This is a genomic window from Acinetobacter sp. YH12049 (assembly GCF_013419875.1).
Taxonomy (GTDB): domain Bacteria; phylum Pseudomonadota; class Gammaproteobacteria; order Pseudomonadales; family Moraxellaceae; genus Acinetobacter; species Acinetobacter amyesii.
The window spans coordinates 57,672-115,342 of record NZ_VOZH01000004.1; the positions used below are offsets into that span (position 1 = coordinate 57,672).

43 protein-coding genes, 8 tRNA genes and 2 pseudogenes (1 of these 53 only partly in view) are annotated in these 57,671 nt (G+C 40.4%); 36 read left to right on the top strand and 17 right to left on the bottom strand.

What is annotated here, in order from left to right:
- Positions 1-1,018, top strand: partial view of an iron-sulfur cluster carrier protein ApbC gene (gene apbC, locus FTU05_RS02560; RefSeq protein ID WP_180164163.1) — the 3' portion only. Its footprint begins 254 nt before the window's first position; 1,018 of the gene's 1,272 nt are visible here — the last part of the coding sequence; the start codon falls outside the window, past its left edge; the stop codon is at positions 1,016-1,018.
- Positions 1,019-1,519: 501 nt separating this feature from the next.
- On the opposite strand, the gene FTU05_RS02565 is transcribed toward apbC, so the two are convergent.
- Genes FTU05_RS02565 through FTU05_RS02575 form a run of 3 tightly spaced genes read right to left on the bottom strand, consistent with a single transcriptional unit; the run spans position 1,520 to position 5,008 of the window.
- Positions 1,520-3,532: a TRAP transporter permease gene (locus FTU05_RS02565; RefSeq protein ID WP_180048964.1), complete on the bottom strand. Its 2,013-nt coding sequence runs from the start codon at positions 3,530-3,532 to the stop codon at positions 1,520-1,522.
- A complete protein-coding gene (locus FTU05_RS02570) occupies positions 3,529-4,023 on the bottom strand; it encodes a DUF1850 domain-containing protein (RefSeq protein ID WP_257222191.1) in 495 nt (164 codons plus the stop codon). Before FTU05_RS02570 ends, FTU05_RS02565 begins: the two co-directional genes overlap by 4 nt.
- Positions 4,001-5,008: a TAXI family TRAP transporter solute-binding subunit gene (locus FTU05_RS02575; RefSeq protein ID WP_067764588.1), complete on the bottom strand. Its 1,008-nt coding sequence runs from the start codon at positions 5,006-5,008 to the stop codon at positions 4,001-4,003. Before FTU05_RS02575 ends, FTU05_RS02570 begins: the two co-directional genes overlap by 23 nt.
- 436 nt (positions 5,009-5,444) lie before the next feature.
- Here FTU05_RS02575 and FTU05_RS02580 point away from each other — a divergent pair, with 436 nt between their 5' ends.
- From FTU05_RS02580 to FTU05_RS02605, 6 genes are all read left to right on the top strand, one after another.
- Positions 5,445-6,038: a LysE family translocator gene (locus FTU05_RS02580; protein ID WP_180023160.1), complete on the top strand. Its 594-nt coding sequence runs from the start codon at positions 5,445-5,447 to the stop codon at positions 6,036-6,038.
- 112 nt (positions 6,039-6,150) lie between these two features.
- On the top strand, positions 6,151-6,720 hold the full coding sequence (dcd, locus tag FTU05_RS02585; protein ID WP_005008040.1) for a dCTP deaminase: 570 nt from the start codon (positions 6,151-6,153) through the stop codon (positions 6,718-6,720).
- A gap of 244 nt (positions 6,721-6,964) precedes the next feature.
- Entirely contained in the window at positions 6,965-9,022 is a 2,058-nt protein-coding gene (locus tag FTU05_RS02590) for a hypothetical protein (RefSeq protein WP_180164165.1), read from the top strand.
- Positions 9,023-9,032: 10 nt separating this feature from the next.
- Complete coding sequence (locus FTU05_RS02595) at positions 9,033-9,722, top strand: hypothetical protein (protein ID WP_180164167.1); 690 nt, start codon at positions 9,033-9,035, stop codon at positions 9,720-9,722.
- A gap of 30 nt (positions 9,723-9,752) precedes the next feature.
- The gene (locus FTU05_RS02600; protein ID WP_180164169.1) at positions 9,753-11,933 is read left to right on the top strand and encodes a DUF6160 family protein; all 2,181 of its coding nucleotides are present in this window, start codon (positions 9,753-9,755) and stop codon (positions 11,931-11,933) included.
- A gap of 50 nt (positions 11,934-11,983) precedes the next feature.
- The gene (locus tag FTU05_RS02605; protein WP_180009837.1) at positions 11,984-13,291 is read left to right on the top strand and encodes a hypothetical protein; all 1,308 of its coding nucleotides are present in this window, start codon (positions 11,984-11,986) and stop codon (positions 13,289-13,291) included.
- 64 nt (positions 13,292-13,355) lie between these two features.
- Here FTU05_RS02605 and FTU05_RS02610 read toward each other — a convergent pair whose 3' ends face one another.
- The 4 genes from FTU05_RS02610 to FTU05_RS02625 all read right to left on the bottom strand — a co-directional run bounded on the left by FTU05_RS02610 (position 13,356) and on the right by FTU05_RS02625 (position 20,039).
- Positions 13,356-15,071: a proline--tRNA ligase gene (locus tag FTU05_RS02610; RefSeq protein ID WP_180039693.1), complete on the bottom strand. Its 1,716-nt coding sequence runs from the start codon at positions 15,069-15,071 to the stop codon at positions 13,356-13,358.
- Between the two features lie 96 nt (positions 15,072-15,167).
- Positions 15,168-18,272: an efflux RND transporter permease subunit gene (locus tag FTU05_RS02615; protein ID WP_180164171.1), complete on the bottom strand. Its 3,105-nt coding sequence runs from the start codon at positions 18,270-18,272 to the stop codon at positions 15,168-15,170.
- A gap of 23 nt (positions 18,273-18,295) precedes the next feature.
- Positions 18,296-19,399, bottom strand: coding sequence for an efflux RND transporter periplasmic adaptor subunit (locus FTU05_RS02620; protein ID WP_180164173.1), 1,104 nt, complete (start codon positions 19,397-19,399; stop codon positions 18,296-18,298).
- 46 nt (positions 19,400-19,445) lie between these two features.
- Positions 19,446-20,039: a hypothetical protein gene (locus FTU05_RS02625; RefSeq protein ID WP_373685256.1), complete on the bottom strand. Its 594-nt coding sequence runs from the start codon at positions 20,037-20,039 to the stop codon at positions 19,446-19,448.
- Between the two features lie 343 nt (positions 20,040-20,382).
- Between FTU05_RS02625 and pilG the strand changes: the two genes are divergently transcribed.
- The 7 genes and pseudogenes from pilG to FTU05_RS02655 all read left to right on the top strand — a co-directional run bounded on the left by pilG (position 20,383) and on the right by FTU05_RS02655 (position 28,975).
- The gene (gene pilG / locus FTU05_RS02630) at positions 20,383-20,766 is read left to right on the top strand and encodes a twitching motility response regulator PilG (RefSeq protein ID WP_078191060.1); all 384 of its coding nucleotides are present in this window, start codon (positions 20,383-20,385) and stop codon (positions 20,764-20,766) included.
- Positions 20,767-20,795: 29 nt separating this feature from the next.
- Entirely contained in the window at positions 20,796-21,164 is a 369-nt protein-coding gene (locus FTU05_RS02635; protein ID WP_078191059.1) for a response regulator, read from the top strand.
- A 6-nt stretch (positions 21,165-21,170) separates the two neighbouring features.
- Positions 21,171-21,707, top strand: a complete 537-nt coding sequence (locus FTU05_RS02640; protein ID WP_180007529.1) for a chemotaxis protein CheW — start codon at positions 21,171-21,173, stop codon at positions 21,705-21,707.
- A 44-nt stretch (positions 21,708-21,751) separates the two neighbouring features.
- Positions 21,752-23,827, top strand: coding sequence for a methyl-accepting chemotaxis protein (locus FTU05_RS02645; protein ID WP_078191057.1), 2,076 nt, complete (start codon positions 21,752-21,754; stop codon positions 23,825-23,827).
- A gap of 162 nt (positions 23,828-23,989) precedes the next feature.
- Positions 23,990-24,238: pseudogene (locus FTU05_RS18080) on the top strand (Hpt domain-containing protein); the annotation flags it as partial.
- Between the two features lie 381 nt (positions 24,239-24,619).
- Positions 24,620-28,504 (top strand): annotated as a pseudogene (locus tag FTU05_RS02650) (Hpt domain-containing protein); the annotation flags it as partial.
- A gap of 3 nt (positions 28,505-28,507) precedes the next feature.
- Positions 28,508-28,975, top strand: coding sequence for a hypothetical protein (locus tag FTU05_RS02655; protein WP_078192254.1), 468 nt, complete (start codon positions 28,508-28,510; stop codon positions 28,973-28,975).
- Positions 28,976-29,043: 68 nt separating this feature from the next.
- Here the strand turns inward: FTU05_RS02655 and dapE are convergent, their stop codons facing one another.
- The 3 genes from dapE to FTU05_RS02670 form a co-directional block, all read right to left on the bottom strand.
- Positions 29,044-30,177, bottom strand: a complete 1,134-nt coding sequence (gene dapE / locus FTU05_RS02660) for a succinyl-diaminopimelate desuccinylase (protein WP_180025835.1) — start codon at positions 30,175-30,177, stop codon at positions 29,044-29,046.
- A 121-nt stretch (positions 30,178-30,298) separates the two neighbouring features.
- Entirely contained in the window at positions 30,299-30,448 is a 150-nt protein-coding gene (locus tag FTU05_RS02665) for an entericidin A/B family lipoprotein (RefSeq protein ID WP_180004989.1), read from the bottom strand.
- 163 nt (positions 30,449-30,611) lie between these two features.
- On the bottom strand, positions 30,612-31,475 hold the full coding sequence (locus FTU05_RS02670; RefSeq protein ID WP_180039705.1) for a DUF1853 family protein: 864 nt from the start codon (positions 31,473-31,475) through the stop codon (positions 30,612-30,614).
- A gap of 88 nt (positions 31,476-31,563) precedes the next feature.
- Here FTU05_RS02670 and FTU05_RS02675 point away from each other — a divergent pair, with 88 nt between their 5' ends.
- From FTU05_RS02675 to FTU05_RS02725, 11 genes are all read left to right on the top strand, one after another.
- Positions 31,564-31,998 carry a YbaN family protein gene (locus FTU05_RS02675; protein ID WP_180039707.1) on the top strand — a complete coding sequence of 145 codons (435 nt, stop codon included), beginning with the start codon at positions 31,564-31,566 and terminating at the stop codon, positions 31,996-31,998.
- Entirely contained in the window at positions 31,991-32,485 is a 495-nt protein-coding gene (gene elsL / locus FTU05_RS02680; RefSeq protein WP_180039709.1) for a cell wall-recycling L,D-carboxypeptidase ElsL, read from the top strand. Before FTU05_RS02675 ends, elsL begins: the two co-directional genes overlap by 8 nt.
- 461 nt (positions 32,486-32,946) lie before the next feature.
- Positions 32,947-33,022, top strand: a tRNA-Val gene (locus tag FTU05_RS02685).
- A gap of 29 nt (positions 33,023-33,051) precedes the next feature.
- Positions 33,052-33,128, top strand: a tRNA-Asp gene (locus tag FTU05_RS02690).
- A gap of 47 nt (positions 33,129-33,175) precedes the next feature.
- Positions 33,176-33,252, top strand: a tRNA-Asp gene (locus tag FTU05_RS02695).
- A gap of 21 nt (positions 33,253-33,273) precedes the next feature.
- Positions 33,274-33,349 (top strand) — tRNA-Val (locus FTU05_RS02700).
- A gap of 13 nt (positions 33,350-33,362) precedes the next feature.
- Positions 33,363-33,439 (top strand) — tRNA-Asp (locus FTU05_RS02705).
- Positions 33,440-33,470: 31 nt separating this feature from the next.
- A tRNA-Val gene (locus tag FTU05_RS02710) sits at positions 33,471-33,546 on the top strand.
- Between the two features lie 44 nt (positions 33,547-33,590).
- A tRNA-Asp gene (locus tag FTU05_RS02715) sits at positions 33,591-33,667 on the top strand.
- Positions 33,668-33,765: 98 nt separating this feature from the next.
- A tRNA-Val gene (locus tag FTU05_RS02720) sits at positions 33,766-33,841 on the top strand.
- Positions 33,842-33,938: 97 nt separating this feature from the next.
- On the top strand, positions 33,939-34,400 hold the full coding sequence (locus FTU05_RS02725; RefSeq protein WP_078191441.1) for a DUF2750 domain-containing protein: 462 nt from the start codon (positions 33,939-33,941) through the stop codon (positions 34,398-34,400).
- Between the two features lie 53 nt (positions 34,401-34,453).
- On the opposite strand, the gene FTU05_RS02730 is transcribed toward FTU05_RS02725, so the two are convergent.
- The 4 genes from FTU05_RS02730 to yccS all read right to left on the bottom strand — a co-directional run bounded on the left by FTU05_RS02730 (position 34,454) and on the right by yccS (position 41,034).
- Positions 34,454-35,224 carry a YdcF family protein gene (locus tag FTU05_RS02730; protein WP_180039711.1) on the bottom strand — a complete coding sequence of 257 codons (771 nt, stop codon included), beginning with the start codon at positions 35,222-35,224 and terminating at the stop codon, positions 34,454-34,456.
- Between the two features lie 104 nt (positions 35,225-35,328).
- Positions 35,329-38,031 (bottom strand): sulfite reductase flavoprotein subunit alpha, encoded by a 2,703-nt coding sequence (locus tag FTU05_RS02735; RefSeq protein ID WP_180164179.1) that lies wholly within the window; start codon positions 38,029-38,031, stop codon positions 35,329-35,331.
- Between the two features lie 188 nt (positions 38,032-38,219).
- A complete protein-coding gene (locus tag FTU05_RS02740; RefSeq protein ID WP_180004995.1) occupies positions 38,220-38,780 on the bottom strand; it encodes a YcxB family protein in 561 nt (186 codons plus the stop codon).
- Positions 38,781-38,865: 85 nt separating this feature from the next.
- On the bottom strand, positions 38,866-41,034 hold the full coding sequence (gene yccS, locus FTU05_RS02745) for a YccS family putative transporter (protein ID WP_180164181.1): 2,169 nt from the start codon (positions 41,032-41,034) through the stop codon (positions 38,866-38,868).
- Positions 41,035-41,169: 135 nt separating this feature from the next.
- Here yccS and FTU05_RS02750 point away from each other — a divergent pair, with 135 nt between their 5' ends.
- The 10 genes from FTU05_RS02750 to FTU05_RS02795 all read left to right on the top strand — a co-directional run bounded on the left by FTU05_RS02750 (position 41,170) and on the right by FTU05_RS02795 (position 53,189).
- Entirely contained in the window at positions 41,170-42,372 is a 1,203-nt protein-coding gene (locus FTU05_RS02750) for a multidrug effflux MFS transporter (RefSeq protein ID WP_180164184.1), read from the top strand.
- A 643-nt stretch (positions 42,373-43,015) separates the two neighbouring features.
- Positions 43,016-44,287 carry a DcaP family trimeric outer membrane transporter gene (locus FTU05_RS02755; RefSeq protein ID WP_180164186.1) on the top strand — a complete coding sequence of 424 codons (1,272 nt, stop codon included), beginning with the start codon at positions 43,016-43,018 and terminating at the stop codon, positions 44,285-44,287.
- 633 nt (positions 44,288-44,920) lie between these two features.
- Entirely contained in the window at positions 44,921-46,162 is a 1,242-nt protein-coding gene (gene gltS / locus FTU05_RS02760) for a sodium/glutamate symporter (protein ID WP_168379287.1), read from the top strand.
- Positions 46,163-46,221: 59 nt separating this feature from the next.
- Positions 46,222-47,697: a sodium:alanine symporter family protein gene (locus FTU05_RS02765; RefSeq protein ID WP_180164188.1), complete on the top strand. Its 1,476-nt coding sequence runs from the start codon at positions 46,222-46,224 to the stop codon at positions 47,695-47,697.
- A gap of 244 nt (positions 47,698-47,941) precedes the next feature.
- Positions 47,942-48,934 (top strand): patatin-like phospholipase family protein, encoded by a 993-nt coding sequence (locus FTU05_RS02770; RefSeq protein WP_180055511.1) that lies wholly within the window; start codon positions 47,942-47,944, stop codon positions 48,932-48,934.
- Between the two features lie 386 nt (positions 48,935-49,320).
- A complete protein-coding gene (locus FTU05_RS02775; RefSeq protein ID WP_171262670.1) occupies positions 49,321-49,497 on the top strand; it encodes a hypothetical protein in 177 nt (58 codons plus the stop codon).
- Positions 49,498-49,778: 281 nt separating this feature from the next.
- Positions 49,779-50,300 (top strand): acyl-CoA thioesterase, encoded by a 522-nt coding sequence (locus FTU05_RS02780; protein WP_078191431.1) that lies wholly within the window; start codon positions 49,779-49,781, stop codon positions 50,298-50,300.
- A 197-nt stretch (positions 50,301-50,497) separates the two neighbouring features.
- Positions 50,498-51,094, top strand: coding sequence for a TetR/AcrR family transcriptional regulator (locus tag FTU05_RS02785; protein WP_180164190.1), 597 nt, complete (start codon positions 50,498-50,500; stop codon positions 51,092-51,094).
- Entirely contained in the window at positions 51,091-52,296 is a 1,206-nt protein-coding gene (locus FTU05_RS02790) for an MFS transporter (RefSeq protein WP_180164192.1), read from the top strand. The genes FTU05_RS02785 and FTU05_RS02790 overlap by 4 nt, the downstream gene beginning before the upstream one ends.
- Entirely contained in the window at positions 52,296-53,189 is an 894-nt protein-coding gene (locus tag FTU05_RS02795) for a LysR substrate-binding domain-containing protein (RefSeq protein WP_078191428.1), read from the top strand. The genes FTU05_RS02790 and FTU05_RS02795 overlap by 1 nt, the downstream gene beginning before the upstream one ends.
- A gap of 119 nt (positions 53,190-53,308) precedes the next feature.
- Here the strand turns inward: FTU05_RS02795 and FTU05_RS02800 are convergent, their stop codons facing one another.
- Positions 53,309-54,217 (bottom strand): DUF4349 domain-containing protein, encoded by a 909-nt coding sequence (locus FTU05_RS02800; RefSeq protein ID WP_180164194.1) that lies wholly within the window; start codon positions 54,215-54,217, stop codon positions 53,309-53,311.
- 215 nt (positions 54,218-54,432) lie between these two features.
- Between FTU05_RS02800 and FTU05_RS02805 the strand changes: the two genes are divergently transcribed.
- Positions 54,433-55,041 carry a glutathione S-transferase family protein gene (locus tag FTU05_RS02805; protein ID WP_180164218.1) on the top strand — a complete coding sequence of 203 codons (609 nt, stop codon included), beginning with the start codon at positions 54,433-54,435 and terminating at the stop codon, positions 55,039-55,041.
- 176 nt (positions 55,042-55,217) lie between these two features.
- Here FTU05_RS02805 and FTU05_RS02810 read toward each other — a convergent pair whose 3' ends face one another.
- Both FTU05_RS02810 and FTU05_RS02815 read right to left on the bottom strand, forming a co-directional pair.
- Positions 55,218-55,721 carry a hypothetical protein gene (locus FTU05_RS02810; protein WP_180164196.1) on the bottom strand — a complete coding sequence of 168 codons (504 nt, stop codon included), beginning with the start codon at positions 55,719-55,721 and terminating at the stop codon, positions 55,218-55,220.
- A 299-nt stretch (positions 55,722-56,020) separates the two neighbouring features.
- Positions 56,021-57,625 carry a bifunctional 3-(3-hydroxy-phenyl)propionate/3-hydroxycinnamic acid hydroxylase gene (locus tag FTU05_RS02815; protein ID WP_180164198.1) on the bottom strand — a complete coding sequence of 535 codons (1,605 nt, stop codon included), beginning with the start codon at positions 57,623-57,625 and terminating at the stop codon, positions 56,021-56,023.
- Positions 57,626-57,671: the final 46 nt, after the last annotated feature.

A 57,671-nucleotide genomic window follows, 5' to 3' on the forward strand; every position in this document is an offset into this window, starting at 1 on the left:
GAATATGCATGTGATTCAACAAAAAACAGGGCATAAATCTGAAGGTGGTTGTGGTCATCATCATGCAGAAGGCGAAATTTGTTCTAGCCAAGAAAAAGCTGAAAGTTCAGCTGCAAAAAGTCAGTTACCTCCAGTTGTGGATGCGTCTGCGAAAACACCTGAAGCACCTGCCGAAGTTGATCCGAATAATCCACCGATTCAAAAAGCGGCTCCACAACAGCGTGATGTACCGAAACATCCACGCATTCAAAATGTCATTTTGGTGTCATCTGGTAAAGGTGGTGTGGGTAAATCGACCACCACTGTGAATTTGGCGCTCGCATTACAACAGCTGGGTTTAAAGGTTGGGGTATTAGATGCAGACATCTATGGTCCAAGTATTCCAACGATGCTCGGCAATGCAGGCCGCACGCCGATGATTGAAGCTGAGCAATTTGTTCCTATTGAAGCATATGGTATGGCTGTGCTTTCAATTGGTCACTTAACTGGGGATCACAATACCCCTGTGGCTTGGCGTGGGCCGAAAGCGACGGGGGCGTTAATGCAGCTCTTTAACCAAACGTTGTGGCCTGATCTGGATGTATTGGTCATTGATATGCCACCAGGCACAGGTGATATCCAGTTGACGCTTGCACAGCGTATACCGGTGACAGGTGCTGTGATTGTGACGACACCACAAAATGTTGCATTAATGGATGCGACCAAAGGCATTGAGTTGTTTAATCGTGTACATATTCCCGTGATGGGCGTGGTTGAAAATATGTCGACTCACATCTGTTCGAACTGTGGGCATGAAGAGCAAATCTTTGGTACAGGTGGTGGCGACCAACTTTCAGCCCAATACGACATTCCGCTCTTAGGTCGTTTACCGCTGAATGTACAAATTCGTGAAAATGCCGATGCAGGGAAACCATCTGTGATAGCAGGTGATGATGCTGCTGAAAGCTACATGGCGATTGCACAAAAAGTTGCAGATGCATTACCTCAGGCTGAAAAAGATAAAAACCGTATTTTCTAAGGGTGAACTGAAATTTAAGTTGATCGTATTAAAATCTGGCCTCGTGCCAGATTTTTTATAACGTGGTATTGGGAGTGTTTGAAAATTATGAGTACTGAACTTTAGACATTCAACGATGTCTATGAATTACACATCTAAAAAACGATTTGCACAATTTCTTATTTTTCCTGCGATTATAAGCCGTCTGCCAAGGATAAAATTCTTGAGGCATATCAAAGGATGTCGCGTTTGTACTTAGTTTTTACAAAATAGCTTTCACGATATTTCTATTATTTTGGCTAGGATCAATTCTTTGAACGGCAGTAACTGTACAAACGCATTGTGTCTTAGATTTTTTGCCAAATGTCCTCTGTTACAAGGGGCTTAGCATTGAAAAAATATAGAGGAACAAATAATTTTAAATATTATTTGAAGTCATTAAAACCCACCCATCAAATGAGGGTACGCCTTAGTCTAAGAAATTAAAAAGCCCGGTAATTACCGGGCTTTTTAATTGGTTTTTTAGGAGGAAAGAGACGGGTTTGCTTTACGTTTAGCAGTGATAATATTCACCGTAATTGCGATGATGACCATGATAATGCCTACAATATCTGTAATGGTTTCTGGAATAATCATACACAGCGCACCCACACCTAAAAAAATACGCCAGAACCAGTTGAGATAAGTCTTGAAATAACCTTCAACTGCGGAGCCTAAAGCGAGAATTCCTATCACTGAAGTGACAGTAATACTCACTATAGTTGTCCATGCAGGAAAGGCAAATTCTCGAGCATTGACTGCAACATTGGTGGTATCAATCATCAGCATGGCAGGGTTATAAACGAATAAAAATGGAACAATAAAACCAGCAAGAGATAGTTTTAAGGCCTGAAACCCAGTGCGCATTGGATCACCGCCTGCAATTCCTGCACCAGCAAAGGCGGCAAGGGCAACTGGTGGGGTGATGTTTGCAAATAAACCAAAATAGAACACAAACATATGCGCGACTAATACAGGAATATCAAAGTTTGCGAGTGCTGGTGCTGCCATAGTGGCAGTAATGATATAGGCCGGAATAGATGGAAGCCCCATGCCTAAAATCATCGATGCAATCATGGTCAAAAATAAAGTGAGAAAGAGACTACCTGCACCTAAACTCATAATTGAAGAAGTCATTACTGAACCAAAACTTGTCAGACTTACTACGCCGATAATAATACCAACGACAGCACAAGCAGCCATCACAGATAATGATTGTTTGGCTCCATCAACGAGCGCATCTAAAATATCTTTTACACCCATTCGTGTTGATTTTCTTATAGCTGCTACAAAGATGGTCAGGACGATGGTGTAGACAGCAGCATAGCTCACAGGAATATTTTGAAATAAGAAAAAGACCAGTGCCAAAATTGGAATAAGTAAATGTCCACGCTCTTTTAGAACTTCTTTTACTTTTGGTAAATCAGCTTTAGGTACGCCTTTCAGATCATCTTTACCCGCACGGAAATGAACTTGAGCCATGACGCCAAGGTAATACAATAAAGCAGGTAATAAGGCGGCTAGTGCAATTGTGCCATAACTCACGCCAGTTGTTTCGGCCATAATGAAGGCACTCGCACCCATGACTGGTGGCAAAATTTGTCCACCAACGGATGCACTGGCTTCAACGGCACCAGCAAAATTCTTGTGATAACCAATCTTTTTCATCAATGGAATAGTAAATGAGCCTGTACCAACAACATTGGCAACAGCAGTGCCATTAATACTGCCCATAAATCCACTTGAAATTACAGCAACTTTGGCAGGCCCACCTTGTTTATGTCCAGCCAGCGCCATGGCAAGATCATTGAATAATTTCCCCATACCTGATTTTGCAAGAAAAGCACCAAAAAGGATAAATAAGAAAATAAAGGTGACGGATGCACCAATTGCCGAAGAATATAAGCCTTCGGTTTTTAAATACATATGTCCGAAAATGTCGCTGATTGTATAAGGGCGAGTAAGTAATCGATCTGGCATCCAATCAAAGTGACTGATAAATGTATAGGTCAGGAAAATTAAACTTAAAATGGGCAACATCCACCCCATGACCCGGCGAGTTGCTTCTATGACTAATACCACACTCATAATTGCAAACGCGATATCTAAGGTATTTGGAATACCACCTCGAGTGGTCATAATAGATTGATATTCTTTCCATAAATATAAAAAACTGAAGATGGAAAGCAAAGCCAAGAACCAATCGAGAAGTGAAATATGCTGTCGGGAGCTTGTTTGACGAGCTGGATAGAGTAAAAAAATGAGTGCTAGGCCAATAGCGACATGGGCTGCACGCTGTATTAACTCAGGTAAAGGATTAAACGTAATAAATAAATGAAATAATGAATAAAAGATCGCTACAAATGCAACAAAGTAGGTAACAGATTTGCTCATATTGATTCGAGTAACAGATTCCCGATCAAATTTTTCTAATATGGCTTGTTGTTGTTTCTCATCGAGTTGTTCTAATACAACTTTATCTTCTTTGGAATTCATAGGCATTCTCCAATCCACCAAGACTTCCATTTGGGTTGATATTGAACCGAGATGTTGACCAAACTATAGTCTGGGTAACTTTGAAAAATAGACCAAATTTTTTGGTCAGCGAGGATCGTGCCTTGCATATTTCTAGAAATCACCCAGTTGATTTCATCTATATTTTGATTGACCCGCATTCTAATCACACCATTTTTTTGAAACTCAATGGGATAATTTGAGGGTGTACCTGCACCAAATGAAATCAAATCGGTGTGGCGCAGTAAAAACGTATTCTTTTGACGCTGATATTGTTCAGACCAAGCCGTCTTTTCTACTGAATGCTTCCACTGTAAATCAAATTGATCAGTTGAAATTTTGCATATATCAGTTTCAACTCTAACCTGCGTATACAGTGTTGGATAGCTAGCATAGATTAAGAAGAACAATATAAAAAATGCAGTATAAACTGCATTTTTTTGAAGCTTATTATTTTTTAGCCACTTCATCATAGTAGCGTTTCGCGCCTGGATGTAGAGGCGCTACAAGGCCTTGTTGAGCACCTTCAAGCGTGATTTCTGTTGCTGCTTGGTGTGAAGTTGCCAATTGAGGCAAACTGTCAAAGAAAGTTTTTGTTAGTTTGTAGACATCATCATCCGATATATCTGTGCGAACAACTAATGCATTTTTAATTGCGGCAGTTTGAATGTCCGCAGTATTGCCATATGTGCCTTTTGGAATAATCATCGGTAAGAAATAACTTTGATCTTTAGCTATTTCTTTGACTTTATCTGCATTGATTGAAACCAACTGTAGATCAAAGCTTTGTTGAAGTTCCATGAGTGATGAATTTGGAATGCCACTAGTCAGGAATGCTGCATCAAGCTTGCCACCTTTTAAAGCATCAGCGGCTTCAGCATAGCCTAAATAATCAACTTTAATATCTTTATAGGTGATTCCAAAACCATTCAACAGTGTGCGTGCATTTACTTCTACACCTGAATTTTGTGCACCCACAGCGATACGTTTACCTTTCAAATCTTCGATATTTTTGATCCCTGATTTTTTAGAGGTTACGATTTGTACGTAGTTTGGATAAAGCGCTGCGACTTGGCTGACATTCTCAACTTTACCATTTGCGAAACTTCCTGCTCCGTTCAGTGCTTCTGTTAAGCTGTCACTCATAACAAATGCCATTTCAACTTTATTCTGTTTGAGAAGGTTTAAGTTTTCGACTGATGCACCTGTAGTCTGAGTCTTAGAATTTACACCAAAAGTTTTGTTATAAATTTCTGCAAGACTCGTCCCAATCACATTGTAAGGTCCTGATGCTCCGCCAGTTGCAATGGTTACGAACTTGGTTTGAAGTTTGTCAGATGTAGCAGTTTCTGCGCTTTTTCCTTCCGTGGTATTTTTTGAAGTAGATTGATCATTTGAGCAAGCAGTAATACACGCCAAAGTAACCGAGAGTAACGTGAGTTTTGTCCATTGGTTCATAGAAACGTCCTTTTACACATAAATTTTGAATATTGATTTGATGAGTTTTAATTTTAATTTCCACTACTCAATTGAACATAACTTAATCAATTATTTTTGAAAAGTATTTTTTTTTGATTTTTTAGTCTCCAATAAATAATGGTTATGCGTAAGAATGGCATGGAGCTATATCGTTTATTTTAATAATATTTTGTTACGTGTAAAAACTGTAGGGTATACATGGAATCATGTGAAATTTCTTTTATAAATATAAGTTCAAGATATTTCTTTGAATTGTAAGGTGCTCTGAATGACTGTTCAGCTAAGGTTTTGTTTTTCTATTTAAGTTACTGAATTTATAATTAAATAAGGAGTTTTTTATAAGCATTTCTATTTTTTATTTTGCTAATACGAAACAACTGAATTAATCTTCGCGGATTAAGTTTGAGGTCAAAGTATGATTTCATGGTTTTTTATTGGTCTAGTTATCAGTATTTTGTTAACGCCAGGACCAACCAATACCTTACTCGCATCTTCGGGTATTCAAGTTGGGCTACGTAAATCATTCCGACTCATTCCAGCGGAAGCCTTTGGTTATCTTATTTCGATTAGCCTATGGGGTTTTCTCATCGGTAAAATTTCCGTATATCTACCTTTATTGCCGACCATTTTGAAATTGTTTAGTGCTGGCTATATTCTATTTTTGGCTATGCGATTATGGCGTACAGCAACTGTTGCTGAAAATTTTAATCAAAAGGGCATTCGTGCACGCGAACTTTTTGTTGCGACGTTATTAAACCCCAAAGCATTATTATTCGCATCTGCGATTTTTCCTGCATTGGCTTGGCAAAATGCGCAGTATTATGTAGCTCACATGCTAATTTTTTTGTTGTTGATCGTTCCAATAGCATTCTTTTGGACCTTTCTTGGTTCAGTTTTGGCATCGAATAAAATTAGTTGGCTCAATCAAGCCAATTTACAACGAACAGCGTCATTGGTCTTGGTTAGTTTTTCGATACCACTGAGTTATTCTGCGATTTTAAAACTCTAAATTGATTTCAAAATGACTAAATCCGCTTAGTTCGGCAAAGCTTATTTTCATTAAGTCGGATTTCAGTTAAAGTACCACGCAATAATTGATTTAAGTTTTTGGATAGAGATAAATGGCTATTAAGTCTGATCGTTGGATTCGCGAAATGAGCGAAAAACACGGCATGATTGAACCGTATGCAGAAAACCAAGTCCGTTATGATGAAAATGGCGAAAAGCTTATTTCGTATGGCGTGTCGAGCTATGGTTATGACGTGCGCTGTGCTCGTGAATTTAAAGTCTTTACCAATGTTCATTCAGCAATTGTTGACCCTAAAAACTTTGACGATAAAAGCTTTATTGATATCGAATCAGACGTTTGTATCATTCCGCCGAACTCGTTTGCACTAGCACGGACAGTCGAATATTTCCGTATTCCACGTAATGTTTTAACCGTTTGTTTGGGTAAATCAACCTATGCTCGCTGCGGTATTATTGTCAATGTGACGCCTCTTGAACCAGAGTGGGAAGGTCACGTGACTTTAGAATTTTCGAATACAACCAACTTACCTGCACGTATATACGCGGGTGAAGGTGTCGCACAAATGTTGTTCTTCGAATCAGATGAAGTGTGTGAAACCTCTTATAAAGACCGTGGTGGTAAATACCAAGGTCAAACCGGTGTGACATTACCTAAAGCTTAATCCTTCGGATTGAGTTTAAAAAAGCGGGCGAATTAGCCCGCTTTTTTGTTGGGTCATTCATCGGAAAATAGACCATTCGGTGGGGAAGTTTTTGCAATTGAGTAATTATTCAGCATAATAAAAAGTTAAGTGACTGGTCTATCACAAGTCTCCATTTAAGGAATAAATGGACAATAACATCAAAGCCAGTTCTCAGGAATAAATATAAGAGAGATGCAGAGCATCTGATAAAAGGAAGGTCGAGATGACTCAATTCACCCAGGCTAAGTTATTCCGCCAGAGTTGCTTAGCAGCCGCAGTCAGCATGTTTGCTGCACCATCTGTTTATGCGCTTCAAGATTTATCAGATGAAGCACTTTCAGCCACAACAGGTGAAGGTGTTGCACTCACTTTAGAAAATTTCAAAATGGTCTTTCAAGGGCCAAATGACCGTTCTACGGCTTCTAGTTATGCGTCTGCTATGGTTGATCCAGGGAAAAGCGATACAGGTTTTATTCGGATTATTCCTACTGGTGAAAACTATGAACAATTAGGCCAGCGTGCTTACGATAAAATCTATAAAGCTGCATATGTTGATGCCTATCAGCAAGGCCGAGTTACGGGCTATAACGGTGTTTATGACTCCACTTTCTTAAGTTCTAAAAGCACCTATGAGACCAATAATGCTACACGTATTACCAATGAAACCATAGCAACATATTCAACAGAATATCGTGGCCGATTAGTACAGTCTTATCTTGAATCACCAACGATGAAGGCATATTACGATCAGCGTTATGCAGATTATAAAAATGGTACTATTATTTCGGGCTTAGAATCTGATGGAACAACAAATAAAACGTTGACAGCAGGTCAGGATAATAAATCTAAAGAATATGCACTGCAAAATACGTATGAGATGATTGAGTTACTATACGGTAACAATAGTACGGGTAATTTACCGACCACTTCGACTTTTTATAAAAATTATGTCTCAGGAAAAATTACACGTTCAAATATTATAGATACGACAAAAAATGCTCAGTTGAATGCGAAAGCTGCAGAAACCCTCAATCAGTTGGCAACTGACTATGCCAAGCTTGAAGCTCAAAAGGCGAGTGATGCAGCATTAGCAACGGTGAAAAAAAATGCTGAGATTACAGCAAAACAAATTGCCTCGACTGCGACCGTATCGAGTCTCAGATCGAAAGCAGATGTATTTATATATGGCTTAGCCCTGTCCAACAGTAAAGATAAAAATGGCAAAAGTTCATTAGCAACACGCTATACCGATCAAGGGTTTAATTGGGGCACAGCTGAAAATCCATGGCTTTTCCATGCGGGAAATCAAGATGTTGAACAATTTGCGGCAAATAATAAAGGAAATGTTGGTTACTTAGCCATTGAGGCACCATTAAAGAAAATTGCAGCAGATGATGCATCTAACAATATCAAACTTGGTTTGTGGATGGATGTATTTTCACGGTCTTTGAATTCAAGTAATGTTGTTGATCCGATTACCGGTGCGCCGACCAGTGGCTTGGATAAAGACTATCGTTTACGTACTCAAATTGTTGCGAATGGTTTGAGCTTCAATGGTTCACAAGTTCGAATTTTTCAAACCCTAAAATCAACCAATACCAATTACAACCAAACCTTGGGTTTAGCCAGTCTAATTCGTATTAACACCAACGATCGTGCTGAATCACTCAGTATTAATGATAGTGATTTGGATGCACGTGGTATACGTATTAGTACAGCTGCGCGCTCTGAACTGGATGATGGTACTGCAGCGACACCCGCTATGGATCGTTCTGTCGCTCCGATTTTCCATGAAACGGAAGGTCTATACTTATATAGCCCAAACATCAATTTAGTTTTAGGCAATATGTATCAGCCCTTTATTGTGGGGTCGGAAGGTCGAAATATTATTTTGGAAGTAACACGTATACCTAACGTGCCTTCAATTTACAGTAAAATTTATACCTACTATACAGATATCGCTGGTAATACCACAGGTACATCGGGTTTAACTGCTGCAGACTTTAAAGGTTCAACCTGTAATGTCTATAGTTGTGGCACGGAGTTAAAAGCAAACTCTTCAGATGCGACAGCACTATATCAAGGACGTAATGCAACACACAGTAGCATTGCGATCGGTACAGTAGAGCGCTTGCCTGGTAATCTGTTGAATGCAAAAAGTACGGATACTGCGACAGGTGTGGTGTTTAAAGGTGTCAATGGACAAAGCACGAATTTAGGATCTGTTGCCATAGATGGCGTATTGATTCAGCACTTAAAAATAAGAACAACAGGGCTGTAGGAGAAATCACATGTATAAAATTTTATGCGCTGTTGTTTGTGCTGCACTGACACAAACTCATGCAGGTTTAGTGTCTATGGATAATAGGGAACTTACCGCTGCAACCGGTCAAGGCGGTGCAGATCTCAGTTGGACGCTTTCATTAAACCATCAATACGCCAATGATATGTCGAAAAACAACATTTCTATCATGGATGCGAATGGTAAAACTACTCAGGCTTTTTATGGATATCAATGTTCATCCAATGAGTTTTGTCGCTTAGCTCTTGCACCCAATAATCATGTGGATGCAAATGGTAATAAGAAATGGTTGGTGTTTAAACAGTTTCAAGGAACGTTACAGATCGATCAATTTTCACTAGATGGTGTGACGATTATCAATCGTGAAGGTAATCCACAAACGGCTATGCAGTTGACATTTTATGATGATAAGCCATTAAAAATTAGAAATTTAGGTTTTGCTACCTTGGCAGTAGAAACAGGTACGACAGGTAAGGAGGGGTATGAAAATACCAGTACTTATACGACCTATACTGAAAAGAAAGCGGACGGAACGACAACAACTTTAGCAGTACCTGATTTTGATCGTGGTGCAGAACAAGGATTTATGGGTGTTAATGTGCATGGCAATATGCATATGAGTGGAAAGTTAAACATCTTCAGTTTTAACTGCACTGGAAATGGTGCAGGTCGCTGTTAATCAGCTGTGACTGAATATAAGGATATAGTGATGAAAAAAATAACAACTTTAACGGCACTCGCAACCAGTATTTTACTTGCTCAACACGCCTATGCTTTTGAAGCGATGACCGATGAAAGCTTGGGTGCAGTTACTGGCCAAGATGGTATTTCGATTACCCATGAAGTTTCTAGAGTCAAAGTTGATCAGTTAAATTGGGTTGACCCAACTGACCAAAATAAGATGAAAATGGGTTTGCACAATGTACAAATAGATGGTGTTGGGCAAAGCACCATTACATCAAAATTAGATTTTGATGTTGGGACGACGGATGCAGGTGTAGGTATGCGTATAGCTGCAAGTGTCAGTCCATTTACGGCTGTTGCACAAAATATTATGCTGCTGTGTCAAGGTGCAACGTGCCAAACGCATACGCAAAATTTAGGTTCACTTACGATTGCAACATCTTCACCTTTAAAAGTATTACTTGAAACCAGCAATGGTCTATTTAACCGTAATGATACGGCGTATATGGAATTTCAATTGCAAAATGCCAGTATTAGTCATGGTATGAATGGACATAGCGTAACCTTAAAGGACTTTAACTTTAACTTTGCTGGTTCAGGTTATATGTATGTTGCAGCTGATGAAGGCATTGTTCTCACCACAAAATCCACAGGGAGCAAAGATCATACGGTCAATTTGGGGCGGGTCAAGGACACATCAGATGTGCATAGCTCACGTAGCGATGCCACAAACCCCGGCGTTAATATCGATCTACGTTACGGTACCGATGGTGGTGCACAGCGCAATTTAATTCGTATGGGAGCATCGGGTGCTGTCACTAATGCACGAGTGGCCTTAAATGCCAATCAAGACGGAATTAAAGATTTTGGTCTAGCAACGAAAGCTTCAGGATATGAGTCTGTTGGTTCAGGTGGTTTACATTTAGGAGTGCGCGCGGATTTTACTTCAAAGGATGATCCGAGTCTTGTTGCAGGTCAAGCACCGACAACCTTAGAAATTGGCCATACGGGTATTGGTAGTTATGCCATTGAATTTTCTAATTTAACGTCTTTAGTTGCTGATAAAAATGCCTATATTGATTTTGGCGATATTTATATCAATACCATTCAAGCCAAAAGCCTTGATTTTCTGGTAAATGATAAATTAAAAGCGACATTAGGCTTAACCAATAATGTTTTAACCCAGAATCTGTCAAATCAAACGGCGGGTGGAAATTTTGCACTAGTGGCGATTCGTGGTATGGATTTTCAGTCCATCGCGCGTACCGCACGATTTATTTCTGATAACTCAATTGCTGCAATTGCAAGTAATGACAACAGTTGGGGGATTGGTATCCCGATTTATAATATGAATGCCAATGTTGCATTATCAGAGAAAAAATACAGTTATAAAAATGCGGCTGAAAAATCAGGTATTGGCTATAACCTTGTAATGAGCACAGATGGTTATGGTGTTGATAAAAAAACAGGAACACCAAGTACAACTTCCATTATTTTGATTGATGGTAAAAAAGGTATTAATGGTCAAGAAGTCAATTATTATGCAGGCTTACGAAACATCAATGCCCTTATTCAATCTGATGGTGTGATTGGTTATGAAAATGATGGCATCTATGTACGTGCAGATAATTTATTGATTGCAGCTAATGCCGAGTTAGCGATTGGTCAACTTCCGGGTTCAACCTATAACTGTGCGACTACAGCTTCTGCCAAATGTGGGACTACAGTACCTTTAGATAATTTCTCTAAACGTGATGATGTGTTGACGAATATTGCGTTTAAACTTGATGGTAAAGGTGAGCTATTTATAGTACCGGGCCTAAATGACAGTGCAGAAAATAATTATTTATCTTTTCGTGGAAGCTTTGAATTTAAAGCATTAACAGATGCTGAAAAGAAAGATCAAAAAGTTATGGGAAGCTATTTAAGTTTGATGAATGAAGATGTAAATGCCAGCGGTGTCGTTTCAGCTTCAAGTATCAATATTAATAAAATGCAGGGCGATCTAGGCTTTGATGCTCGAATTAAAATGAAACAAGATTCGGTAGAGTTTGATAATCAGGTGAAATTCAATCCAACCAATAATATGTCTAAAGCGTTTCGTGCAGAAGTATCGATGTTAACAAATGGCAATATGCAAAAGATGGCGGATATAGCCCTAACCGGTGGAACAATGCGAAGCACCATGGGGATTACTCCACGCTAATAATATTAAATCAATAACAAATAAATAAAATAACGAACAGGGAATTTGTTATGAAAAAGAAGTTAATCAGAGGTTTGATCTTCTCGACATTTGCGATGAGTAGCTTATCTCATGCAATGATGGCTTTAGATGATGAAAGCTTATCAAAAGTTGATGGTCAAGCATTACTCTCCATGGAATATACGCAGGGGTATAATTCTGTGGATGAGAGTGGACAAGCCGTAGACCAATCCAATGTCGGCTTTTATAAGCTTGGTTTAGAAGCTGAAATGGAGCTCAATGCCAATATTAAAAAGCTGCAATTGGGTTGTGGTGGTGCAAATGGCTCAGGTGCTTGTGATATTGATATCGATCATATTTCATTGAGTGGATTGCCTGTAAATAGCAATTATACGTCTGATGAACGTGCGGCAACTTCTGCTTTGTTGACCAATCCTTTTATCGAAATTGCAATTAAAGATCCCAAATCAGCTGCAACTCGTGAAGTGATGGGCTTTCGTCTGAGCGCTGAAAAAATTTCTGGGTTAATGACATTAGGTACAGAAAATAGTAATACACCCAATGGTATCAACACCTTTAGTGGGTATATGAAAACCAAAGCGTCTGCGGGTGTTGCAACAACTGCCGAGCGTGTGATGGACTATGCTTCTACGCAGCAATACATTGAAGGGGCAGTTAAGGGGACATTATTTGGTGCTGAAGTTGATCTACCGCTTCACTACAAATCAGATAATTATTCTTTTAATTTAAAATCAACCACAGCACCTTTTACAATTCCAGCCACTGTCGTGAGCGGGAATAGAATTAAGGATAATATTGCGGTATTAAAAGGCACAGGTACAGTTGATCGTCTAGATTTTAGTGGTCCATTAGAAGCTCAGATCTCTCTACTTGGGTTAAATATTAATTTGAATAAAGACGTAACAGGCTATCTTACTGGACTACAAACCGATATTACGGTAAATCAAAGTTTAGGTTTGATCCATGCACTTTATCTAAATAACCCTGCTTCGTTATCCTTACAAGCTCAAAAAATACTCTGGCCTGGTGCTGCAGTTGCAGCAGAAAGAGGTTGGTGGTTGGCGATGGAAGATGAGGTCGATTTGGGGAGTATTACACCTTCAGATAAAGTGGCGATTACGGATGAAGTGTTGAAACAAACGATCGCTGGAATTAACCATGACTTAAGTACCAATGTTCGTAATTGTGGAGATTTAATCTTTGGTTGTGTTGCAGGTTCGGCTTTAGATGTTAAAGAAATTAAAAACCCGTCATTAATTGATTTCCCATTAAACAATTTAAAACTTTCTGGACAGGAGTTTCGTTCTAACTGCTTCGGCGGGCTGAAATTCTGTTAAGGCTTAAAGTATTTAATATAAAAAAATCCCGCACTTAGCGGGATTTTTTTATATTTAGCGCAAATTATTTTGCAATTTTCGCTAAAAGGTCTTCTTTACTGAGGTTGCTTGATTCTTCATCACGGCGACCTTTGTACTCAAATGTACCAGCATCCAAACCTTTCTCACCAATAACGATACGGTGTGGAATACCTGTTAACTCGATATCAGAGAATTTAACACCTGGACGTTCATTACGATCATCTAGAAGAACATCATAACCAGCAGCAGTTAATTCTGCATACAGTGCTTCAGCTGCTTCCATTGTACGTGGTGACTTATGTGCATTCATTGGCACGATAGCAACTTCGAAAGGAGCAATTGCAGACGGCCAAATAATACCTTTGTCATCGAAGTTTTGTTCAATCGCAGAAGCAACAACACGAGTTACACCAATACCGTAGCAACCCATAGTCACAACGAGAGGTTTGCCATCTTCACCTAAAACTTTGCAGCCAAGCGCTTCAGAGTATTTTTGACCCAACTGGAAGATATGACCAACTTCGATACCACGTTTAATCAAGATTGTACCTCGACCATCTGGAGAAGGGTCACCTTCAACAACATTACGCAGGTCATAAACTTCGGTGTATTGTGCATCACGTTCCCAGTTTACACCTACAGCATGTTTATCAACTTGGTTTGCACCAGCAACAAAGTCTGAAAGTACAGACGCTGCACGGTCAACAATAACGGTAATGCCTTTTTCTGTTAAGCCTTGAGGGCCACAGAAACCAGCAGTTAAGCCTAAGTCAGCTAATTGTGCTTCAGTTGCAAAAGTTAATGGAGCAGCAATTAATGGGTGTTTTTCTGCTTTAATTTCATTCAGTTCATGGTCACCACGTAGGAATAAGGCAACCACTGGTGCAGCTTTACCTTCTTCAGCAACACCTTGAACCAATAATGCTTTGACAGATTGAGTAGGGTCTGATTTAAGGAATTCAGAAACCTCAGCAATGGTTTTTTGATTTGGTGTATCAACAATTTCAAGTGCTTTAGTTGGAGCAGCACGTTCACCTACTAATACTGCTTCCGCCATTTCTACGTTAGCAGCATAATCTGACTCTGTAGAGAATGCGATGTCATCTTCACCGCTAGACGCAAGGACGTGGAATTCGTGTGAACCAGAACCACCAATTGAACCTGTATCCGCTTGAACTGGACGGAAATTTAAACCTAAACGAGTGAAAATTTTGCAATAAGCTGCATACATCTTGTCATAGGTTTCTTGTAAAGAAGCTTGGTCAACATGGAAAGAATAGGCATCTTTCATGATGAATTCACGTGAACGCATCACACCGAAACGAGGGCGGATTTCGTCACGGAATTTGGTTTGTACTTGGTAGAAGTTTGCAGGCAATTGCTTATAGCTTTTCAATTCATTGCGAGCAAGATCTGTAATCACTTCTTCATGTGTAGGGCCAAGTACAAAGTCATTGTTATGACGGTCTTTAAAACGTAAAAGTTCTGGACCATATTGTACGAAACGACCTGATTCTTCCCATAAAGATGCGGGTTGAGTGACAGGCATCAGGACTTGAAGTGAACCAGCACGATCCATCTCTTCGCGGATAATCGCTTCAACTTTATTTAATACGCGAACGCCCATCGGCAGCCAAGTGTATAAACCTGAAGCCAATTTACGAATCATCCCGGCACGAAGCATAAGCTGATGTGAAATAACTTCAGCATCGTTTGGGGTTTCTCTTAACGTTGCAAATAAAAAGCGACTCGCGCGCATGGAAACTGTCCTAAAAAATTAAGCGTTAAAGTGGAGAGTATACAATAAAAAATGAGGTGAACATTTTCCAAAGTCACCTCATTTTAGATTTTGTCATTATGACATGATTTTTTTGGCCTGACGTGCAAGGAAGTTTCGGAAATCATCCAAATAGGTAAAAATCACTGGAACAACCACGAGTGTCAGTAAGGTAGAAGTAATCACTCCGCCAATCACGGCATGTGCCATTGGCGCGCTTTGTTCACCGCCTTCACCTAGACCAAGTGCAAGCGGAACCATACCCATCACCATTGCACTGGTGGTCATTAAAATGGGGCGTAAACGGGTTTTACCTGCTTCAATAATTGCGTCATAACGATCTACACCATGATCCATGGCTTTTTTAATAAAGTCGATGAGTAGAATTGCGTTCTTTGTCACCAAGCCCATGAGCATAATAATCCCGATAATGGAAAAGAGGTTCATGGTTGAATTAAATAAGAATAAGGCTAAGAACACCCCAATCAATGATAAGGGCAATGAAGCCATAATGGCTGCAGGGTGAATGAAGCTATTAAATTGTGAACCCAAAACAATATAAATAAATACAATAGAGAGGGTAATCGCTGTCATTGCATAACCCGCAGACTCAGCCATATCTTTATTGGCACCTTGCGTGACAAAACTATAACCTGGTGGCAAGTCGAAGTTTTTCTCTATCTCATTGATTTCGGCACCAATATCACCCGCAGGACGTCCTGCTGTGTTGGCTTCAACCATTACTTCACGTGCCAGATCACGACGGTTAATTTGTGAAGCACCAAGTGTTTCTTCAAAGCTTGCCACACTTGCCAATGGAACTAAAATAGGTAAGCCTGCAGCATCGGTTTTTTGTGATGTGATGTACATGCTTTGAATGTCAGTTGGCAGTCGACGCTGATCTTCAGTGAGTCTTAAATTTACATCATAGGTTTCGCCTTTATCATCCTTCCACGTTGTTACATTATCCCCCGCAAGTAGAGGGCGTAATACATTGGCGATCTGATTGACGGATAAACCTAAATCACTGGCTAAAACGCGATTGATATGTACACCTAGCGTCGGTTTAGGTTCTTTAAGCGAGCTTTCTAAGTCGACAATACCGTCGACTTTCGAAATTTCTTTCATGAAGCGGTCAGAAATGCGTTGTAACTCATCTAAGTCTGGTCCTTTAATCGAGATCATTACCGGCTTTTGACCGCCCGATACTGTTTCATCAGCTGAGGCAATCGAGGTAATGGTAATACCTGCTACATGTTTTAAGCGGGTACGGAATTCATTGTTGAGATCCGTTAATGTTTGACTTCGCTCCGTACGTGGTGAAACAGTGACACGAATGCTAGCATGGTTTTTACCCCGATCAGTGGCACTATTAATTGCACCATAAGTGGCTTTGACTTCTGGATGCTGGCGAATGATACGATCTACTTGCTTAAGCTTCGCCTGTGAATATTCAAGGGTTGCATCAACCGGTGTTTCAAATTTGATCCGAATTTCACCTTTGTCTGGTACGGGTACAAATTCAGTTCCGATCAGTTTGGATAAGCCCAATGCACCAAATAATGATGCAACGGCGATTAAAAGGGTAATGAGACGGAACTTTAAAGCAAGCTTGAGTAATTTTTCATAATGATGGCTTAGGTTGTCGAGTTTGCCCGAAATCCAGTTAAAAAAACGTTTGATTTTACCCGGCTTTTTATTTGGATCGTGGCGCTCTGCCCAGTGAGCAGACAACATGGGGTCAAGGGTGAAACTCACAAACATCGAAATCAGTACAGCGGTACTGACGGTTACACCAAATTGATAGAAGAAACGCCCAATAATACCGCCCATAAATGCCACAGGTAAAAATACAGCGACAATGGTCAATGTTGTGGCCAATACAGCTAAACCAATTTCTTTCGTGCCGTCGAGTGCTGCGGTGACGTGTTCCTTGCCCATATCGGCATGGCGGACAATATTTTCACGGACCACAATGGCATCATCAATCAGGAGACCGATACTCAGCGAGAGAGCCAGTAGGGTCATCATGTTGATGGTAAAACCAAAAATCCAAACAAAGGTGAGGGTGCCCAGTAGCGAAATCGGTAGGGTTAAACCTGTAATGGCTGTCGAACGAAATGAGCCGAGAAATAACAATACAATGAATACCGCAAGTACAGCACCTTCAATTATGGTACGTGCCACATCTTTAATGCTGCCACGAATACCTTTAGATGAATCAACCACAATTTCTGCGGTCGTGCCCTGCGGCAATTGCTGTTGAATTTTACTTAAGGTTTTACGGGTATTATCAACCACCTCAATCACATTAGAGTCCGAACTTCTCAGAATGTCGACAGCAACGGCAGTTTTGCCATTCAGATAGGCACTCGACTCCATTTCGGCTTGACTATCTTCTATTTCGGCAATTTGTTTGAGATAAATCGGCGCGTCATTTTTATTGGCAACCACTAAATCTCCGAATGAGTTTGGGTGAATAACTCGAGATTTAATTTCGACCACCAATTCTGAATTCTTTTGTTTTAAGGTTCCTCCCGGAACTTCAATATTTTCAGATTTTAAGGTGTTTATAACTTGATCGATCCCAATCCCGAAACTTTGTAATTTTTGTGGATTTACTTGTATTCGAATTTGTCGCTGCGCATCGCCCAATAAATTGACCGTACCGACACCAGGAACTGTTCTAAGTTGTGGCACAATCCGTTGATTCAGATAGGAACTCAAATCACGTAAAGACATGTCCTTCGATTCAAAAACAATCGACATAATCGCACTGGCAGTAGGGTCGTAGCGTTCTACAATCGGGTCATCAATTTCATCACGAAATTGTGCGGTTACTGGTGCAATTTTATCTCGAATATCTTGTGCAGCTACCGAGGATGAGACATCTAGATTAAATTCGACAATGACCGTGGATAAACCTTCACTGGACTGTGAAATCACTTGCTTGAGGCCAGAAATGGTATTGATCTGATCTTCAAGTTTCTTAGTGATTTCAGATTCGACAGACTCAGGAGAAGCACCTGGATAGTTGGTGTAGACCACAACAAAAGGGAAGTCGACATCAGGAAATTCCTCAACGCCCATACGTTGCCAAGAAGCGAGTCCTAGCACCATCAGACAGAACATCATCATGATGGTGAAAACAGGATATTTCACACTAATTCGGGTTAACCACATAACAACTGTCCTGCCTTATTCTTTTAATTTTGGCTGATACTTACATCTTGTTTGATATCTGAATCATTAAATTTAATTCGGCTGATCAGATCGCTATTTTGTAAGCCCTGAACAATCGCGGTGTTGTTGCTATAACTCTGATTCAAAATTTGTACAGGTACTTTGGCAATTTTATTTTGACGTATGACCCAGACATAAGGTTGGTCTTTTAAACTTTGAATGGTGTCGAGTGGAATTTTTTGGCCTGAAATATTATCCGTGCCTAAGATGTGACCTTCGACAAAAGCACCAATACTTAATGAAGTAATAGTTTCATTTGGGGCTGCAAAAAATTCAATTTGGCGACTTGCTTGATCGGCAATCGGTGAAATCCGGCTAATTTGTGCTGTGAGTAAATTGCTATTACCTTGGATGCTATATTCAATCTTTTGTCCAATTTTCAGCGCTGCTTGCTGATCACTTGGTAATTTGGCTTGAATTTCTAATTGGTCTGGATTGATAATTTCAAAAAGGGTTTGTCCGGCAGCAACCGTTTGTCCCGGTTCAACATCACGCTTGGTAATCACGCCTTGGATAGGGCTATAAATGGTGCCGTCTTGATTGGCTTTACGTGCAATATCGACATTGGCTTGTTGGGCGCGAACATTTTCCATTTGAGCTTGGTAATCGACACGACTTTGTTCAAACTCTACTTTGGAAATAAAGCCTTGATTTAGCAAGCGCTGTTTACGTTCCATCATCAGTTTAGCTTGATTGGCTTGAGCTTGCGTGGATGCGAGGTTCGCTTGAGATTGAGCAAGACGTGCTGCATTGTCTTGATTATTTAAATGCACTAACACTTGGCCTTTGCTGACACGTTGCCCGACCTCTGCATTAACATTGGTTGCAGTCGCAGTGACTTGGGCTTGAATACTGCTCTGATTGACCGCCCGAATGGTACCTGTAAAGGCAGTTTTTGAAATGGCGTTGCCTTGTTCGATCGTCACCAGATCTTGTTGAATTAATTCAATCTTATTTTCTGGTTTTACACTTTGCTGCGGATCTTCTTTTTGACATGCAGCCAAAGTCAGGCTTATGCAAAGCAGGCTAAGCTTTAAAAATGGGGAAGATTGCTGTGCAGATTGCATAATGGTCCTTATATCAGCGGTCTACAAAAGCAATTGAATAACAAGTTTATTCCATCGCTTTTAAACGCGTAATAATTTTGTCGTATTCAGCTTCTGTATTTCGATAGCGAGTTTGTAACGATTGAATGTATTCTTTTTTCGCTACCATATTTTTTTGATTATTATCCAACATTGTTTTTAATTTTGCCGGAACGGTTTCACCTTTTCGAAAATGTTCACGTTCTTGGCGAACAAATAATACACGATCATTTTGTAATTGTTTTAATTGTTCTTGTTCAAACACGATCTGTTTACGTATACCAGTCAGTGCATCACGCTTTTTAATTGCCGCAGTTCGGCTATTGGTATAGGCTTTTTTAAGTTTGATATCTGATGCTTGCTGACGTGCTTGGGCAGCACGCTGAGGAGCTTGTCTAACATCGGCTTCAGCATTGTAGGGGCGGTTACGTTTAATCACTTGCATATTTTGATCAAGTGCTTCATAACCATAGCGGATGTGATTTGGTGTCACATTGGTACTGATGTTTGCTACGCCTTTACTGTCATAGTAACGATACCAAGTCGCCTTTTGTGGTTGCTGCGTATTGGTTGGTGCAGCAAATAAAAGCGGGGTATAAGCCAGTAAACAAGTCGTCAGAATGACTTTTTTTGAGAAATGTTTAAGGCCAATCAAGTGAATTTTTTTTGTAAACGGACTCAACCTTGTACTCCCCAGTTTAAAGTTGACTAAATTACTTATTTTAAAGTAATAATCTTGCTATAATATGCTTAATTAACACAATTAAATACTATTCCAAGTTAAAAAAAAATCGTTGGTCATCGGAAAGTGTGAAGCAGTTAATAAAAACAAGAAATCTTGTGTGTTTGCGCAGAAAATGTTCATTGAAAAGGCAAGTAAAGATATGTTAAAAATGTTCACAACTTGTAAATAATAATGCTGCTAACTTAATTGTTTGTACATCCTCAATGGGTAGGGTCAATAAATGGACGATAAATTCCAAAATCTAAAAGTCATGGTAATTGATGATTCAAAAACCATTCGTCGTACGGCCGAAACGCTGCTTCAGCGTGAAGGATGTGAAGTAGTCACTGCTGTAGATGGTTTTGAAGCACTTTCAAAAATTGCAGATGCGAATCCAGATATCGTATTTGTCGATATAATGATGCCACGTCTTGATGGCTATCAAACTTGTGCCCTGATTAAAAACTCTCAAAATTATCAAAATATTCCTGTGATTATGCTTTCAAGTAAAGATGGTTTATTTGATCAGGCGAAGGGTCGTGTTGTAGGTTCTGATGAATACTTGACTAAGCCATTCAGTAAAGATGAATTGCTGAATGCAATCCGTAATCACGTTACAGCTTAATTAGATTTTTTATTTTTTGGGGAAAAAGCATGGCACGTATCCTAATCGTTGATGATTCACCAACAGAAACATTCCGTTTTAAAGAAATTTTAGGTAAACACGGATTTGAAGTGATTGAAGCTTCAAATGGGGCAGATGGGGTGACGATGGCTCAAGCTGAGTTACCTGATTTGGTCTTGATGGATGTGGTAATGCCGGGTGTGAATGGATTCCAAGCAACACGTCAAATTGCACGTGGTGCGACCACCAAACATATCCCGATTGTCATTGTAAGTACCAAAGATCAGGCAACTGACCGTGTTTGGGGTAAACGCCAAGGTGCTTCTGATTATCTAACTAAACCTGTAGACGAAAAACAATTAATTGATGTGATTAAGCAACACCTCAATGCAGGATAAAGCTCTATGGCAGCAAATGGATTTATCGAATTACTTCGAATCGCAAAACGAGGAAACAAGAACTACGTTTCCACTGAAAATGAAGTAAACCGATGGTCAGGCATTGCTTTTGAGATGATGGGGCAATATTACGTTGCTCCTTTAGGTGAAGTAGCTGAAGTGATCTACCCACCAAAATATACGCCAGTTCCCAACACCCAACCTTGGGTGATAGGACTAGCCAATATTCGGGGACGCTTACTTTCTTTGTCTGACCTAGCACAATATATAACCGGTCATCGAAGTAGTTTTTCACCCACTCAAAAAGTTTTATGTATTAGTCATAATGACCATTATGTCGGTTTGGTAGTCGATCAAGTTTTGGGTATTCAACACTTTAATAAGAAAAGTTATTTTTCTAAACATAATGAGTTGGATCGAAATTTACAGGAATATTGTCAGGGGTATTTCCACCAGCATAACCAGCAGTGGAATGTATTTCTCTTCAGTCGTTTACTGCAAAATCCAAAATACATGAACGCATCTATAAAATTTATAAATTAATTGTCGCGCACGAACGAAAGAAGGCGTAATCGGGGAGAAGCTGAATGGGCTTTAAACTTAAAAAGAAAAATACGGGTGAAAGCACCAGTGGTCGTAAAGGCGGTAATGCTTTTCTGGCAAAACTGCAATCACAGACAGATCAATTATCTCGAGTTTTTGGTGATAGTGAAAAATCCAAACCATTTATTTATGGTGCGATTGGTTCATTAGTACTGGCAACGATTATTTTATTATACCTATTCTATAGCGTTCCTCGCGGTAACCAATTAACGCAAAGTTTGGGTGAACTCCGTCTTCTTTCGCAAACAATTTCGCGTCAAGCAACTGAGGCAACTGCATCAGGTACTGAAGATGCAATGAAAAAATTAATTGCCTCTCAAGATTCGTTCAAAGAAAACTTAGAAACTGTAAAAGATATTCATGCAAATACCGATGCGCTGAAATCTGTAGATACGCAGTGGGCTGAAGTTTCAAAAAGTATTGACTTGATTACTTCGCAACAAAAAATCATTAACAAGTTATATGACACGAACATCGCGATTGGTGAAACCATTCCGGGGATTCAGGCTGAATATAACTTGATGGTCGACCAAATGGCACGTCAAGACATGCCTTCGAACCAGGTGGTTATTGCGAAAAACCAAGTATTCATTGCAGAACGTATTTTACGTTCGATCAGTTCGGTACTTTCAGGTTCTGATAGCTCACGTGAGTCTGCGGATGACTTCAGTGCCGATACTGAAACCTTCGGTTTGTACTTAAATGCTCAATTGGATGGTAGTACAGAGCTTGGTGTACAACGTATTGAAAGCCCTGAATTACGTGAGTCACTTGAAGGTATTAAAGCTGAATATGATGACGTATTGAAATCAGCGGCTGCGACGATTTTGAAAAACTCAACGCAAATTGTGAACGTACGTAAAGCATCTTCACAAATTTTTGCTGAGTCAGACAAATTGTTGGGTAACTTAAATCAATTGTCTTCTAGTACTGGTCTGAAAACCATTTTACCTGCGGTACTGTTGATTCTTGCTTTAACTGCCTTCTTGATCTGTGTATTCAAACTTCTTTCTTTACGTGGTCAATCGGATAAATTCCGTGTAACCCGTCTTCAAGAAGAATATGACCGTAACCAGAACGCGATTTTACGTTTACTCGATGAAATTGCCGATCTTGCAGACGGTGACTTACGTTCGTATGCGACGGTATCTGAAGACTTTACTGGTGCGATTGCCGACTCGATTAACTTCGCAATCGACCAATTACGTGACCTTGTATCGCGTATTACAGAAACTTCTCAAGAAGTTGCACAATATACGGCGAATACGCAGGGTATTACCAACCAGCTTGCAGAAGCATCTGAGCATCAGGCGCAAGAGATTGCTGGTGCATCTGCCGCGATTAACGAAATGGCAATGTCGATTGACCAAGTATCTTCGAACGCTGAAGAATCAGCTGTCGTAGCAGAACGTTCAGTACAAATTGCTGCAAACGGTGCAGATGTTGTAAACCGTTCAATTGAAGGTATGGACACGATTCGTGAGCAGATTCAAGAAACTTCAAAACGTATTAAACGTTTGGGTGAGTCTTCTCAAGAGATTGGTAACATTGTCGCACTGATTAACGATATTGCCGACCAAACGAACATCTTGGCATTAAACGCAGCAATTCAGGCGTCGATGGCGGGTGAAGCAGGTCGTGGTTTCGCCGTGGTAGCGGATGAGGTACAGCGTCTTGCGGAACGTTCAGCGTCTGCAACCAAACAGATTGAAGGCTTGGTAAAAACCATTCAAACGGATACTAACGAAGCCGTAATTTCAATGGAACAAACGACTTCGGAAGTTGTACGTGGTGCGAACTTGTCTAAGGATGCCGGCGTAGCACTAGATGAAATTCAGTCTGTATCGGGTAACTTGGCGAAACTGATTGCAAACATTTCGGATGCTGCAAAACTTCAGTCTGCTTCAGCAGGTCATATTGCGACAACGATGAACGTTGTACAAGAAATTACCTCGCAAACTACCAGTGCAACATTTGATACTGCACGTTCGGTATCTGAATTGGCGAATATGGCTGAATCATTACGTGAATCTGTATCTGACTTTAAACTCCCAGAGTAAGTCAGGCGCAAACCTGCAGTACCTTAGCTGCGGCTAGGGTACTGCACCGATTACAGATAACACATCGATAAGGTGAACTTAACGTCACAGTTAAGTCTTAGGTGATGGTTACAATTAAGTTTGAGCAACCTTCTTGGTGGCAAAACATAAGAAGCCTTAGCTATGAAAGAAATATTAAAAAATTTAGTTGAAACAACTACGCTTCCTGAAGATAGTTATCTTGATCAAGATGCAGAAATTTTAGAGATTTTTGTTGAAGAAATAGAAGAAATCTTTGAAGAACTGGCGGGTTTATTTACAACTTGGTTGGAAAATCCACAAGATAAAGAGACTTTAACGACGATTCGTCGTCATTTCCATACCCTGAAAGGTTCAGGTCGTATGGTCGGGGCAAAATCGGCGGGTGAAACTGCATGGGCAGTTGAAGATACGCTGAACCGTGTCATTGCGGGTTCAGTACAGTTAACGCCGACCGTTCAAAAGTTTGCACAAACAGTTTTAAATGTTTATCAATATAAGCTCTATCCACGGTTTAAAAATGTTGCCGAATTGGATGTTGACTTACGTCCATTGGTTTTAATGGGGCAACAATTACAACAAAATATTAGCCTTGAGCCTGCACTCGAAGAATTATTAAAACTGGCAGATCAATTAAAATCTGAAGATGGTGTCACTGGTTTAGAACTGACTGATGTTGAAGCTACAGCACCTGTAGAAGTGCTTGAAAACACGATTGATGCGGTTGTTGAATCAGAACCTGCTCCTGAACAAGTGGATGCAGATGCATCTCTGGTCGAAGAGACAGTGAGCATTTTTATTGAAGAAGCTGAAGAACATCTACAAACGATTGATCAGTTCCTCCAATCTGATGATAGTAAATCACAAGACTATAATGGCTTGATTCGCGCGCTACACACCTTACGTGGTAGTTCGTCGATGGCACAAATCGAAGAGATTTTTGAAGCCAGTTCAAAAGTTGAAAATTTATTCAAAACCTTATTGCAAGACGAAATCGTATCGAGCTCGAAAGAAACTGCTTTATTGATTCAATATGCTGAATTTGTTCGTGATTATTTACACGTGCTGCGTTCAGGAGATAAGGCAAATCTTGCATCTATTTATGAAACCTTCAAAGCCGCTTGGGATGATTATGGTTTTGCTAGCCAAGATCAATTGGCGCCTGAAGATAATCCACAAGGTTTGGTTTCTAAACTAATCGAATTAAATATTGATCAGTTATTAGATGCTGAATTTGAGTTTGATAAACGTGCCCTTGCTGAATTCCCAGACTATATTCAACAGCTCAGTCAACAAGCTTTAGAGTTGATTGAACATACGGATAATCGTGCGTCTGTTGGAATCCATGATTTCACAACTCAACTGCGTGCAGCATATCAGTCTTTAGTTGAAAAGCGTGAATTACTCCATGCTGATTATGGCTATGAGTTATTTGCGCAAGCACATCAAGAGTTTATTCACTTATTTGACACTTTAGCTGCGGGTCAGCGTGTGGTGTTAAGTGAAGAGGTTCAGCGTTTCTTAAATGAGCTGACTGCATTTGTTCAACAAGACATTGAAGCAGTTGCAGCGACGACAACACCAGAAGCCCATGTAGTTGCTGAACCTGTTGCCACAGTAGAAGATAAAGCCGCTGTTGCAAATACAACAGCAGTAGACTTTGCACAATTAAGTCAGCGTATTCAACTTGATCATCAACAGATGCAAGCGGTGGATGCGAATAATGACTTTGATGAAGATCTTTTAGGGATCTTTATTGAAGAGGCAGAAGAGTTATTGGTGGGGATTGACCAAGACCTTAGTACTTGGACACGTGATCAGACCAATACTTCAGCTTTGAATAATTTAATGCGTTATTTGCATACCCTAAAAGGTGGTGCAAATATGATTGCCGCATCTCATGTGGGTTTAATTTCGCATGAATTAGAATCGATTTATGAGCGCATTATTCGTCAGCAAATTTCGATTACGCCTGCGTTAATTCAAATTATTCGTTTAGTGCAGGATGATATTTCAGATCGTATTCAAACCATTCGTGACCAAGGGATCGACTACCCAGCGAATAATGTGATCGATATTCTCAAGAATATTCAGTCAATTGTGGCAGGAGAGCGTTCAGAAGCTGTTGTATTGGCTTCGGCCCCTATTTCTGCTGAAACTGAACAAACAGCAGTAGAACCAGATGTATCGGTGTCAGAGCCGATGGATGTTGCTGAAGACACTGCAGAAGCAGTGGTTGAAGCTCAAACGACTGCTCACACTGAGTCTGCTGTTGAACATCTTGAACATGCGGTTGCTGAACATGTTGAGCATCCAGATGACGATCTACGTTCTGTCATGGAAGAAACCTTCCTTGAAGAGTCTGAGGAAATTCTTGAACAAGCCGTTCAATTATTAAATCAATGGACTGAACAACGTAGTGACCGTAACGTATTGCTTCAATTACAACGTGCTGCCCACAGTATTAAGGGTGGTGCGCGTATGGTTGAAAATGAACCTGTTGCCGCAATTGCGTATCAACTTGAGACGACGTTTGAGCATTTCGCGGTTCATCATTTCAACTCAAATGCATATGACGGCTTACTCAAAACGACGTTGGCATGGTTAAAAGAAGCGATCTTCAACCACGACTATAGTAATTTTGATAGCATCAAATTGAGCCTAGAATCCATTCAGTATGTGGATGTTACGGTTCAATTGCCAAACCGTGTTGCAGAATTAGAACAAGGTATTGTCAGTAAAGGCTTTGAATTTATTCAAGGTGATGGTGTTGAACCTCCATCTATGTTGGGTGAATGGTCTGAAGCTAATTCTTCTGATAACAGTAATGAGATGATTCGTATCTCGGCTGATCTCGTCGAGAAGATGATTGACTTATCAGGCGAAAACTCGATTAACCGTTCACGTATTGAGATGGACTTAGGTCAGCTAGGCAATACCTTGAATGAAATGGAGTTAGCAATTAAGCGACTTGCTGACCAGTTACGTCGAATGGATGGTGAGCTTGAGTCACAAATTATTGCCAAACATGGTTCTGAAAATTCACGCTATGCGGATTTCGACCCATTGGAGATGGACCAATATTCATCGATTAACCAATTGTCAAAATCTCTAGCCGAATCTGCGTCGGATTTGGTTGACTTCAAGAGTACTTTGGCAGAAAAAATCCGTGATGCGGAAGGTCTGTTATTACAGCAATCACGTATTCAGTCAGAAATTCAAGAAAGTCTGATGCGTACCCGTTTGGTGCCATTTGATCGTTTGTTACCACGTTTACAACGTATTGTGCGTCAAACCTCTTCGACCTTGAACCGTCCTGCAGAATTGATTGTTCAAAATACAGAAGGTGAATTGGACCGTACGATCTTAGAGCGTTTGGTGACACCATTTGAACATATGCTGCGTAATGCGGTCGACCATGGTTTAGAAGATCCTGCTGACCGTTTGGCTTTGAAAAAGCCAGAAGTGGGTAGCATTGTCTTGAATATTAGTCGTCAGGGTACTGATGTACTGGTGTCTTTCAGTGATGATGGTAAAGGGATTGATGAAACCAAAATTAAAGACAAAGCCTTAAAACTTGGTTTAATCAAAGCGGATCAGTTCCTCGATAAACAAGAAATCTTGCAATTGATCTTCCATCCAGGTTTCTCAACGGCACAAGCGGTAACGCAAATTTCGGGTCGTGGTGTTGGTCTGGATGTGGTGCAAAGTGAAATTAAAGCATTGGGTGGTCATGTTTCCGTTGAGTCTGAGTTAGGTAAAGGGACGACCTTTACCATTCGTGTACCAACCACAGTAGCGGTCAGCGATGCCTTGATGGTGAAAGCGGGCGATCAGCAATATGCAATTTCATTAGCGCAAATTGAACGTATTGTCCGTATTGCACCTACGGCACTTGAAACTTACTTCAATAGTAAGGATGACGTGTTTAAAATTGACAACACCAATTACAAACTACGTTATCTATCAGAGTTTGTGGGTAATCAGCCAATTCCACGTTTAAATAATGTCGGCCATTCATTGCCTGTATTGCTAATAAAAGGCAACAGTGGTCAAACCATTGCTTTATTGGTAGATCAGCTGGTGGGTTCACGTTCTCAAATCGTGGTGAAACCAATTGGTCAACAATTTACCAGTGTGGCCGCGATTGCAGGTGCCACGATTCTAGGTGATGGTCATGTATGTTTGATTTTGGATGGGCAAAATATTGCACGTCAAATTCAAACTACGCAGCGTGTTAAACATTCAGCTGAACAGCGTGATTTGGGCCGTCAATCCAATGCACGTCGTTTAGTGATGATTGTCGATGACTCGGTGACAGTACGTAAGGTGACTTCACGCTTACTTGAACGTCAAGGTTATGACATCGTGACCGCGAAAGATGGTGTAGATGCAATTGAGCAGCTTGAAAATGTCCGTCCAGACTTGATGCTACTCGATATTGAAATGCCACGTATGGATGGTTTCGAAGTGACAAACTTAGTCCGTCACCACGACATTCACCGTGACTTGCCAATCATTATGATTACATCGCGTACTGGTGAAAAACATCGTGAGCGTGCATTTAGCTTAGGTGTGACTCACTATATGGGTAAACCATTCCAAGAAGCTGAATTGCTTGCCAATATTGAAGCTTTAATTGCAGAAAAGCAGGGGTAATCTATGAGCCAAAATACTGTTTCTCAGATTGTCAGCGATAAAATTGATCAACAGGAACTGCAACATCTCATTACGGTATCTACTGGGTTTATCGATGCGTATATCATTGATTGTCATGGTAAAGAGCCAATGTTGTTGCCACAAAATATTGTGCTATCAGCGCTTGATAGTGCAACCAAGGTTCCTTTTGTTGAATGGCATGAATTGAAATTGCCTGTTTTCTCAGTCAATGATCCTGCCAAAAATCAGGGTGTGGCTTTGGTGATTGAGGGTGATGATGTTGGGCAGCGTTTTGCACTGATGTGTAATGAAATGCCGAAAACCATTCGTCTGCGTATTTCTGAAGTGGTTGATGAAGAAAAAGCTGTGAAAGATGCCAATATTTTCCAATATGTACGCATGGCCGATCAGGTATTTCATATTCCAAATTTAGCCAATATTCAAAACAGCATTGGGCTTCAAGCGGCTTAGTATTTGTAAAAACGAGATATAAAAAAGGAACTCAATGGAGTTCCTTTTTTTGACTATGTGGGGAATATTTAAGCCAACAGGTTTTCTAAAATCTTTTCGTAAATTTCAGAAAGTGGTTCCAACTCTGCCACATTGACGTGTTCATTGATTTGGTGAATCGTGGCATTTAAAACACCCAGTTCAAGCACCTGTGCACCTGTAGGCGCAATGAATCGACCATCAGAAGTTCCACCACTGGTCGAAAGTTCTGTTTCTGTCCCAGTAACATCTCGAATGGCATCACGTGCGGCATTCACTAACTCACCGACAGGGGTGAGGAATGGAAGACCAGATAACGTCCAAGAGATGTCATATTCAACACCATGACGATCTAAAATTTCCAAGGTACGTGCTTTGAGTTCATCTGCCGTTACTTCTGTTGAATAACGGAAATTAAACAGTAAATTCATCGTGCCCGGAACAACGTTGGTTGCACCTGTGCCGGCATTAATATTGGAAATTTGGAACGACGTTGCAGGGAAGTATTCGTTGCCATTATCCCACACGGTATCGCAAAGCTCAGCCAATGCTTTTGAAGCTGTATGGATTGGGTTGATTGCTAGATGTGGGTAAGCAACGTGACCTTGTTTACCTTTAACTGTTAAATTGGCATTTAGCGAACCACGACGACCATTTTTAACAATATCGCCAAGTGTGTTGGTGCTTGAAGGTTCACCCACCAAACACCACGTCATTTTTTCATTACGCGCTTCTAAAGTTTCAACAACTTTGACTGTCCCATTGATCGAAGGACCTTCTTCGTCAGAGGTAATGAGAAATGCAATAGAACCTTTATGGTTTGGATGTTTCGCAACAAAACGTTCGGAAGCGACAACCATAGCTGCCAACGCTGTTTTCATATCTGCGCTGCCACGACCATATAGTTTTCCGTCGCGAATTTCAGGAAGAAATGGGTCAGAACCCCATGCATCCAAGTTACCCGTAGGTACCACATCAGTATGACCTGCAAAGCAAAATACTGGTGCTTCAGTCCCTTTACGTGCCCAAAGATTATCTACATCATCAAAACGCATATTTTCAATGTTAAAGCCAATCTTGGCTAAACGATCTGCCATAATGTTCTGGCAGGTATGGTCAATCGGTGTCACCGACGGTTGGCGCAGTAGTTCTAGGCTGAGATCAAGAGTTGCTGTTGAGGTCATGCTAAATACAGAAGTCAAAAATGTCGCAATATAATAGGCGAATCAACAAGCGAAGGGAAATTTAGACGTAAAAAACCCTATTAAAAAAATAGGGCTCTTTTATAAAATCTTGGGAAATAAATTAATTGCGGCGAATTTCTTCTGAAGTTTTCTCTGCAGTATTGGTTACCGCATCTCCAGCTTTAGATACGTCTTGACCCATACCCTTTACTGTATTACAACCTGTCAGTATAAAAGCGACCATAAGTGATGCAGCTAGAATTTTTTTCATTGACTGTATTCTCCATTATGAAAGAATAATTTTTAGAGGAATAAATTATTCTGATGTGAGATTTAGATTAAAAAATGGCCGTATTAAACAGTAGGTGGTTTTTATGGTGATTAAGTAAATTAATGTAATTTCTACTAAACTACAAATTTCGCCTTCCGTTATTTTAAGTGATTTGCGGTAAAACCAAGCGTGGTTGTCTATACATATAATAGCTTTCATCACTGCTTTTTTTATACAGGCCATCTGTCCACCAATGAGCGGTTTCACTTGTGGGTTGCTGCTGCACGCAGATCCATTCATGTCGTTGTAAGCGATAATAGCCTTGACTTGTGGATGGAATAGCGTGTCCCCATTGACCTATTCTGCGCGCAGGATTGACCCAGTTTGGCAATGTGTTGGTACGCTGAATAGGTAAATATAATTGACCTTTTAAAACACAATAGCGCTGTTGAATTTGCTGCCCAAGTGCTTCATCAAATTGGAATTGTTTTTGGGTGAAATGATTAAGCTTACGAGCCAAAGTATCACTACGATTTAAGCCATACCAATAGGGTAATTGAAAATCACGCTCGGCTAGATAATATTTTAAAGCCACTTCCCAATGTTCAACTTCATCACTTTCGGTATTTTTTAAAACAAAATCGAGTTCACCTACTGTACGAGGGCCGTCAATTTTTTGAATGCTATGTCCGAGTAACTGGTAGGGATGGTATGGGTGATCGAGAAGCCAAAACCATATAAACATTTCGAAACGTAAACCAAGGCGAGTACTTTTTAATTTTTGTAAAAATTCTACTAATGCACTTGGGTGTTGTTCGAGTTGTTTTAAACGGGGAAGGTAGGCTTCAAAATGTTTTTGCCAAAGCTCGCTTGGATGAAAATGAAAGGGATAGCGGATTTCGAGTTCATTGGGAATTTGCTGCAGAATATTTGGGCTAGCAATACAGAAAGCCAATTGGCGAACTAAGGGCTGTTTAAATTGCAACCATGGCTCAAAATAAGACGACGTTGTCGGGGTTACAGCCATATTGAAACCTTTCGAATAATGCAGAATAACAACGGATAATTGTTAAAAACATCTTATACTACCTGAATTGAAAGTTCAGGGTAGCGGTATGAAGACGTTGTTTTGGCGAAGCTTAGTGGTTGTCTTTGTCATTTTAGGCTTTATAGGGGCTTTATTGCCGGGAATGCCCACGACAGTCTTCTTAATATTAGCAGCATGGGCAGCTTCAAAAGGCTGGCCACAAATGGATGCTTGGTTATTGAATCATCCTAAATACGGCCCAACCCTACGCGCTTGGCGCGAAAATGGCACCGTCCCCCGCAAAGCAAAATGGTTTGCATCGATCATGATGTTTGTGAGTGGTCTGATTATGCTTTTTACTTCTGCACCGATTGCCGTCAAGATTTTCACGGACTTAACCATGTTGATCGTTGGTATTTGGTTATGGACACGACCTGAGCCAAATCAGATGCGGACTATTGAACAATCGCCGCAGACTAAACAAGAAGATAAAGATAAGCAGAAAGAGCAAGAGCATGTCTGAATATACCCAAGATCAAGCCGATATCCTGATTAACTTGAAAGATCAAACTTTAACTTTGCCGAAGCTGAATAAGTTTTACCTGATTTCATCGGGTAAAAATGGCATTGGTGAGCAGGAAAATAGTGGTAAGACCCCACGAGGCTGGCATCAAGTCGCTGAAAAGTTTGGTGGACAACAACCTCAAAATGCAGTTTTTAAAGCACGTCAGTGGACCGGAGAGGTTTACGACGAGCAACTTGCTGCATCACACCCTGATCGGGATTGGATTTTATCTCGAATATTATGGCTCAGTGGTTTAGAACCCGGCTTTAATGCAGGTGAGGGCTGTGATACTTATAAACGTTATATTTATATTCATGGCACACCAGATCGCGAGCCTATGGGTATACCGATGTCACATGGTTGTATTCGCATGCGAAACAGCGATGTTGTAGAACTTTATCAATTGATTCCATTAAATGCGCTGGTTTACATCACTGAACATTGAACACGTCGTTAAAAGCACAAGCCATGAAAACCGAAGTTCATGGCATCAAAACTAAGATTTGAAAAATTAAAGTGAGTTTGAAAGGCGTTTTTTTGTCAGGACTTTTGTCAGGACTAATGCTCGCAAACCAACAGAAAGTCGTGTTTGAATGTATTTTGTACACTAGGGTGTTTTAGAATGCAGTGTGTGTGGTGAATTAATCGTCGGTTCGCTGAACGATTAGCTATGAGTCCACGCGAAAAACTGTTTTTATGTGAATGATGCAGAATATAAGTCATATTTTTAGTAATAAATTTACAGGTTTATAGCTAAAAAATGTTCAAAAATACTGATTTTTCCGCAATATAACTTATTTTTTAATCACTCAAACAGAAAAAGTGGAAAAGAGTTAGAAAAGCGTTTGACAGACCGTGAGGATTCTCTATAATGCACCTCATCAAACGATGAACATGTTTTGAAAAGGGCGCTTAGCTCAGTTGGTAGAGCGTCTGCCTTACAAGCAGAATGTCGGCGGTTCGATCCCGTCAGCGCCCACCAAACCTTTTCAGCGTTAAGATATTTAGAGTGCAGCGGTAGTTCAGTTGGTTAGAATACCGGCCTGTCACGCCGGGGGTCGCGGGTTCGAGTCCCGTCCGCTGCGCCACTTTAAATCTTAATTCGTTTGAACCACAATAGCGACATTGTGTAAGTGCAGCGGTAGTTCAGTTGGTTAGAATACCGGCCTGTCACGCCGGGGGTCGCGGGTTCGAGTCCCGTCCGCTGCGCCATTTACATGATAGATCTTTTGAGGGCGCTTAGCTCAGTTGGTAGAGCGTCTGCCTTACAAGCAGAATGTCGGCGGTTCGATCCCGTCAGCGCCCACCATATTTTTTGCGATGCAGCGGTAGTTCAGTTGGTTAGAATACCGGCCTGTCACGCCGGGGGTCGCGGGTTCGAGTCCCGTCCGCTGCGCCATTTCAAAGAATATAATTGTTGTACCCTTTAAGGGCGCTTAGCTCAGTTGGTAGAGCGTCTGCCTTACAAGCAGAATGTCGGCGGTTCGATCCCGTCAGCGCCCACCATATCTTTTAAGATATAGGTTGTGTTTCGAAAGAAACTACGTGATGCAGCGGTAGTTCAGTTGGTTAGAATACCGGCCTGTCACGCCGGGGGTCGCGGGTTCGAGTCCCGTCCGCTGCGCCATTTATCTTAAAAATCTCTGTTCAAGAGAATGCCTTTAGAAAAATCTTCGATTTTTCTCTTGCGCTCAGACAAAGCTTCGCTTTGTTACTCTTCGCTCAGGGCGCTTAGCTCAGTTGGTAGAGCGTCTGCCTTACAAGCAGAATGTCGGCGGTTCGATCCCGTCAGCGCCCACCATATTCTTCTATAGAAACTTCTTTATCCAAAAGCTTGCCTAAATTTTCTGATTTACATAGAATCCGCTCTATAATAATTTTAATATTGTATGTGATCTATGAGAAATCCATATCAGCGCAAGGCAGCGTCTAAAACTCAAACCACAAATTACAATCCTCAAGAAACCTATAAACAATTTATTGAAAATATGGTCGCTCAAGGTGGCGTGATTGCGTTATATCAAGATGGTTGGGCACTTTGTGCGACACCTACAGGTCAACGTTCCTTCGCCATTTGGCAAAACCGTGGTTTGGCACGTTTATTAATTAAAGACAATTGGTCCAATTATGAAATTCAGGAAATTTCATTAAAAGACTTTATCGAAAAAGTCATTCCGTTTTTACGCAGCGAGAGCACTACAGTATCTTTAGATTTAACCCCAGAAGGGCAAAATATTTTGGTTGCGCCTGAAAAGATGCTGTTAGATATTAAAAATTATTTATATCAAGTCTATCAACAGCGCCCAGAAATTTTTGAAAACCTTAAAATTCCTTTGCCACGTAGTATTCGTTTAAATTAATGGTTTATTTACAGCATAAAAAGTCCTTGTTCATTGGTCGAACAAGGGCTTTTTTAATATTCATTGAGTACAAAACCACTCAAAAAGGCAAAATATTCACGTAACCAAGAGTTGTAGCGGATGTACAGCGGTGTAGGTGCTGCAATGGTATACACTTGTGTATAGCCTAACTTTCGTGCAATTGCTTTTGCACGTGGGAGGTGAAAGTCACTACTGGCAATTGCAATGGGGGCATCAAGAGAAATCTGATGTTGTTTTAAAATCATTTTACTGTTGATCAGGTTGAGTTCTGTACTGGTACTTTTACTTTCTTCATATATGCCTGCCGCTGAAATGTCATAGTGTTGAAGTAAATAGCGTTTCATGACGGAAGATTCGGTCATTTTTTCATTAAAGCCTAAACCACCGGTCATGATCATAATAGTATTGGGTTGTTGCAAGGCATACGGTGCTGCGGCATCGAGACGCGCCTTTAAGGTCGGAGAGGGTTGACCATTTTCAATACCGCTACCCAAAACGATGATGGCTTGGAAGGAAGTAAATGGCTTAGATTGGTGGCTATTGAAGTGTAAATACGCAAAAAACAGCAAAAGGCTCAATAGCCAAAGCCAAAACAACCACCATGCCGCACGCCAGAGCCTTTTGAGTTTGGGGGAATGATCTAAAATATTGTGGATTTGGGTTGTAAATAGTCCGGATATAAGAAAAATACACCCAATGACTAAGGGTAAAAGAATGCCTAAATGAATTTTATCTAATGTAAGCAACCAAATGGCATCTACACAGAGCAGCAAGCCTACACAAAGCAGTAGTATTCTTTTCATTCAAAAAATTAAAGCAGTATCCGTATTTGGCCTAAGTATAGCGTGAAAAAAACCAGACACGAGGTCTGGTTTTGAGTTGGGGCTATTGATTAGTAAACATCTTATTAGTAAACATCACGGCGGTAACGTCCAGCTTGACGCAGTTCAGCAACAATATCTTCACCTAATATATCAATTAATGCGTGGTCAACGTCAGTTGCCATACCATTGATACTACCGCAGACGTAAATCACGGCACCTTGTTCTACCCATGATTTTAATAAGGTCGCTTGGTCACGTAGCTCATGATGCACATAGCGTTTCTCCGTTTGATCACGAGAGAAGGTGAGGTCTATGCGTTGTACTAAACCGGTGTTTTGCCATGCTTCAATGATGTCTTGATAAAAGAAATCATGTGCGCGTTGGCGCTCACCAAAAATCAGCCAGTTTTGCGTATAGTCTTGACGAACGCGTGCATGTAATAAGCTGAGTAAACCAGCAATACCGGTACCGTTACCAATACATATCACAGGACGATTATCTGCAATTAGATGGAATGATTCATTGGTACGAATACGCAGTTGTAGTGTGCTGTTGATCGCTGCATGTTGTGTTAACCAACCAGAGCCTAAACCAAGCTCACCATCCGCATTGGACTGCTGACGTACCACTAAGCGTAATACTTGCTGACTTGGAATACTGGCAATGGAGTATTCGCGAGTTGGAAGCGGTGGAAGCTGTTCGAGCAAATGATCAAGATTGGCAAATGGTTCAACATCCGTATTTAGGTTGCGATCCAATAATGCATCTTCAATGCGTTGCTGGGTAGAATCAACCACTTGTTGACTTTGAATTTGGTACTTTTGCATGAAGTTTGCAATACGTTCAGCACTATTACCCGGCTGAATCTCTGCAATATCACCCGCTTGCCAGTTGGCTTCATGTTGCGGTTTTAACTCAATATTAAATGCAGGTGCACCTAAACTGTTCGGGTTGAGTAGATCACGTTTGGTCAATGTCCATGCATCAAAAGTTTTTTCAATTTGCATGTGCTGAAGTTCAAGTTTAGTCGCTTTGGCTAAAGCGCTATTCCATGCTTGAATGGCTTGGGTGTCGCCATTATTGACTTCAATTGTGTCAAACAGGGGCTTTGCAGCATTACTTTGCATCCAACGATGAATCGCATGACCAAAGCTACAGAAAGTATCAGGATATTCTTTAGAACCTAAAGCTAACACGGCAAACTGAACATGACTCAAATCGAGGCGTTGTATCATCAGTTTACGTTCAAAGCTTGAAGCGAGGTCAGGTGCTTCGCCAGTGCCATAAGTACTTGCAACAAATAAAACCTGAGAGGCTTGCGTTAATTCATCTGCTGAAAGTTGCTGAACAGCTTTCACTGTGACAGGCTGACGAGCCTCTTGCAAGCTTGTTGCTGTACGCCATGCCAATTGTTCAGACTGACCTGTTTGTGATGCATAGCAAATTAACCAAGGCTGTGCATTGGGGTCGATGGTAACTGGTGCTAAGCTTTGACGGGCTTGCTGTGTCAGTTTTTTCTGTTTACGACGTTTGAGATAGAGCATCCATCCTGTGACAAAGAACAGCGGCATCATGAGGGATGCAATAACCACAAAGAACTGATAAATCGGTCCGAAGAAACTACCACGATGCACAGGCAACATGCTGGTCATGATTTTTTCATTCAACTTTTTATCTTCGTATAACTCGATATCGGTGAGTGCAGACGTTTGGTAGTTATAAGTCGCTTTGTTGCGAGCACGCTCATGTTGAGGGACTGCATCGACGAAGTTAATCTCTAATTCACCATTGGCTTTTTTCGGAATATTAAAAGTGACACTTGAGTATTCACGACCAATATTTTGATTAAAGCCGTTCCAACTTTGCGTAAGAGCAATATTTACTTGTTCTGGTTTTAGACCACGTTTTTCTCCGCGACCTTCAGCACCATGTTTGTTTTCTTGAGAGCCGTGTTCAGAGGGACTCGACGTTGCAGGGTTTCTTTCAGAACGTGCTTGGTGTTCACCACGAGTTTGTCCTGCTTCAGTGGCTTGTTTTTCAGCGCTTTGCTTTTCGCCCGCATGTTCAGCAGGTTGTCCATTCGTTTTTGGACCTTCTTGCAATTGGGGCTGTGGACGTTCAACGCCCATGACTTTAAACATGCCATTACGCCACCAATCATAAGACCAGTACAGACCTGTACATGCCAAAATGAGATAAAAAACAATCACCCATGTGCCGACGACTGCATGTAAATCCCATAGGAAATTACGTCCTTTGAGCTTCGGTTTTACTGTAAGCCATTGTTTTACAGAATGTCTTTTTGGCCAGCGCAGATATAAACCACTCAATACAAAATAAATCAGCATGAGTGTACATGCGCCCGTAATTTGTTTACCTACAGGGCCAACGGTTAAATTACGGTGTAGTTGCTGTACAAACTGGAAGAATTTTTGACCTTTGATTTCAGGTAAAACTTCGGCTGTATAGGGGTTAACCATCATGTTATAGCCACGACGAGCACCTTCTTTGACAATATTCACGGTACTTGAGGCGGTAGCATCTGAGGCAATAGAGATGCTGTTAATTTTCATGTCAGGATCAGACTGACTAAAGTGCTGATAAAGCTCAGCAGGGGTTAGTTTGGGCTGCTGTTGAGCCTGAACCACATAACTGTCCTGATTGATTGCTTTAAGTATTTGCTGTTCATAGGAATAAATGGCACCTGTAACCCCCATGAGCGAGAGTATTAAGCCGGCACTAATCCCCAAGAACCAGTGAATCTGGAAAAGGGTTTTCTTAAACATGATGAATTTAATATTGATAAAAGGTTGCTGAATTGCGACGAATTATAAACGATGATTTAGTAGAGAATGTGGAAAAAGTAAGTAATATTCATTCTCATTATTGTAATTATCAATAATTATTCAAAAATTAAACACATAAAAAAACCTCCAAAGAGAGGAGGCTTTTTATAAACAAATGTCTGTTAGGCTTAAATTGGTTTAGCAGGGCCTACAGTTTCATTTAAATGTTTACGAATGGTCGAAAATGGAAACTTCTTGCTATCCATACGTTTAGGCAAGATGTATGCACCGTCTTGACCCTTCACTTTAAAGTTTAAAAGGATGAAGTCTTTAGTGTCATACCATTCATGAATGTCTTTCCAACCGACAGTCATCGTCCCCATGTTTGCGCCCATACGTTGCTGCATAGAGATCCCGTGCGGCTGAACACCCATACGAATGCCTTTAATTTCTTGTACAGGGACTTCGTTCAGTTTGCGTTTCGCATACCACTCGATACCGAATTTACGCACAAGGAAGTAAATCACAACACAGACAATAGCTACCCAGCAAAATACTGTTGAATAGTTCTTAATAAAGATGAGGCCCAAGAGTGCCAGTGCAAGAATTGCACCCATAATTAGCCATGCTTTTTTGCCAATTTTGAAGTTACTGCGAGACAGAACAAGTTGAGCATAACGTTGTTCTTCTTCAGAAATTTCATAAGCCACTGGCTCTAGCGTGTAGGCATATAAATTTTTTGCGGTCATAGTGAAAGTAACAGATTTAAAACTGTAAAAAGTTTAGCATTATTTATACCAATTCAGTGAGTATATTGTTCCAAAATCATCCAAATTATAGCGAAGCCAGTTCAGTCGATGCCTGATCATGCTCATGACTGAGATTTTGTTTCAATTGGCTAAATTGGTTCAACACGTTAAACATCAACGAAAGCTGTTGTAGCACGATCAAGGATTTTTGATCTTCCTCGCTATTTTGTGACAACCGCTGACGGATTTCTTGCAACATATTTTGTGCCGTTAAGTCAGGTACTTCGTCACGTAGTAATGCACCTTGAATGTCATCTGTGGCTTTATCCAATAAGGTTAAGACCTGTTGGTCTTGAATTTTTTCACGATGCGCACCTAAGGCTGCGATATAACTAATAAAGGTATGATTGAGACACAAAAACTCAAAGGCCAAAGCTTTTTGAGTCGGATCGGTATCGGGTTCGGTGGCTAAAGTGGAAATCAGTGAAGCCACTTCTGCATCGGTATTATGGGCTGCACGACGGACCACACGATAATTCAACCCGTTATTACGACCAGATTTATATTGTTCAACCACTTCGGCCAAATAATCACACTGGGCTTGAATCGAACGGCTGATGGTTCGAGGCAGGCGACGGAATTTCCAGTCTGGGAAAATGAAACTCACACCAAACCATGCCAAGGCACAACCAATCAGTGTATCAATCATACGCGGCATAGCTGCAGCAAAACCCATTCCATCTAAGTTAAAGTTGATCAGCGCCAAAATGGTAATAAATGCAGTGGCTTGTGCATATTGCTTACTACGTAATTCAAAAAACAGCACGCCACTTAAAATGAGCAGTAATAACTGACCTTCGACAGAAGGGACAAAATATAAAATTGCATAACCTAAAATAATCCCGACCAAGGTGCCAATGATACGTAAATAGAGGCGGCGCTTAGTGGCGTTAAAGTTCGGCTGGCTGACAAACAGGGCAGTCAATAAAATCCAATAGCCATAACTGATATTGGTCACTTGGACAAAAATATAACCAATAAATAACACGGTCGATAAACGCACAGCATGACGGAACAGCACCGACTCAGGGCTCAAATGTTGTTTGAATCGAATGACGATGTCGTCCCAACCTTTTAAATCATCATCTTTTAAACGATTTTCAATCAGGGCTTGTCGGTCAATATAACGCTCGGTTTCGACGTTACGTAATTGCGCATCTATGCCTTTTAGGTTTTGGTATAAAGCAAATAAAGAGTTGATCCAAACTTCATCATATTTTTGCTCTTCACGCAGCTTTTCGAGTGACAGTTTTAGATTGTGGAATGCATGTTTAAAGCGTTGATTATGATGATAAGGTTTTCGCTGTAAGATGCTGATACTCAAATCTTTACAGGCTTTTCCTTGAATCGAGAGCACGCGTTGAAAGCGAAATAAAATATCACTATGTTCAAAAATACGGGTCAATTTTTGATAATCAATATGTGCGGAATCGGCACGTTCATGAATGTCTTGCGCGACAAAATAATATTGCAGGCTACGACGTGTATCTTTTTGTCCACGGTCGCCTTTTAAACGCGTTAATAAGGCCGTTTTCATATCGTTGAAAATGCCAATCAATTTGCCATTTTCGAGCGACAGCTCGATCAAACTTTGCTGATAACTTTCCGGTGTCATATCGACATCAAACAAGTTAGATTTTGCAAATAAGAAGTCACCTAGAGACGAATAGCTTTGCGCCAATTTGTCCTGAACTTGACGCACTGGAAACAGCAGAAAGCTCAAAGTCGAAAGCAGTCCATACCACATCGAACCGATGACCAATAAACCTGCTTGTGTATACCAATTTTCAAAAAGTTCGACCCCAAGCATGGAATACACGGAGATCACCAAACAACCATAAGAAATGGTGGCATAGCGACGACCCAATGAACCCAAAAGAATCCAACCGATACAAGAAACGATCAGGCCTAATGCAAATAAAATCGGATGCGGGAACAACAGATAAATGGATACCGCAGTAACAAAGAACCCAATATAAGTATAAATTTGATTGAGCACGCGGACTGAAAAGCGGTCATCGATATCACTTAGACCTGCGGCAACCACACCCAAGGTGAGGGGAATGGTCATTAATTGCTGATCTAAAAAATATGGGACAAAGGCTGTTCCTGCGAAGGCAATGACCATGCGCAAGTTATACATAAAGGTCGTGTTATAGGTTGCTTGTTTCAGTCGTGCGAGCCAGGCGTTCAAAATTTTTCCTTTGCTAAAGCGATGGGGCAGTAAGCAATGTGTATCGTGTGAATTTTCACATTGAAGCCAAGAAATAATACTATGTGCAGTGTAAACTTGTCTGCAAAACTTGCTTGCGATAAATGAATTATTCTTATGAAAAGCGTCGAATCACAAAAGGAATTTTCTCAACGCTGGATCGTCTTATTGGCGTTGCTGACTGCTTTGGGGCCACTTTCAATCGATATGTATTTGCCTGCTTTACCTCAAATGGCCGATGATTTTGGTGTGACAACGCAACAAGTGGCCAATAGTCTTCCTGCGTATTTCTTGGGTTTGGCGATTGGGCAGTTAATTTATGGGCCAGTCAGCGACCGTATTGGGCGTAAAACACCGCTATATTTCGGTTTGGTTTTATATATTTGTGCCAGTTTTCTGTGTGTCTTTGCCAATAGTGAATGGAGCTTGATCGCAGCTCGCGTTCTGCAAGCCTTGGGTGGTTGTGTCGGTGTGGTGATTGCCCGTGCGGCAATTCGTGATCGCTTAAGTATGCAAGCTTCTGCTCAAGCCTTTGCCAGTATGATGATCGTGACAACAATTGCACCAATCATTGCACCTACTTTAGGCGCATGGGTTTTGCAGGTGTTTGAATGGCAATACATATTTGCGGTATTGGTACTTGTCGGTATTTTTTGTCTTTTCTGCGTACATTTTTTCTTTCAAGAAACCCTGCCTGTTGAGCGACGCTTAAAATTAAGTTTGAAACAAGTCTTAGGTTTATATGGTGCGATTTTACAGGACGAAACTTTCCGTAAACCGATGCTCACAGGCTGTTTCTCTGGCGCGATTTTATTTTGTTATATCAGTGGCTCATCTGCCATTTTGATGGATGGTTATGGTCTGAGCCAACAGCAATTTGCTTATGTATTTGGGGCGAATGCTTTAGGGATTATGGTGTTTTCAACCCTCAATAAGAAACTTGCAAATCGACTGGATGTTCGCCATCGTTTGCAATTGGGTAATGCACTTCAATTGTGTAGTGTGCTGATCTTATTGGCGGCAGGATTATTTCATCTTTCCTCTATCTTTGTTGTAATGTTTGGCATGTTCTTATGTGTTGCTTCAATCGGCTTCACTGGGCCAAATGCCATGGCATTGGCGATGTCTGAACAAGGCTCACGAGCTGGAACAGCCAGTGCCATTATGGGAAGTATGCAATTTGCCTGTGGTCTATTGGCCGGAGTGTTTTTGAACTTTTTAGTATGGTCAGCGCTCATCAATATGGCACTGATTATGCTGCTATTTGTAGTTGTTGCAATGATTACTATGCGCAGTTTAAAAGCTTCAGCCATGGGGTGACCTGAATGCAGGTGATGACGTTTAGGCCATTTGACTTAAACGTCGGTCATCAACGTACGTGTATTATTGATCAAATATCCGCGTCACTCATGATAAATGTTCATCATCCATAACGATGAATGAGGTCGCTATTTTCCCATTGTGAGTTCAATTGCTGTTTGCTCGAAATTTATCTCTAAACAATCATCCACTTGAAAATAAAAAGTGAAACGGTGGATCGCTGTAGTCCCATTGTAATGAAATAGAGCAACTGATAAATAAGTATTATTTGCATTAAACACAGTGCTTTATGCTAGATCACTACATATCGAATGCCTCTATCGGTAATGTGTCGGATTTTATTGTTTTTATGACATACCTATAGGGTATGGATATTTACCTTTAAGGTATGGGTGTTGAGCTTTTTTGCCATCTGAATCGGCTAAGTCTGAATTTTAACTAAATATTTCAGTCTATTTTCAGTGATGGATTCAGCGTTTTTGCTTTTTGCTTTCAAGTATTTCGTTCTTGGGAGCTGCAAGTTGGGGCTTTAATGCGACTAAAGCACAGATAGGCAGCTTGAAATTTGTCCGCTCAAATAGGCGAATAACAAAGCGCCCAGAGTTAGGGCATACAACAATGACAGGACAATAGAGAGCTTAGGATGAAAACTCAAACTGTATTCCACCCAATGAAAACCCTTGTTGTTGCCATGAGTTTGGCAACGGTCTCAATGACTCATGCAGGCAGCAATACTTCTGAAATTGAACAATTACGTGCAGAAGTTGCAGAACTGAAAAGTTTAATTAAAGCGCAGCAGCAAGTTCAACAACAGCAACAAACAGAGATTCAGCAAGTTAAAGCGCGTCCTGTTGCACCACCACCGCCACCAGCTACTCCAGCTGCAAGCTTAAAATCTAAAACAGGTGCAGATGTAAGCCTTTACGGTTTTGTTCGTGGTGATGCGAACTACATCATCGAAGGTGCGGATAACGACTTCAACAACGTACATACGTCTAAAGAAGAAGCACGTGATAAACTTCGCGCAACTGCAAAAACTACACGTTTTGGTTTAGATTTTACAGCACCTGTCGGTGGTGATAATAAAGTGGGCGGTAAAATTGAAGTCGACTTCAATGGAAGTGGCGAAACTATTCGTCTACGTCATGGTTATTTAACCTTTAACAACTGGTTATTTGGTCAGACCACATCAAACTTCTTGTCTAGCCATGCACCAGAAATGATTGATTTTGCTACTAATGTGGGCGGTGGTATAACGCGCTTACCTCAAGTACGTTATAACCATAAACTCGCTCCGCAAACGCAATTATTTGTTGCTGCAGAAGAAGGGGATAGTAAAGGGACTGTTGCTGCAGATCCGACATATCGCCTTCCAAACTTAACTGCCAAAGTGACTCAAGGTTTTGCTGCAGGTAAAGGTACCGCTTCAGCTCGTGCATTGGTTGAAAACTACAAATCTAAAGCTGCGGATGATACAGAAACAGCTTGGGGTGTAGCAGCGGGTGCATCTTATGCAGTGACTGATCAATTGAAATTGAATGGTGATGTCTCGTATACAGAAGGCAACAGCAACTATTTATATGGTTCTAACTCGGCTTACTCTGTTGTAGATGGAAACATCGAGCAAAACAAATTCACTGCTGTACAAGTGGGTGCAACTTATAAGTTTAATGAAAAACTACGTTCGACTTTAGCTTACGGCGCGCTATTTGCGGATGATGGCAGCGCGTATGCGAAAGATGCATTGAATTCAAATGCGAACGAAGAAGCACAGCAAGCTTGGATTAACTTTATTTACGCACCTGTAAAACCAGTTGAACTTGGCTTGGAATATGTGAACGGTAAACGCAAAAACTTTGCTGGTGAATCTTATAACGATGACCGCGTTGGCTTAATGGCTAAATATAGCTTCTAAGCTCAAATCATCGATCAGAATCGATCAAAAAAGCCTGACTTAGTTCAGGCTTTTTTTGTTTAAACAGAGGATGTATTAACACAAATGAACTCACAGCACTAAACAGATAGATTCATTAAATCGCCTGAGTCATGATGTCGTACTGGTTAAAGCAGGCGTTGAACCACGTACAGTGTATAGATCACGCTTAAATCTTTAATATTTTATATAGATAAAAAATACGAATGCATTTAAATAAAAACAATTGGATATAACTTTAAATTATAGAAAAATTAACTTTTTGTAATAAAAAGTACTGAAATTTTATTGTTCAGGCTGCATAATGTGCGACTTTTCAGAAATAGTGCGAAACAGTACAGACATACACAATGTTCTGTCATTAAATTTGCTTCATTTGAGGCTGTTTCTCAATTTAAAACTTTTAGCGATTTGTTAGTCATTTTGAGTTGATTTTTAAAGCTCAGACTTACTTATTTGAATCAGATGATGAATATTTTTCAAACTCTTTAGCTTGAGTCGTTTAATTGCATTATTGATTTGAAATTACAAAATGTAGTTGTATTTCAGACCATAAAGGCAGCTAATGCTGATAGAAGAGCTTTAAAAATATTCAAATAATTTTGGACAAATTATATGGAATTTAGTTTTAACGCGTTTTATACCTTAATCGCAGCGGTAATTGTGCTTTTGTTGGGACGGTTTCTAGTTAATCGTATTGGCTTTTTAGGCCGATATAACATTCCAGAGCCTGTTGCCGGTGGTTTAGTTGCCGCGATTATTTCTTTGGTGGTGCATAGTCTTTGGGGTTATAGCATTACCACAAGTAGTGAATTACAAACAAGTTTCATGCTGATTTTCTTCGCTTCTATTGGTTTGAGTGCAAACTTTGCCAAATTAAAAGAGGGTGGAATCGGCTTGGTCATCTTTATCGTCGCTGTCGCTTCATTCATCATGGTGCAGAACCTCGTAGGTATCAGTCTTGCGACGGTGCTAGGTATTGACCCTCTTATTGGTTTGATTGCAGGTTCTATTACCCTTACCGGTGGTCATGGTACTGCAGGCGCATGGGGTGAAATTTTAGAAGTTCAACATGGCATTCAAGGTGCATTAGCCTTAGGTATGGCAAGTGCGACATTTGGTTTGATTATTGGCGGTATTATCGGTGGTCCACTGGCTAAGCTATTAATTAACCGCTATCAACTTGCAACGCCTCGTACTCATGAACAAATTGAAAAAAGTGATAACACTCCTTTAGCAGATATTAATTCAACAGAATATGTGCCGTTTGAATATCCGCATCGAGTTCGTCTCATTACAGCAGATAATGCGATTACCACATTAGGTTTATTTGCAGGGTGTTTAGCATTTGCGGACTTCATGACCGATTTTAGTAAAGGTACTGTATTTGAATTACCGACATTTGTTTGGGCACTGGCTGGTGGCGTAATTTTACGAAATGTACTGGAGGGTATTTTCCGTGTACAAATTTTTGACCGCGCTATCGATGTATTTGGTAATGCATCTCTATCTTTGTATTTGGCGATGGCATTGTTGTCATTAAAGTTATGGCAATTGTCCGATCTCGCTGGCCCACTTGTAGTCATTTTGGGTGCACAAACGCTGACGATGGCTTTGTATGCTGCTTTTGTGACTTTCCGTGTCATGGGTAAAAACTACGATGCTGCTGTTTTATCAGCAGGTCACTGTGGTTTTGGTATGGGTGCAACCCCGACGGCTGTGGCAAATATGCAAGCGATTACAAATATGTATGGCCCTTCACATAAGGCATTCTTAATTGTGCCGCTATGTGGTGCATTCTTTGTTGACTTAATTAATGCGACGGTTATTCAATTAATTCTCAAATTTTTCGCTTAATTCTACAAAGGCTCTAATTTAGAGCCTTTGTTTTTATATTCGCATTTTAGGTATTGATTATGGATGAACAATTAAATGCAACTCTCATGGGCTGGGTCAAAGTTTTTAATGATCCGCTTTGGGATTTCTTAGTCGTATTCTTAGTGGCGGTTGGTATTTTCTATACCTTAATCACTGGCGCAGTTCAGATTCGTCTATTTTTTCATAGTATTCAAGTGATGAAATCTAGCCGTAAAGAAGGCGATGATGAACATGGGATTACACCATTCCAAGCCTTTGTGACGGGACTGGCCAGTCGTGTCGGCGTAGGTAATGTCGCAGGTGTTGCAATTGCGATTGCAATTGGTGGGCCAGGTGCAGTGTTTTGGATGTGGTTTACCGCATTTTTAGGCATGAGTTCAGCATTTGTGGAATCTTCACTTGCACAGCTCTTCAAAGTGCGTGATACGCAAAATCAGCAATTTCGTGGTGGTCCAGCGTACTACATCACGCAAGGCTTGAAGCAAAAGTGGTTGGGTGTGGTTTTTGCCATCGCGCTGATTTCAACTTACGGTTTTGTCTTTAATGCGGTGCAAGCCAATGCGATTACAGGTGCGACCTCACATGCGTGGGGCTGGGATAAAGCCAATATCATTTTAGACTTAGGTGGTTTCGGTTTTGAAATCTCTTGGGTGGGCTTGTTCTTGGTGTTCATTACTGCGCTGATTATTTTTGGCGGGATTAAACGAATCGCCAAAGTTGCAGAAAGATTTGTACCCTTTATGGCGTTGCTTTATCTCGCAGTTGCTTTCTATGTTGCATTTGCTAACTTTGCGATGCTCCCAGATATTTTCCAGTTAATTTTCAGCAAAGCCTTTGAATTTGATGCTGCGGCAGGTGGTTTTTTCGGTGCCATGGTTTCTATGGCAATGATGCAAGGGATTAAACGTGGTTTATTCTCCAATGAAGCCGGTATGGGTTCTGCACCCAATGCTGCGGCAGCATCAGATGTTAAACACCCGGTCCATCAAGGCTTAGTTCAAATGCTCGGTGTATTTGTCGACACATTTGTGGTGTGTACCTGTACGGCGATCATTATTTTGGCATCTGGCTTGTATGAAAATGCAGGCTTTGAAGGCGTTGCTTTGACGCAAATGGCGCTTGAAAGCCAGATTGGCGCATGGGGAGATGACTTCCTTGCCATAATCTTGTTCTTATTCGCTTATTCTTCAGTAATCGGTAACTATGCTTATGCTGAAGGTAATGTGCAGTTTATCAATAACAATCCTAAGGTCATGTTTGTATTCCGCGTATTCGTCCTCATGATGGTGTACTTTGGTTCAATCATGAGTGTGCCACTGATTTGGAACTTAGCGGATCTCTTCATGGGCGTAATGGCGAGTATTAACCTCTTTGCGATTTTATTGCTGACGCCATTCTTATTGATGCTGATGAAAGACTACACCTCACAGTTAAAACGGGGTGTAAAAGAGCCTGTGTTTAAAATGGATGAACATCCAAAATATAAGGATCGCGTTAATTCCGATATTTGGTAAAGTCAAAAATTAACTTAAAAAAAGCTCCGTTATCGGGGCTTTTTTTTGCTAGATAAGGGCTTAAATCCTGATGTGGAAATTCTGCTAGATATTGAAATTTTGACAGCCAATGACTTTCTAGGTTGTATGTCAATATAATGTGCATCGGTCATAGGCATTAACGAATAATAACAGTGACGTGAATGCGGACTGATTAGACTACTTTTTCTCTTCAAATCTCGAGTTGCATTTGGAATATCTCTCAATGAAAAGCATAACTGTTTTGATGACTGCATTCGCAATCAGCCTTGTAGGTTGTCAAAGTGTGGGCTCAAAAACGGTCAGCGCTGAAACAACCTCACAAATTCGGACTTATACAGCAGCACCTGCACAGGTGGCGAATAACCGCATTGACTTTAAAAAAGTGAAAAAGCAGGAAAAGCGTCCGATTGTTGCTTTGGTTTTAGGGAGTGGTGGGGCACGTGGTTATGCACACATTGGCGCCATTCAGATACTTGAACAGCAGGGAATACACCCTGATTTTATTGTCGGAACCAGTGCGGGCAGTATTGTGGGTTCAATCTATGCATCAGGTAAAAGTGCCAATGAGTTAAGAGATATCGCTTTGAATATGAAAGCCAATGATGTTCGAGAAATACGTTTGGACAAAAAAGGCTTTTTTGACGGTAAAAAAGTTGAAGATTATATCAATGAGCAAGTTGATGACGTGCCTTTAGAGTTGCTAAAAACCCCAATGTATGTTGTGGCAACCGAGTTAAAGGATGGCAAAAAAGTCGTGTTCAACTATGGCAATACGGGGCAGGCTGTTCGTGCTTCGGTGTCGATTCCGAGCATGTTTATTCCAACGATTATTGAAGACACAGAATATGTCGATGGTGGCTTGGTCAGCCCTGTTCCTGTGGACGTTGCACGCGATTTAGGGGCGGATATTATTATTGCGGTGGATATTTTGGCACGACCGATTCATACCGAAACGTCGAATGTTTGGGGCTTGTTTAACCAAAATATCAATATTATGCAAAATCGTTTAGCTCAAGAAGAACTCAAGCGAGCAGACATTGTGATTCAACCTGATTTACGTGAAAAAGCACATATATTTGATGTAAAAGGTCGTGAAGCGACGATGCTTGCAGGTGAAGAGGCAACCTTAGAAAAACTTGGAGAGATTTCTCGGGTTTATGCTGAACATCAATATAGCAAGGGACATCATATTCCTTATTTAGCAGCCAAAGACTAGGTTGGTACGATCCGTAAATTGACATGCATCCTGTTCACCTAGCAGGGTGCATTTTTATTTCAGCTAAGCATTTTAATTTTTGCTCTCAGCTCTTCCCATGCTCAATAGTATCTAGTAATCATTAATATATTGGATGTTGATTGGTTTTAGGTCTTAATCAAAAGATTTGCCAAATATAAAAATCGTAATAATAAGAAAATATACAGTTAATTATTTGAAATTAATTAAGAAAATCCTATTAATTGGTTTTACGTAGATTTTAAGAGTATATACCTATATTAGCGTTTTTATTCATGTGCTTACGTTTACCAATACTGTTGAAGTGTTTAGAATATCATCAGGTTATTAATACTTAAAACCAATAAATATTTTAAAGGTGGCTGTAGATGAAAACGCTTGATGTAGGACAAAAAGTAAAGCTTGCGATGATGGAAGAGAGCGTGTTTATTGTCACTCATGTGCATGTAGATAATTCTTACACGCTAGAAAGTACCAATGATGGTGGACAAAAAACCAGCTATGACAACGTATCTTTCGAGATGTTAAAAGTCTTAGAAGATTAAGTTTAATGCCGTGCTATGTTGAATCGATGGAGCAACGCGTTTTAATGAATATGTTTTAAATATAAAACACAGCATAGCTTGGATTAAAAAATTGATAGATAGCGCGATAAATACTTGTTTATCGGGTGTATATCGTTATCGATATATATTTTACTGAATGATGGTATGATCACTATAAATAATAATGATGGTTTTTTTGCCGATTTGAACATTTAATCTTGATTAAAATCTATATAATAATCACATTAATCATTGTTATATCACGAGTCTAGAGAAACAAGATGTCCCCATTAGATCAAATTGCGAATGCACTAGACGACCAGTCAGAATTATCGATGTCAGTTTTAATGACTCCTGACATGGCGAATTTTTCGGGTAATGTGCATGGTGGAACGATTCTAAAATTGTTAGACCAAGTCGCGTATGCTTGTGCAAGTCGCTATTCTGGTAGCTACGTGGTGACACTATCAGTTGATAAAGTAAATTTTAAAGAACCAATTCACGTGGGTGAGTTAGTGACTTTCCTTGCAAGTGTGAACCATGTAGGTCGTACTTCTATGGAAATTGGTATTCGTGTTGAAGCGCAGAACATTCAAAAACGTACAGTGCGTCATACCAATAGTTGCTATTTCACAATGGTCGCTGTTGATGATCAAGGTAAGCCAAAACAAATTCCGGCATTAAATCTAGATAATGACTGGAAACGTTGTCGCTTCGAAGCTGCGGAACATCGTAAAGTGGCGCGTTTACAGGAAAATCATCATCCTTCTTGCAGTATTTATAAAAAGTCGACACAAAGCTAATCGCTTTGGTGGCTGAATATTTGAAAAGATCGCTTAAGCGATCTTTTTTTATGCTGAAATTCGTCTGGAGAGTGCAGTAGGGATTTGAATTCCGAGTGTGCGACTAAAGTTTTTTTCTTCAAAGCTTAGTTAAAGATAGTCATTCAGTCCAATACCGTTTAATATAAAACGATACGTAGCGTTTCGTTTTTTGAATTATGAGTGAAACTGAAAAAACTTCTCGGCGTAAGCAATGTATCTTACAGGCAGTCACAGATGCTTTAGCGGAAAGTGATTATCGAAGCATGACCATTGAAGATATTGCGGCTCGTGCAGGCGTGGGAAAATCGACGATTTACCGTTGGTGGAAGCATAAGTCCGATCTGGTTTTCGATGCTTTTAAAGCGCACACCGCGTCGGTGTTTGAGCTCGATTTATCACAAAGTTTAGAGTTCAATCTAAATCAACAATTGCTCAAACTATCACGGGCTTTAAATCAGCATGTGGGTCGAGCATTGCTGGTCGTTTTGGCGGAGCATCGTGAAGCAGCGGGTGAGTTTTTTAAACAGTATTTGTTACCTCGACGCGAAGCGACACGTGAGCTGATTCAATTGGCCATTCAACGTGGAGAAATTCGAGCGGATTATCCTTTTGAGCTGATGTTAGATATGTTGTATGGCCCGATTCATTATCAGATCATTTTCTTTAATACTCAGCCAGATGAAGACTATATCAAGCGACTGGTGCAGTTGGCGCTTAAGCCGATTCTGATTGAATCAGAAGCCACACATGGTGGTGAGGTAAGGACATCATGATCCATCAAAATCATGCATCACTATGGAACAAGTCTTTTGTTTTTTGTTTGTGTAATAACTTGTTTTTATTTAGCTATTACTTTGCGCTGCTGACCATATTGCCCATTTATATTATGAAAGAATTGGGTGGTACGATTCAGCAAGCGGGTATGGCTTTGACCTTATTTTTAGTGTCATCCATTGCGATTCGTCCCTTTTCCGGCATGATTGTTGAGCGTTTTGGTAAAGCCAATTCTGTGCGTATTTCAGGCTTTATTTTTGTCGTTTTTGCGCTGAGTTATTTGTGGATTGACAGCATGTGGTCGTTGTTGGTCATTCGTTTTTTACATGGTTTTTGGTTCAGTATATTAACCACGGTCAATGTTCCCATCGTAAATGATTACATTCCAGATCACCGAAAAGGCGAGGGCATGGGTTACTTTGTCATGTCGACCAACTTAGGCGTGGTGATCGGGCCATTTTTAGCGCTGAGCATGATTCAATTCAGCAGTTTTAGTACCTTATTTGCAGTATTAGCCTTATTGGTTGCAGTGGGCTATATTTTTACGTGGTTGGTTCAAATACAAGAACACGTACAGCATAAATCAAGTGATCAAGCGAGCCAATCCGCAGCCATCCAATGGCGTGATGTGATAGAAACACGGGTACTTGCCATCAGTTTTGTGGCATTGCTGACCGCATTTGCATATTCGAGTGTGATGAGTTTTATCACCGCTTATGCAGAGTTGAAGCATTTACTCGCTTATACCAGTATCTTTTTTATTGTCTTTGCTGTGTCGATGTTGCTCGTCCGTCCTTGGGTTGGCAAAGTCTATGATCGTAAAGGCCCGAGTGCAGTCATCTATCCATCATTTATTTGCTTTGCCATTGGTTTGGTGGTTGTGAGTTTTCTCACGAATCAATGGGTGCTTTGGATATCGGCAGTTTTTATGGGCATCGGCTACGGTTCAGTGTTCCCATGCCTGCAAACGGTCGCGATTCAAACGGTAGAAAAAGCCCGAATGGGACATGCGATATCCACCTTTTTTGCCTTGTTTGATATTGGCCTTGCTGTCGGTTCGGTCATTATGGGTGTGCTGATTGCATACTTTGGATTTCAGGCAACCTATTTATTTTGTGCGGTGATGGTGCTGTTCACTTTGTGGATGTATCGTTTATTCGTGGCAAACCAATTTAAACGCAGTGCTTTAGGAGCTGAATAATGGAATTACGACATCTACGATATTTTGTTGCGGTTGCCGAAGAGCTAAATTTTACCAAGGCTGCGCAGCGAATGTGTACTGTGCAACCTTCTTTAAGTCAGCAAATTAAAGACTTAGAACAGGAAGTTGGGGTGCAATTATTGATGCGAACCAACCGAAAAGTTGAGTTGACTGCAGAAGGTCAGGCCTTTTTAAAAGAAGCGCGTTTAAGTTTAGAGCATGCTGAAAAAGCCATGATAGATGCGCGTCAAATTGCGCAGCTCAGTAAAGAACAACTGAATATTGGCTTTGTTCCTGTGGCAGAAATGAAGGTCTTTCCTTATATCATGCCGAATATCCGTGCTCAGTTTCCTGAGTTAAAAATTCATTTTCATAGTTTAATGGATGTCGATCAGATCAGTGCAGTGCGTAAAGGGGAGATTGATATTGCCTTTACCCGTTATGTCGAAGAAAGCCCTGATATAGAATCTGTTCAGATTTTTACTGAGCCTTTGGCGCTGATTGTACCGAAAAATTCGCCTGTGGCAGAACAGCGGCACATTAGCATTAAAAACATGAATAATCAGGATTTTATTATTAGTGATGAACATTCATCACCTGAGCTATACCGAATTATTCAAGATTTCTTTAAGCAAAATAAACTGAATGTGAACTTGGTACAGCATTCGACCAATATTTTGTTAAATGTCAATTTGGTCGGTATGGGCGTGGGGTGGAGTTTGGTACCGTCTTATGTCATTCCATTGCTCGGTGATAAAATATTGGTTAAAAGTACGGTTGAACCTTTGCCGACCATTGGTTTGTATGCAAGCTATCGAAAAGATCGTAAAAATGATGCGATCGAATTGATATTAAAAGTCTTAAAAGAGCAGTTCTATATGGGCTTTTTCTAGGCCTTTAAATATTGCCCTAAGATTTAAACAAAAAATCCCGAATTAAGCGCTTCGGGATTTTTTTATTTATCGTATTTTTAATCAAGGACTCAATGATACATAGCCTTTGTCACTCTGATTTATTTAAACCATTTTTGTAAATAGGGTTTTATCACACGGTAGGCAATCAAACCGATAATAATAATCAGATAGAGTGGCCAAATCGTAATGAGAACAACCAACAGGCTCAACACAAATTGCCAACCTTTTTGAATACCGTACCACGCTCTTTGCCAGAAACTATCGCCATTTAACTGAGCAATAGCATCAAGGTTAATATCGATATGTTCACGGACAGTGGCAGGTTGGCTAAAGCCAATCACAATCGTGCTATAGCGGACACGATCTTGAACTTCTAAGCGGGTCAGACGTGAGATTTCATTGATTTGTGCTGCTGCAACATGGTCGGGCACGACCTGTGTTTGTGACATTTTTTCTTCGAGTAGTTTTAGCTCATAGCGTTTTGCCGAATATTGCTGACGGTTCAAAAAATGCATAAGGGGCAACAGTTGATTAACGAAATGTGCAGCTTTTTCACTTGGCACACGAATGATCATTTCCGCTTGCGGATTTATTTTTTCAAAGATTTTAATTTTGCCGTCAGCAATCGGGTAGGATTGACTCTCTTGCACCACAAAGTCGATATTTTTCTGTTCAATAAAGCCACCTAAACTTAGCGTGAGTTTTTCAATTTCTAAGGCCGTTTTAACCACATCTTTCGACTCAAAACTGACATTGGCTTCTCGAACCATTTTACGAGAGGCTTCGGCTGGGTTGACCTGCTCATTTAAAATAGTTTCAGGTTTTTGTGTTGTTGCAGGCGTGGTAGACGGCTCATTGGAAGTGCTTTCCGCTGCTTGATCTTGCTGTGTACTGACTTGAGCAGGTTGTGCATCTGCGCTGGCTTCAGTTGCCATTTCTTCGGTTTTCTTGGAACAGCCTGAAATTAAAATCACCGTTAACATGGCAATTAAATATTTATTTTTCATTGATGTAGAGCTCAATTGTTTGATTATCAGAAAGTCGGAGTAAATACTTTTTGCTTTAAATATAAATTCAAATTTAGCGTAATTATTAGTCGGGCGTATTGTATCGGAAAGTGTTTAAAGCACGGATGAACGCAACATAATTCTACATAAAGCCGCGTATAGTAATAGACAGAACAACAAGGATGAAAATAAGGATATCTACAATGAACCCAGCAATGAAACTCTACAGCAATCCACGCTCACGCAGTAATACCATTCTGCCTTTATTAAAAGAATTAGACATCGAGTCAGAAGTTGACATTATTGAAGTGCCATATGAAGAGATGCATCAAGCGGCATATCTCAAGATTAACCCCATGGGCAAAGTTCCTTGCTTGGTCGATGGTATTGTCGTGATTAGTGAGACCGCAGCCATCTTTAGTTATTTAGCCGATAAATTTAGTGACAAAGGTTTGGCACCCGCCTTGGATGATCCCAAACGTGGTGAATATTTGAAATGGATGTTTTTCTGTCATGGTCCGCTGACTGAATATATGGACATGAAAAATGTCGGCATTAGCACAGAGTTGATGGATGAGAAACGTGGCAGTTTGAGTTTTGGTAATGAAAAAATACTTTTAGATTTTATTAAAACAGGGCTTGCACAGGCTCAACCATATCTGTTGGGGGATAAAATTAGCGCAGCAGATTTGTATTTAGCTTATTGGATGGTGTATGCCATTTCATTCAAAATATTGCCATATTTGGATGAATTTAAACCTTTTATTCAGCTGATTCAGCAACGTGAATCGGTAAAAGATGTGCATTGGTTTCAGTCGGTTTAACTTGGATGCTTATTTGATTGTTGGCTGAACGTGTTGTTACGATATGTCTAATCATATAGCTCTTTCTTTGAGAACTACAAAGAAAGAGTTTTAAATATCAATCACGAAGATGGTAAAGTGATTTTAATTATTGCCATAAATAATGTATGGCATATATTGCGCTAAATTAAATAGACTCAATCGTTGTTGGTTCTATTTAAAAAATCATGGGCTTCATCATCAGATAGAGGTGGGCCTAAATCTCTTTCAAGTTTGGCATATATTTCGAGTAGTCTTTTTTGTTGGGGATCCATATCTAAGGCACGATGCTGCTGATATGTTAATTGATCTTCAATCCAATCATAATCCTGAATCGCAGACCCTGCGAAACTGGTTTTCAAATGGAGTTTGTAATAACCAGAAAAGTTGCGTTTCTTGGTATCTAGACAGAGATAGGCGAAGGTAGACCAACCACTTTCGGGAAATTTAAGGCGAGCTCGGCAGGGCTTCTTTTCTAGTGTAAATGTGGGTGAATAGACTTGGCCTTTTAGAATGATATTTTTATTTTGACCAAAATATTGAGTTTGTAATGCAAATGAAGCAAGAATCACTGTGGTGAGAAAAAAGCTGGCAATGACTGAATAAAAAAATGAAATGTATAAATGGAAGGACAAAAAATTAGATTCTTCGTTTTTGTTCACATCTTTTTCTAAGCGTAATAAATAGCAATTCAAAGAAATAAGAAAACAGAGGCAAAAAACGAAAATAGGTAACCAACTATTGGCATGAAAATGATGTATCTCTACGAAAATGAGTGAACAGATAAAAATAAAACCTAACAAACTATAAATGAATAATTTCTGAAATCTTTTTTGCATTTTGCGAAGCTTATAATTATGTATTGAACGATTATAGCATCTGATGTTTATAGTTATTATAGAAAAAAATCACCATGCTTTATGCATGGTGATTTTTAATTCTTGCAGATCTATTTCGATTATTAAGCATGCAATTTTGCAAACAATTGTTGGCTCACGCTGTCTAAAGTTTGTGGAATTGCAATCGCTGCAACAAAACGGTCTGGGCGAAGAATCGTAACAGATTCAGTGGTTTTACCAAACCAACCACGAATATCGGTACCAATATCACCAATCGTAATCACATTGTCGTACTTGGTGCGATTTTCATTGCTAAGCTGAACAGCAGGCAATACTTGGATAAATTTAACGCCCAATTTTTGCCATTTTTTCATGGTCGCATCTGACAGACCCCATTTCGGATCAACGCCCCAAGCAATGATTGCAAAGTCGTTACCGATGACTTCATCAAGTAGGACTTTTTCACCAGATTCAAGTTGAACATATGGTTGAATGAACATTTTACCCACAGGTGAATCTTTAACACCGTTATTGATCAATGCACCATCGTTGTACTTCGGCATTGGCTTGAAGCGCATTTCCAATAGATATTGTTTGATCGGTTTGATGTAATTGAGCGCATAGGCGATACCATCACGCACGAAACCTTGCCATTTTTTTGGTGGCGCAAGGACATGACCCGCCATTACAGAAAGATCAATCATCGCTTTGGCATGATCTTTACGTTCAACTTGGTATGTATCTAAAAGCGCTGGGCCAGCTTTGCCTTGTACAACCATAGCAACTTTCCACGCAAGGTTGAATGCATCACGCATACCACTGTTATACCCTTGACCTTGCCATACTGGCATGATGTGCGCAGCATCGCCTGCAAGTAAAATACGGTCTACACGGAATTTATCTGCAATACGGGCATTGTGGGTATAAACGCGCTGACGAATCACTTCAATACCGTCGGTCGTTGGAAGCACTTTCGACAATAATTTGGCAATGTTTTCAGGTTTGCTTAATTCATCTTGAGTTTCACCAGGCATCACCATAAATTCGAAACGACGAATACCGTGTGGAAGCGCAGCAGATACATAAGGACGCACAGGGTCACAGCATAGGTAAATGTGTGGCGTTGCAAGTGGGTCGTTATTGATGTCGATCACGATCCATTGGTTCGGTGCAGTTTTACCATCGAAGCCGATGTTGAGGGTACGACGTACCACTGAGTTACCACCATCACAAGCAATCAAATACTGCGCTTGAATTTTTTCAGCTTCACCGTCTTTATTTTGAATATTTAGCGTTACACCATTGGCATCTTGGCTAAAATCAGACAATTGACGAGAGAATAAAACATTTGTGGTTTCGTACTGTTTTAAACCTTGTAGCAGTACATTATCGACTTGCGGTTGAATAAAGGCATTACGACGTGAGAAACCAAATTCACGAGTGAGCGGTTGAATGTCAGCGAAACAACGACCTTTAGGGGTTAAGAAACGCATCGCGTGGTTCGGTGTTGTATGTGGTAATACTTGATCCACTAAACCTAATGATTGGATGGTACGTAATGATTCATCATCAATACCAATCGCACGTGGGTAGTCAATCAGGCTGTCCAGTTGTTCAATCACAGTGACTTTGACACCTTGCTTACTTAAGTAGTTTGCAATGGTTAAGCCGACAGGACCTGCGCCCAGAATGGCAACTTCCGTTGTGTAATTTGCTTTATTGCTCATGCGTAAACATCCAATCACTTCACATATGCCACTATTAAGTTCTAAC

What these genes read in the sequence shown, in the direction of transcription:
- FTU05_RS02740 (WP_180004995.1), bottom strand. Translation starts at nt 38,780, where the DNA reads ATGACCGCAAAAAATTTATATGCCTACACGCTAGAGCCAGTGGCTTAT.
- dapE (WP_180025835.1), bottom strand. Translation starts at nt 30,177, where the DNA reads ATGACCTCAACAGCAACTCTTGATCTCAGCCTAGAACTACTGCGCCAA.
- FTU05_RS02575 (WP_067764588.1), bottom strand. Translation starts at nt 5,008, where the DNA reads ATGAACCAATGGACAAAACTCACGTTACTCTCGGTTACTTTGGCGTGT.
- FTU05_RS02615 (WP_180164171.1), bottom strand. Translation starts at nt 18,272, where the DNA reads ATGTGGTTAACCCGAATTAGTGTGAAATATCCTGTTTTCACCATCATG.
- FTU05_RS02570 (WP_257222191.1), bottom strand. Translation starts at nt 4,023, where the DNA reads ATGATGAAGTGGCTAAAAAATAATAAGCTTCAAAAAAATGCAGTTTAT.
- FTU05_RS02795 (WP_078191428.1), top strand. Translation starts at nt 52,296, where the DNA reads ATGGAATTACGACATCTACGATATTTTGTTGCGGTTGCCGAAGAGCTA.
- FTU05_RS02640 (WP_180007529.1), top strand. Translation starts at nt 21,171, where the DNA reads ATGGCAGCAAATGGATTTATCGAATTACTTCGAATCGCAAAACGAGGA.
- FTU05_RS02605 (WP_180009837.1), top strand. Translation starts at nt 11,984, where the DNA reads ATGAAAAAGAAGTTAATCAGAGGTTTGATCTTCTCGACATTTGCGATG.
- FTU05_RS02600 (WP_180164169.1), top strand. Translation starts at nt 9,753, where the DNA reads ATGAAAAAAATAACAACTTTAACGGCACTCGCAACCAGTATTTTACTT.
- FTU05_RS02610 (WP_180039693.1), bottom strand. Translation starts at nt 15,071, where the DNA reads ATGCGCGCGAGTCGCTTTTTATTTGCAACGTTAAGAGAAACCCCAAAC.
- FTU05_RS02635 (WP_078191059.1), top strand. Translation starts at nt 20,796, where the DNA reads ATGGCACGTATCCTAATCGTTGATGATTCACCAACAGAAACATTCCGT.
- FTU05_RS02755 (WP_180164186.1), top strand. Translation starts at nt 43,016, where the DNA reads ATGAAAACTCAAACTGTATTCCACCCAATGAAAACCCTTGTTGTTGCC.
- dcd (WP_005008040.1), top strand. Translation starts at nt 6,151, where the DNA reads ATGGCTATTAAGTCTGATCGTTGGATTCGCGAAATGAGCGAAAAACAC.
- FTU05_RS02800 (WP_180164194.1), bottom strand. Translation starts at nt 54,217, where the DNA reads ATGAAAAATAAATATTTAATTGCCATGTTAACGGTGATTTTAATTTCA.
- FTU05_RS02670 (WP_180039705.1), bottom strand. Translation starts at nt 31,475, where the DNA reads ATGGCTGTAACCCCGACAACGTCGTCTTATTTTGAGCCATGGTTGCAA.
- FTU05_RS02730 (WP_180039711.1), bottom strand. Translation starts at nt 35,224, where the DNA reads ATGAAAAGAATACTACTGCTTTGTGTAGGCTTGCTGCTCTGTGTAGAT.
- FTU05_RS02735 (WP_180164179.1), bottom strand. Translation starts at nt 38,031, where the DNA reads ATGTTTAAGAAAACCCTTTTCCAGATTCACTGGTTCTTGGGGATTAGT.
- FTU05_RS02590 (WP_180164165.1), top strand. Translation starts at nt 6,965, where the DNA reads ATGACTCAATTCACCCAGGCTAAGTTATTCCGCCAGAGTTGCTTAGCA.
- FTU05_RS02655 (WP_078192254.1), top strand. Translation starts at nt 28,508, where the DNA reads ATGAGCCAAAATACTGTTTCTCAGATTGTCAGCGATAAAATTGATCAA.
- FTU05_RS02645 (WP_078191057.1), top strand. Translation starts at nt 21,752, where the DNA reads ATGGGCTTTAAACTTAAAAAGAAAAATACGGGTGAAAGCACCAGTGGT.
- FTU05_RS02725 (WP_078191441.1), top strand. Translation starts at nt 33,939, where the DNA reads ATGAGAAATCCATATCAGCGCAAGGCAGCGTCTAAAACTCAAACCACA.
- FTU05_RS02805 (WP_180164218.1), top strand. Translation starts at nt 54,433, where the DNA reads ATGAAACTCTACAGCAATCCACGCTCACGCAGTAATACCATTCTGCCT.
- FTU05_RS02665 (WP_180004989.1), bottom strand. Translation starts at nt 30,448, where the DNA reads ATGAAAAAAATTCTAGCTGCATCACTTATGGTCGCTTTTATACTGACA.
- FTU05_RS02790 (WP_180164192.1), top strand. Translation starts at nt 51,091, where the DNA reads ATGATCCATCAAAATCATGCATCACTATGGAACAAGTCTTTTGTTTTT.
- pilG (WP_078191060.1), top strand. Translation starts at nt 20,383, where the DNA reads ATGGACGATAAATTCCAAAATCTAAAAGTCATGGTAATTGATGATTCA.
- FTU05_RS02565 (WP_180048964.1), bottom strand. Translation starts at nt 3,532, where the DNA reads ATGAATTCCAAAGAAGATAAAGTTGTATTAGAACAACTCGATGAGAAA.
- gltS (WP_168379287.1), top strand. Translation starts at nt 44,921, where the DNA reads ATGGAATTTAGTTTTAACGCGTTTTATACCTTAATCGCAGCGGTAATT.
- FTU05_RS02815 (WP_180164198.1), bottom strand. Translation starts at nt 57,625, where the DNA reads ATGAGCAATAAAGCAAATTACACAACGGAAGTTGCCATTCTGGGCGCA.
- FTU05_RS02765 (WP_180164188.1), top strand. Translation starts at nt 46,222, where the DNA reads ATGGATGAACAATTAAATGCAACTCTCATGGGCTGGGTCAAAGTTTTT.
- FTU05_RS02775 (WP_171262670.1), top strand. Translation starts at nt 49,321, where the DNA reads ATGAAAACGCTTGATGTAGGACAAAAAGTAAAGCTTGCGATGATGGAA.
- FTU05_RS02770 (WP_180055511.1), top strand. Translation starts at nt 47,942, where the DNA reads ATGAAAAGCATAACTGTTTTGATGACTGCATTCGCAATCAGCCTTGTA.
- FTU05_RS02750 (WP_180164184.1), top strand. Translation starts at nt 41,170, where the DNA reads ATGAAAAGCGTCGAATCACAAAAGGAATTTTCTCAACGCTGGATCGTC.
- FTU05_RS02620 (WP_180164173.1), bottom strand. Translation starts at nt 19,399, where the DNA reads ATGCAATCTGCACAGCAATCTTCCCCATTTTTAAAGCTTAGCCTGCTT.
- FTU05_RS02785 (WP_180164190.1), top strand. Translation starts at nt 50,498, where the DNA reads ATGAGTGAAACTGAAAAAACTTCTCGGCGTAAGCAATGTATCTTACAG.
- FTU05_RS02675 (WP_180039707.1), top strand. Translation starts at nt 31,564, where the DNA reads ATGAAGACGTTGTTTTGGCGAAGCTTAGTGGTTGTCTTTGTCATTTTA.
- FTU05_RS02595 (WP_180164167.1), top strand. Translation starts at nt 9,033, where the DNA reads ATGTATAAAATTTTATGCGCTGTTGTTTGTGCTGCACTGACACAAACT.
- FTU05_RS02780 (WP_078191431.1), top strand. Translation starts at nt 49,779, where the DNA reads ATGTCCCCATTAGATCAAATTGCGAATGCACTAGACGACCAGTCAGAA.
- elsL (WP_180039709.1), top strand. Translation starts at nt 31,991, where the DNA reads ATGTCTGAATATACCCAAGATCAAGCCGATATCCTGATTAACTTGAAA.
- FTU05_RS02580 (WP_180023160.1), top strand. Translation starts at nt 5,445, where the DNA reads ATGATTTCATGGTTTTTTATTGGTCTAGTTATCAGTATTTTGTTAACG.